Annotated in this window: 45 protein-coding genes, 1 tRNA gene and 1 pseudogene (1 of these 47 running past the window's edge); 29 read left to right on the plus strand and 18 right to left on the minus strand. The window is 72.3% G+C overall.

Annotation, left to right across the window (positions count from 1 at the left end):
- The 4 genes from ACIF9R_RS29730 to ACIF9R_RS29745 all read right to left on the minus strand — a co-directional run.
- Positions 1 to 1,008, minus strand: a 1,008-nt coding sequence (locus ACIF9R_RS29730) for a Gfo/Idh/MocA family protein (protein WP_399985475.1), incomplete at its 3' end; no start/stop codon positions are given.
- Positions 1,005 to 2,009, minus strand: a complete 1,005-nt coding sequence (locus ACIF9R_RS29735; RefSeq protein ID WP_399985476.1) for a Gfo/Idh/MocA family oxidoreductase — start codon at positions 2,007 to 2,009, stop codon at positions 1,005 to 1,007. The genes ACIF9R_RS29735 and ACIF9R_RS29730, both read right to left, overlap by 4 nt.
- Positions 2,010 to 2,155: 146 nt before the next feature.
- Complete coding sequence (locus tag ACIF9R_RS29740; RefSeq protein ID WP_399985477.1) at positions 2,156 to 2,932, minus strand: SDR family oxidoreductase; 777 nt, start codon at positions 2,930 to 2,932, stop codon at positions 2,156 to 2,158.
- A 19-nt stretch (positions 2,933 to 2,951) separates the two neighbouring features.
- On the minus strand, positions 2,952 to 4,124 hold the full coding sequence (locus ACIF9R_RS29745) for a phytanoyl-CoA dioxygenase family protein (RefSeq protein WP_399985531.1): 1,173 nt from the start codon (positions 4,122 to 4,124) through the stop codon (positions 2,952 to 2,954).
- Positions 4,125 to 4,243: 119 nt separating this feature from the next.
- Between ACIF9R_RS29745 and ACIF9R_RS29750 the strand changes: the two genes are divergently transcribed.
- Both ACIF9R_RS29750 and ACIF9R_RS29755 read left to right on the plus strand, forming a co-directional pair.
- Entirely contained in the window at positions 4,244 to 5,278 is a 1,035-nt protein-coding gene (locus ACIF9R_RS29750) for a LacI family DNA-binding transcriptional regulator (RefSeq protein WP_399985478.1), read from the plus strand.
- 54 nt (positions 5,279 to 5,332) lie between these two features.
- Entirely contained in the window at positions 5,333 to 5,935 is a 603-nt protein-coding gene (locus tag ACIF9R_RS29755) for a TMEM175 family protein (protein ID WP_399985479.1), read from the plus strand.
- A gap of 242 nt (positions 5,936 to 6,177) precedes the next feature.
- Here the strand turns inward: ACIF9R_RS29755 and ACIF9R_RS29760 are convergent, their stop codons facing one another.
- Positions 6,178 to 7,335 carry a Gfo/Idh/MocA family protein gene (locus tag ACIF9R_RS29760; RefSeq protein WP_399985480.1) on the minus strand — a complete coding sequence of 386 codons (1,158 nt, stop codon included), beginning with the start codon at positions 7,333 to 7,335 and terminating at the stop codon, positions 6,178 to 6,180.
- Between the two features lie 185 nt (positions 7,336 to 7,520).
- Between ACIF9R_RS29760 and ACIF9R_RS29765 the strand changes: the two genes are divergently transcribed.
- From ACIF9R_RS29765 to ACIF9R_RS29795, 7 genes are all read left to right on the plus strand, one after another.
- Positions 7,521 to 8,171, plus strand: coding sequence for a GntR family transcriptional regulator (locus tag ACIF9R_RS29765; protein ID WP_399985481.1), 651 nt, complete (start codon positions 7,521 to 7,523; stop codon positions 8,169 to 8,171).
- Positions 8,172 to 8,219: 48 nt separating this feature from the next.
- Positions 8,220 to 8,972 carry a PIG-L deacetylase family protein gene (locus ACIF9R_RS29770; RefSeq protein ID WP_399985482.1) on the plus strand — a complete coding sequence of 251 codons (753 nt, stop codon included), beginning with the start codon at positions 8,220 to 8,222 and terminating at the stop codon, positions 8,970 to 8,972.
- A complete protein-coding gene (locus tag ACIF9R_RS29775) occupies positions 8,969 to 9,676 on the plus strand; it encodes a 4-carboxy-4-hydroxy-2-oxoadipate aldolase/oxaloacetate decarboxylase (RefSeq protein WP_399985483.1) in 708 nt (235 codons plus the stop codon). Before ACIF9R_RS29770 ends, ACIF9R_RS29775 begins: the two co-directional genes overlap by 4 nt.
- Positions 9,673 to 10,788: a 4-oxalomesaconate tautomerase gene (locus ACIF9R_RS29780; RefSeq protein WP_399985484.1), complete on the plus strand. Its 1,116-nt coding sequence runs from the start codon at positions 9,673 to 9,675 to the stop codon at positions 10,786 to 10,788. Before ACIF9R_RS29775 ends, ACIF9R_RS29780 begins: the two co-directional genes overlap by 4 nt.
- Entirely contained in the window at positions 10,769 to 11,719 is a 951-nt protein-coding gene (locus tag ACIF9R_RS29785; protein ID WP_399985485.1) for a VOC family protein, read from the plus strand. Before ACIF9R_RS29780 ends, ACIF9R_RS29785 begins: the two co-directional genes overlap by 20 nt.
- Before the next feature lie 171 nt (positions 11,720 to 11,890).
- Positions 11,891 to 13,213 (plus strand): MFS transporter, encoded by a 1,323-nt coding sequence (locus tag ACIF9R_RS29790; protein WP_399985486.1) that lies wholly within the window; start codon positions 11,891 to 11,893, stop codon positions 13,211 to 13,213.
- Between the two features lie 479 nt (positions 13,214 to 13,692).
- A tRNA-Pro gene (locus ACIF9R_RS29795) sits at positions 13,693 to 13,766 on the plus strand.
- Positions 13,767 to 13,925: 159 nt separating this feature from the next.
- Here the strand turns inward: ACIF9R_RS29795 and ACIF9R_RS29800 are convergent.
- The gene (locus ACIF9R_RS29800; RefSeq protein WP_399985487.1) at positions 13,926 to 15,011 is read right to left on the minus strand and encodes a M12 family metallopeptidase; all 1,086 of its coding nucleotides are present in this window, start codon (positions 15,009 to 15,011) and stop codon (positions 13,926 to 13,928) included.
- Between the two features lie 96 nt (positions 15,012 to 15,107).
- Between ACIF9R_RS29800 and ACIF9R_RS29805 the strand changes: the two genes are divergently transcribed.
- Complete coding sequence (locus ACIF9R_RS29805; RefSeq protein WP_399985488.1) at positions 15,108 to 16,844, plus strand: LuxR C-terminal-related transcriptional regulator; 1,737 nt, start codon at positions 15,108 to 15,110, stop codon at positions 16,842 to 16,844.
- A gap of 302 nt (positions 16,845 to 17,146) precedes the next feature.
- Here ACIF9R_RS29805 and ACIF9R_RS29810 read toward each other — a convergent pair whose 3' ends face one another.
- Positions 17,147 to 19,714 carry a CHAT domain-containing protein gene (locus ACIF9R_RS29810; protein WP_399985532.1) on the minus strand — a complete coding sequence of 856 codons (2,568 nt, stop codon included), beginning with the start codon at positions 19,712 to 19,714 and terminating at the stop codon, positions 17,147 to 17,149.
- A gap of 165 nt (positions 19,715 to 19,879) precedes the next feature.
- Here ACIF9R_RS29810 and ACIF9R_RS29815 point away from each other — a divergent pair, with 165 nt between their 5' ends.
- The 4 genes from ACIF9R_RS29815 (at position 19,880) to ACIF9R_RS29830 (ending at position 23,071) form a co-directional block, all read left to right on the plus strand.
- The gene (locus ACIF9R_RS29815) at positions 19,880 to 21,310 is read left to right on the plus strand and encodes a S8/S53 family peptidase (RefSeq protein WP_399985489.1); all 1,431 of its coding nucleotides are present in this window, start codon (positions 19,880 to 19,882) and stop codon (positions 21,308 to 21,310) included.
- 59 nt (positions 21,311 to 21,369) lie between these two features.
- On the plus strand, positions 21,370 to 21,945 hold the full coding sequence (locus ACIF9R_RS29820; RefSeq protein WP_399985490.1) for an RNA polymerase sigma factor: 576 nt from the start codon (positions 21,370 to 21,372) through the stop codon (positions 21,943 to 21,945).
- A 23-nt stretch (positions 21,946 to 21,968) separates the two neighbouring features.
- Positions 21,969 to 22,442, plus strand: a complete 474-nt coding sequence (locus tag ACIF9R_RS29825; RefSeq protein ID WP_399985533.1) for a hypothetical protein — start codon at positions 21,969 to 21,971, stop codon at positions 22,440 to 22,442.
- A gap of 392 nt (positions 22,443 to 22,834) precedes the next feature.
- On the plus strand, positions 22,835 to 23,071 hold the full coding sequence (locus ACIF9R_RS29830; RefSeq protein WP_399985491.1) for a beta-ketoacyl synthase N-terminal-like domain-containing protein: 237 nt from the start codon (positions 22,835 to 22,837) through the stop codon (positions 23,069 to 23,071).
- Positions 23,072 to 23,345: 274 nt separating this feature from the next.
- On the opposite strand, the gene ACIF9R_RS29835 is transcribed toward ACIF9R_RS29830, so the two are convergent.
- Positions 23,346 to 24,140: an N-formylglutamate amidohydrolase gene (locus ACIF9R_RS29835; RefSeq protein ID WP_399985492.1), complete on the minus strand. Its 795-nt coding sequence runs from the start codon at positions 24,138 to 24,140 to the stop codon at positions 23,346 to 23,348.
- Between the two features lie 86 nt (positions 24,141 to 24,226).
- On the opposite strand from ACIF9R_RS29835, the gene ACIF9R_RS29840 reads away from it, so the two are divergent.
- Positions 24,227 to 24,568 (plus strand): DUF5713 family protein, encoded by a 342-nt coding sequence (locus ACIF9R_RS29840; RefSeq protein WP_399985493.1) that lies wholly within the window; start codon positions 24,227 to 24,229, stop codon positions 24,566 to 24,568.
- Positions 24,569 to 24,645: 77 nt separating this feature from the next.
- Here the strand turns inward: ACIF9R_RS29840 and ACIF9R_RS29845 are convergent, their stop codons facing one another.
- On the minus strand, positions 24,646 to 26,865 hold the full coding sequence (locus ACIF9R_RS29845; protein ID WP_399985494.1) for an NADP-dependent isocitrate dehydrogenase: 2,220 nt from the start codon (positions 26,863 to 26,865) through the stop codon (positions 24,646 to 24,648).
- Between the two features lie 338 nt (positions 26,866 to 27,203).
- On the opposite strand from ACIF9R_RS29845, the gene ACIF9R_RS29850 reads away from it, so the two are divergent.
- Together ACIF9R_RS29850 and ACIF9R_RS29855 are read left to right on the plus strand one after the other, a co-directional pair.
- Positions 27,204 to 27,407, plus strand: coding sequence for a hypothetical protein (locus ACIF9R_RS29850; RefSeq protein ID WP_399985495.1), 204 nt, complete (start codon positions 27,204 to 27,206; stop codon positions 27,405 to 27,407).
- A 1,917-nt stretch (positions 27,408 to 29,324) separates the two neighbouring features.
- Positions 29,325 to 31,034: pseudogene (locus ACIF9R_RS29855) on the plus strand (SpoIIE family protein phosphatase); the annotation flags it as partial.
- A 158-nt stretch (positions 31,035 to 31,192) separates the two neighbouring features.
- Here ACIF9R_RS29855 and ACIF9R_RS29860 read toward each other — a convergent pair.
- Positions 31,193 to 32,290, minus strand: a complete 1,098-nt coding sequence (locus ACIF9R_RS29860) for a mechanosensitive ion channel family protein (protein ID WP_399985496.1) — start codon at positions 32,288 to 32,290, stop codon at positions 31,193 to 31,195.
- A 458-nt stretch (positions 32,291 to 32,748) separates the two neighbouring features.
- Between ACIF9R_RS29860 and ACIF9R_RS29865 the strand changes: the two genes are divergently transcribed.
- The gene (locus tag ACIF9R_RS29865) at positions 32,749 to 34,698 is read left to right on the plus strand and encodes an ABC transporter ATP-binding protein (protein ID WP_399985534.1); all 1,950 of its coding nucleotides are present in this window, start codon (positions 32,749 to 32,751) and stop codon (positions 34,696 to 34,698) included.
- A 494-nt stretch (positions 34,699 to 35,192) separates the two neighbouring features.
- On the opposite strand, the gene secD is transcribed toward ACIF9R_RS29865, so the two are convergent.
- From secD to ACIF9R_RS29885, 4 genes are read right to left on the minus strand one after another with little or no spacing between them, the layout of a single operon-like run.
- The gene (secD, locus tag ACIF9R_RS29870; RefSeq protein WP_399985497.1) at positions 35,193 to 37,532 is read right to left on the minus strand and encodes a protein translocase subunit SecD; all 2,340 of its coding nucleotides are present in this window, start codon (positions 37,530 to 37,532) and stop codon (positions 35,193 to 35,195) included.
- Between the two features lie 42 nt (positions 37,533 to 37,574).
- Positions 37,575 to 37,973 carry a hypothetical protein gene (locus ACIF9R_RS29875; protein ID WP_399985498.1) on the minus strand — a complete coding sequence of 133 codons (399 nt, stop codon included), beginning with the start codon at positions 37,971 to 37,973 and terminating at the stop codon, positions 37,575 to 37,577.
- Positions 37,974 to 37,993: 20 nt separating this feature from the next.
- Positions 37,994 to 38,689, minus strand: coding sequence for a response regulator (locus ACIF9R_RS29880; RefSeq protein ID WP_399985499.1), 696 nt, complete (start codon positions 38,687 to 38,689; stop codon positions 37,994 to 37,996).
- On the minus strand, positions 38,686 to 39,681 hold the full coding sequence (locus ACIF9R_RS29885) for a HAMP domain-containing sensor histidine kinase (RefSeq protein WP_399985500.1): 996 nt from the start codon (positions 39,679 to 39,681) through the stop codon (positions 38,686 to 38,688). Before ACIF9R_RS29885 ends, ACIF9R_RS29880 begins: the two co-directional genes overlap by 4 nt.
- Positions 39,682 to 39,953: 272 nt before the next feature.
- Here ACIF9R_RS29885 and ACIF9R_RS29890 point away from each other — a divergent pair, with 272 nt between their 5' ends.
- The 6 genes from ACIF9R_RS29890 (at position 39,954) to ACIF9R_RS29915 (ending at position 44,599) form a co-directional block, all read left to right on the plus strand.
- Entirely contained in the window at positions 39,954 to 40,277 is a 324-nt protein-coding gene (locus ACIF9R_RS29890) for a TraR/DksA family transcriptional regulator (protein WP_399985501.1), read from the plus strand.
- A 46-nt stretch (positions 40,278 to 40,323) separates the two neighbouring features.
- Complete coding sequence (locus ACIF9R_RS29895; protein WP_399985502.1) at positions 40,324 to 40,692, plus strand: TraR/DksA family transcriptional regulator; 369 nt, start codon at positions 40,324 to 40,326, stop codon at positions 40,690 to 40,692.
- Entirely contained in the window at positions 40,689 to 41,492 is an 804-nt protein-coding gene (locus ACIF9R_RS29900; RefSeq protein ID WP_399985503.1) for a rod shape-determining protein, read from the plus strand. The genes ACIF9R_RS29895 and ACIF9R_RS29900 overlap by 4 nt, the downstream gene beginning before the upstream one ends.
- Before the next feature lie 145 nt (positions 41,493 to 41,637).
- On the plus strand, positions 41,638 to 42,261 hold the full coding sequence (locus ACIF9R_RS29905; protein ID WP_399985504.1) for a hypothetical protein: 624 nt from the start codon (positions 41,638 to 41,640) through the stop codon (positions 42,259 to 42,261).
- Positions 42,262 to 42,546: 285 nt separating this feature from the next.
- Complete coding sequence (locus ACIF9R_RS29910) at positions 42,547 to 43,557, plus strand: glycoside hydrolase family 11 protein (protein WP_399985505.1); 1,011 nt, start codon at positions 42,547 to 42,549, stop codon at positions 43,555 to 43,557.
- A 25-nt stretch (positions 43,558 to 43,582) separates the two neighbouring features.
- Positions 43,583 to 44,599: a polysaccharide deacetylase family protein gene (locus ACIF9R_RS29915; protein ID WP_399985506.1), complete on the plus strand. Its 1,017-nt coding sequence runs from the start codon at positions 43,583 to 43,585 to the stop codon at positions 44,597 to 44,599.
- A gap of 76 nt (positions 44,600 to 44,675) precedes the next feature.
- On the opposite strand, the gene ACIF9R_RS29920 is transcribed toward ACIF9R_RS29915, so the two are convergent.
- The gene (locus tag ACIF9R_RS29920; RefSeq protein ID WP_399985507.1) at positions 44,676 to 45,317 is read right to left on the minus strand and encodes a dienelactone hydrolase family protein; all 642 of its coding nucleotides are present in this window, start codon (positions 45,315 to 45,317) and stop codon (positions 44,676 to 44,678) included.
- Between the two features lie 14 nt (positions 45,318 to 45,331).
- A complete protein-coding gene (locus ACIF9R_RS29925) occupies positions 45,332 to 45,739 on the minus strand; it encodes a DUF2267 domain-containing protein (protein WP_399985508.1) in 408 nt (135 codons plus the stop codon).
- Between the two features lie 53 nt (positions 45,740 to 45,792).
- Here ACIF9R_RS29925 and ACIF9R_RS29930 point away from each other — a divergent pair, with 53 nt between their 5' ends.
- On the plus strand, positions 45,793 to 46,203 hold the full coding sequence (locus ACIF9R_RS29930) for a DUF6343 family protein (RefSeq protein WP_399985509.1): 411 nt from the start codon (positions 45,793 to 45,795) through the stop codon (positions 46,201 to 46,203).
- 51 nt (positions 46,204 to 46,254) lie between these two features.
- On the opposite strand, the gene ACIF9R_RS29935 is transcribed toward ACIF9R_RS29930, so the two are convergent.
- Positions 46,255 to 46,992 (minus strand): nitroreductase family protein, encoded by a 738-nt coding sequence (locus ACIF9R_RS29935; RefSeq protein ID WP_399985510.1) that lies wholly within the window; start codon positions 46,990 to 46,992, stop codon positions 46,255 to 46,257.
- A 213-nt stretch (positions 46,993 to 47,205) separates the two neighbouring features.
- Positions 47,206 to 49,197, minus strand: coding sequence for an N-6 DNA methylase (locus ACIF9R_RS29940; protein WP_399985511.1), 1,992 nt, complete (start codon positions 49,195 to 49,197; stop codon positions 47,206 to 47,208).
- Positions 49,198 to 49,350: 153 nt separating this feature from the next.
- Here ACIF9R_RS29940 and ACIF9R_RS29945 point away from each other — a divergent pair, with 153 nt between their 5' ends.
- The 4 genes from ACIF9R_RS29945 to ACIF9R_RS29960 all read left to right on the plus strand — a co-directional run.
- The gene (locus ACIF9R_RS29945) at positions 49,351 to 50,292 is read left to right on the plus strand and encodes a serine/threonine-protein kinase (RefSeq protein WP_399985512.1); all 942 of its coding nucleotides are present in this window, start codon (positions 49,351 to 49,353) and stop codon (positions 50,290 to 50,292) included.
- 98 nt (positions 50,293 to 50,390) lie between these two features.
- A complete protein-coding gene (locus tag ACIF9R_RS29950; RefSeq protein ID WP_399985513.1) occupies positions 50,391 to 51,653 on the plus strand; it encodes a protein kinase in 1,263 nt (420 codons plus the stop codon).
- A gap of 136 nt (positions 51,654 to 51,789) precedes the next feature.
- Positions 51,790 to 55,044: a DISARM system SNF2-like helicase DrmD gene (gene drmD, locus ACIF9R_RS29955; RefSeq protein ID WP_399985514.1), complete on the plus strand. Its 3,255-nt coding sequence runs from the start codon at positions 51,790 to 51,792 to the stop codon at positions 55,042 to 55,044.
- Positions 55,041 to 57,671: the 5' portion of an Eco57I restriction-modification methylase domain-containing protein gene (locus ACIF9R_RS29960; protein WP_399985515.1), read on the plus strand. 1,698 nt of this gene lie beyond the right edge of the window; only the first 2,631 of its 4,329 coding nucleotides appear in the window; its start codon is at positions 55,041 to 55,043; the stop codon falls past the right edge of the window. Before drmD ends, ACIF9R_RS29960 begins: the two co-directional genes overlap by 4 nt.

The following is a 57,671-nucleotide window of genomic DNA, read 5'->3' on the forward strand; positions in this document are numbered from 1 at the left end:
GGTCCGGGGACGCGGAGCGAGCCCCGCCGCCTCGTAGCACGCGTCGATCAGCCGCATCGTCGTCACCGCGTCGTCCGGCCCCAGCGGCAGCGGAGCGCCCTCGCGCACGCGGGCGGCGAACGCCTCCAGCTGATACGTGTACGACGAGCGGGTGCCGAGGTGTTCCGTGCGTTCGCCGTCGGGGGTGCGGATCACGACGCGGTCGTCCTGCTGGGGGAGCACGAAGTTCGGGGCCGTCGCCTCGCCCCGGCTGCCGGTCAGCCGGATGCTCATCTTCAGCCGGTCGTACGCCATGTGGCAGCGGGCGGTGCCCGTCGCGCCGCCCGGGAACTCCAGGCCGGCGTCCAGCCACTCGTCCACGCCCGGCGCGCCCGCCCGCTCACCGGCCCGCGCGGAGCGCAGCCGCGGGGCGCCGCCCGCCCAGGGGGCGAGCATGCGCAGCGCGTGCAGGCCGTAGCAGCCGAGGTCCATCAGGGCGCCGCCGGCCAGCGGCAGCGACCAGCGGGGGTCCCCGGCCTCCGGGGCGGGGATCGCCACCATGGCCTCCACGTGGCGGAGTTCGCCGAGTTCACCGGAGGCCAGCAGTTCGTGCAGCCGCCGGGTGACCGGGTGGAAGAGGTAGTGGAAAGCCTCCATGAAGACCGTGCCGGACCGTGCGGCCGCCTCCCGCACCTCCTCGGCCTCCGCCGCGTTGCTCGCGGACGGCTTCTCCGTCAGGACGTGCTTGCCGGCCGCCAGCGCGGCCCGGTTCCACGGGCCGTGCAGTCCGTTGGCGAGCGGGTTGTAGACGACCTCGACCTCGGGGTCGGCCAGCAGTTCGGCGTAGGAGCCGAGGGTCCGCTCGATGCCGTGCGCGGCGGCGAAGGCCTCCGCGCGGGAGCGGTCGCGGGCGGCCACCGCGACCAGACGGTGCCCGCCCGCCCGGGCCGGGACGATCAGGGAACGCTCGGTGATCCGCGCCGCTCCCAGGACTCCTATGCGCAACGGTTCCCGGCCGGACTCGCTCATGCCTGCCGTACCTCCTCGACGGTGACGGGACGGTGCTCGTGCAGGGACAGTGTGCACGCCTCGGCGATCCAGCCCGCCTCCAGAGCGTCGGCGATGGTGCACGGCGAAGGGCGGGTGCCGGCCACCACCTCGGTGAACGCCGTGAGTTCGGCGCGGTAGGCGGTGGTGAAGCGGTCCATGAAGAAGTCGTGCGGGGTGCCCGCGGGAAAGGCCACGCCCGGCTCCACCGACCGCAGCGGCAGTTTGTCCTCCAGCCCTACCGCGATGGAGTCCCGGAAACCGTGGATCTCCATCCGGACGTCGTAACCCCGGGCGTTGTGGCGGCTGTTGGAGACCACCGCGAGGGTGCCGTCGTCCAGGGTGAGGACCGCGCCGGTGGTGTCGGCGTCGCCCGCCTCCTTGATGTAGCCGGCACCCCGGTTGCCGCCGGCCGCGTACACCTCGGTCACCTCCCGGCCGGTCACCCAGCGGATGATGTCGAAGTCGTGCACCGAGCAGTCCCGGAAGATGCCCCCGGACGCGGCGATGTACGCGGCCGGCGGCGGCGCCGGGTCCAGCGTGGTCGAGCGCACGGTGTGCAGTGCGCCCAGCTCCCCGCCCCGTACGGCGGACCGCGCGGCGGCGAAGCCCGCGTCGAAGCGGCGGTTGAAGCCGATCTGGACCGGCACGTCCCGCCCCGCGACGGCCTTCAGCACCTCGACGCCCTCGGCCATGGTGCGGGCCACGGGCTTCTCGCAGAAGACGGGCACGCCCGCCTCCACGCAGGCCAGGATCAGCGCCGGGTGGGCGTCGGTCGCGGCGGCCACGACCACACCGTCCACCCCGGCCGCGAGCAGGGCGTCGGGGGAGTCCGCGACCTCGGCGCCGAACCGTTCGGCGGCGGCCTTCGCGGCGTCCGTGAACGGGTCGGAGACGACGAGGGACTCGACGGCGCCGAGCCCGGACAGGGTCTCGGCGTGGAAGGCGCCGATCCGGCCGAGGCCGAGGATTCCGATGCGCATGGGGGCGGTGCTCCTTCGGTGCGGGGGTGCGGGGGTGCGGGGGTGCGGGGGTGCGGGGGTGCGGGGGTGCGGGGGTGCCGGGGGTGCAGGGGGTGCCGGGGGTGAGGAGTTGTGGGGGTGTGTACGGGCCGGGGTGGAACGGGGGATCAGTCGAGGCCGCCGAGGACGTTCTGGTCCCAGTCGATCACGGACCCGGTGACCACCCCGGAACGGTCGGAGAGCAGCAGGACCACGAAGTCGGCGATCTCGTCCGGCCGGCCGAGCCTGCCCATCGGCAGCCGCGCGGCGGCCTGTTCGCGCCAGTCGTCCCCGGCGCCGTGGAAGGCGCGCTGGGTGGCGTCCTCGCCCTCGGTGGCGGTCCAGCCGATGTTCAGGCCGTTGATCCGGATCCGGTCCCAGCGGTGGGCGTGCGCGGCGTTCCGGGTGAGACCGATCAGCCCGGCCTTCGCGGCGACGTACGGCGCGAGGAACGGCTGTCCGCCGTGCGCCGACGAGGTGATGACGTTGACCACGGTACCGGGCTCCCCGCGCCGCACCATGTCCGCGACGGCGGCCTGCATGGCGAAGAAGGGCGCCCTGAGGTTGATGGCGATGTGCTGGTCGAACAGCTCGGGCGTGGTGTCCAGCAGCGTGCCGCGCGAGGTCAGACCGGCGGAGTTCACCAGGCAGTCGATCCGCCCGTACGCCTCCACCACCCGGGCGACCGAGGCCTTGGCCTGCTCGGCCTCCGCCAGGTCGGCCCGTACATACATCGCCGTGCCGCCCCCCTCGGTCAGCTCGGCGACCAGCGCCTCACCGGGTTCCGCACGCCGTCCGCTGACGGCGACGACCGCCCCCTCACGGACCGCGGCCCGCGCGACGGCGGCACCGACGCCCTGGCTGCCGCCGTTGACGAGGACGATCCTGTCGTCGAGAAGTCCCATGGTGTCTCCGGCTTCCTTCTCAGCTCTCGCGCCGCTTGGCGCCGGCCCGCAGCTCGTCCCGCAGGGTCCGCGCGGTCCACCCCTCGCGCAGCGCCCGCCGTACGACGTCGGCCTGCGAGGGCGGCGCCAGACCGTCGGCCGGCGGGTCGTTGTCCAGGTTGGTGGGGAAGGGGTACCCCTCGGCACTGGCCGCGATCACGTTCTCCAGCCACTGCTCCCCGGCGCCCTCGGCCTTGCGGCCCAGCAGCACCGGGTACACGGCGCCCGCCACGGCCTCGCGGTCCACGCTCTCCATGGCCCGCCCGAAGGCGGAGGACACCTGGAGCAGGTTGGCCATCCGCCGGATGTCCGCCGAGTGGTTGGCGCCGGCGGCGTGGAACAGCGCCGGGTTGAAGAACACCGCGTCGCCCTTGGCGAGCGGCAACTGCACGTGGTGCTCCTCGAAGTACGCGTGGAACTCCGGGAGCCGCCAGGCGAGGTAGCCGGGCTCGTACTTCTGCGAGTGCGGCAGGTAGAGCGTGGGCCCGGACTCGACGGGCATGTCGCAGTGCGCCACCGCGCCCTGAAGGGTGAGCACGGGGGAGAGGCGGTGGACGTGGGCCGGGTAGCGGGCGGCGGCCTCGCCCGAGAGGAAGCCGAGGTGGTAGTCGCGGTGCACGGTCTGCGCGGCACCGCCCGGGTTGACCACGTTGACCTGCGAGGTGACCTGGTAGCCGGGGCCCAGCCAGGCCGCGGAGACCAGGGCGATCACATCGTTGGCGTAGTAGTCGGCGAACCCCTGCGGGTCGTACAGGGCGGCCTTCTCCAGCGCGTTCCACACCCGGTCGTTGGCGCCCGGTGTGGCGAAGTGGTCCCCGGACGCCGCGCCCGAGGCACGCTGCTCGGCGATCAGGGCGTCGAACACGGCGGTGGTCCGGTCCACGACCGCGGGATCGGGGAAGGCGCCGCGGATCACCACGATGCCGGGCCCTTCGGCGAGGGCGTGCACCAGTTCCGCCTGGACGGCGAGGCGGTCGGCGAGGGCGAGCCGCTCGGCGTCGTAGAGCAGTACGTCACGCTCGACGGCACTGGCGTGGGGGTAGGGGGCGAGGTCGGTCTGCTGCTCGACCAGGGCGCGCAGGGCGTCCAGGTCGCAGTCCCGCTCGGACAGCCGGGCGGCCTGTCCGGGGGCCCGCACGGAGGAGGCGGACATGAGGTCGTCCCTTCTGGTCACGTCCGGTCACGGTGCGACGCGGCTGGTGTCATTCTTGTCAGTACAAACCCTTCGAACAACCAGCAGGAAGCCTTCAAAAACCCCTCAGGAGCCGCCGTATGGGCCACCCCTTCCCGCTCCGGGAAATCGCACGTCAGGCCGGGTTGAGCGAGGCCACGGTGGACCGCGTCCTCAACGGCCGGGGAGGAGTGCGGGAGAGCACCGCGCAGGAGGTGCACCGCGCGATCGCCGACCTGGACCGCCAGCGCACCCAGGTCCGGCTCGTCGGCCGGACCTTCATGGTGGACATCGTGATGCAGTCGCCGGAGCGCTTCTCCACCGCCGTCCGTGCCGCCCTGGAGGCCGAACTGCCCTCCCTGCACCCGGCGGTGGTGCGCTCGCGCTTCCACTTCCGCGAGACGGGACCGGCGCGGGAAATGGTCGCGACGCTCGACCGGATCGGCCGGCGCGGCTCGCAGGGCGTCCTGCTCAAGGCGCCCGATGTTCCCGAGATCACCGCCGCCGTCGGGCGGCTGGCGGCGGCCGGTGTCCCGGTGGTGACCCTGGTGACGGACCTGCCCGCCAGTGCCCGGATCGGCCATGTCGGCAGCGACAACCGGGCGGCGGGCGCCACCGCCGCCTACCTCGTGGGGCAGTGGCTGGGCGACCGTCCTGGCAACGTGCTCACCAGCCTCTCCAGCGGCTTCTTCCGCAACGAGGAGGAGCGCGAGATGGGCTTCCGCGGCGCGATGCGCGCCCGTCACCCCGGACGGGCCCTCGTCGAGATCGCGGAGGGGCAGGGCCTGGACGCCACCCAGTACGACCTGGTCCGGGCCGCCCTGGACCGCGATCCGGAGATCCGCGCGGTCTACTCGATCGGCGGCGGCAACATCGCCACCCTGCGCGCCTTCGAGGACGCCGGGCGTGAGTGCGCCGTGTTCGTCGCCCACGACCTCGACCACGACAACACGCGGCTGCTGCGCGAGCACCGGTTGTCCGCCGTGCTCCATCACGATCTCCGCCACGACCTGCGGGAGGCCTGCCATCTCGTGATGCGCGCCCACGGCGCCCTGCCGCCCGCCGGTCCCACCCTGCCCTCCGCCATCCAGGTGGTGACCCCCTACAACATGCCGCCTCCGACGGTGCCCGGGTGACGGCCCAGGCGTGGGTACCGCGCCACCGGGCCGGGGCTGCCTACGGTCGTGCCCATGAGGAAACCGACCCCGGAAGGCGGTCCGGAGCGGCTGGTCGCGCTCGCCGACGGCGTGTTCGCCATCGCCATCACCCTGCTGGTCCTGGATGTGTCCGTGCCGCAGGGGCTGGACCCGGGGGAGTACCACCAGGCCCTGCGGGACACGCTGCCCAACCTGGGCGCCTACGCGATCACCCTGGCAGTTCTGGCCGGCTTCTGGCGCGACCACCGGGCGATCTTCCGCACCGTCCGGCAGGTGGACGGGGACGTGATCGCGCTGACCGTGCTGGGGCTGGGCATCGCGGCACTGCTGCCGTTCCCGACCGCGCTGGTCTCCGAGTACGGTGACGAGACCGTCTCGGTGATCATCTACTCGGCGGCGGTCGCGTCGCTCGGCGCGGTTCACCTCGCGCTGGCCGCCCTCGTCGTCCGGCGTCCCTGGCTGCGCGGCGGGGCGGCGCCGGTACGGGACGAGGTGCTGTCCGCCATCGATCTGGGGGTGACGGTGGTGGTGTTCCTGGTGACCATCCCGCTGGTGCTGATCATCGGGCCCGCCGCCATGTGGTGGTGGCTGGTCCTGGTACCGGTCAAGGTGTGGCTGGGGCGCAGGGAGACCTGACGCCTATGGGGCGCGTCCAGGTCGGCTCTCTCGCCCCCGCCGCCCCTTCCCGTCCCGTCCCTGGGCTGCGCCCCCAGACCCCCTTCGCGCCCACGCGGCGGAGCCGCAATGGCACAGCCCCGCGCCCCTGAAGGGGCGCGGGGAACTGCGCGAGCAACCCCCACTCACCCGCACGTCGGGGTCGAAGGGGCAACGCCCCTGGAGGACGGGACGGTAAGGGGCGGCGGGGGCGGAAAAAGACGTCAGAACGCCACCGGCACCCACGCCCCCCTCTCCACCGACCGCGCCATCGCGTCCAGCACGGCCGCACTGTGCACCGCGTCCGCCGGCGTCGCCCCGTACGGGACGCCCTCCGCCACGGACCGCAGGAAGCGGTACGCCTCGATCACCTTCAGATCGTCATAGCCCATGGCGTTCGCCGCACCCGGCTGGAACGCGCCGAACTCCCCGTCCCCCGGCCCCACATACACCGTACTGACCGGCTGGTCCTGGTACGCCGTCCCCCGGCTGACGCCCAGTTCGTTCATCCGCCGGAAGTCCCAGAACACCGCCCCCCGCGTCCCGTGCACCTCGAAGCCGTAGTTGTTCTGCTCGCCCACCGACACCCGGCAGGCCTCCAGCACCCCTCGCGCGCCGGAGGCGAACCGCAGCAGGCAGTTGACGTAGTCCTCGTTCTCCACCGGACCGGGTTCGCCGCCCTCCGCGCGGGAGTGGCCGGCCGTGGCGCCCGCCGGGCGGGGCCGCTCGGGCAGGAAGACCGCCGTGTCGGCGGTCAGCGAGGCGATGTCGCCGAGCAGGAAGCGGGCCAGGTCGGCGCCGTGCGAGGCCAGGTCGCCCAGTACTCCGCTGCCGCCCCGCTCCCGCTCGTAGCGCCAGGTCAGGGCGCCTTCCGGATGGGCGGCGTAGTCACTGAACAGCCGGATACGGGCATGGGTGACCGTGCCGATCCCGCCGGAGGCGATCAGCTCACGGGCCGCCTCCACGGCGGGCGCGTTGCGGTAGTTGAAGCCGACCGCGCCCTGGACCCCGGCCTCGGCGACCGCGTCCGCCACCGCGCGGGCGTCCTCCGGGCCGAGGCCCACCGGCTTCTCGATCCAGATGTGCTTGCCGGCCTCGGCCATCGCGACACCGATCTCGCGGTGCAGGAAGTTCGGGGCGGTGATGCTGACCGCCCGGACGCGCGGGTCGGCGGCCACCTCGCGCCAGTCGTGGGCGGTCGAGGCGAAGCCGTACCGCGCGGCGGCCTCCTCGGCCCGGCCCGGCACCTCCTCGGCGACCGTGATCAGCTCCGGGCGCAGGGCCAGGTGCGGATAGTGGTGCCGCACGCGCGCGTACGCCTGGGTGTGCACCCGCCCCATCCAGCCGAATCCGACGACCGCGACACCCAGCGCATCCACCATGACAGCCTCTCTCCGGCCCGGTCCGTGTCCTGTCCGCTCACCCTCCGCGGCCGCTGAACATCATGTCAACCTTTTGACAGGACATTTTGCGGAGTGTGGACGCCCGCAATCTGGAGAACAAAATTGTTGACAATCTTGTTTCGCTAGATTTATGTTCGACAGGCACTCACTCAGGGAGGGCAACCATGCCGAACCAAGCCCAGCCGGGCACCGGAGAGCAGGCGAAACAGCTTGCGCTCGGGCAGCTTCGGGAGGCGATCCTGCGTGGCGACATGGCGCCGGCGCAGCGGCTGGTGGAGAACGAACTGGCCGAGCAGTTCGGCGTGACCCGGGCCAGCATCCGGGCCGCGCTGATCGAGCTGGAGTCACAGGGACTGGTGGAGCGGATCCGCAACCGTGGTTCACGGGTGCGGGTGGTGACCGTGGACGAAGCGGTCGCCATCACCGAGTGCCGCCTGGTCCTCGAAGGGCTCTGCGCGGCGAAGGCGGCGGCCGCCGTCACCGACGCGCAGGTCACCGAGCTCAACGCCCTGGGCATGTCGATGCGCAAGGCCGTGGCCGACGGCGAACCGCTCGTCTACTCGGAGCTCAACCACGAACTCCACGCCCGGATCCGGGAGTTCTCCGGCCAGCTGACGGCCGTGGAACTGCTGGAACGGCTCAACGCCCAGCTGGTGCGCCACCGTTTCCAGCTGGCACTGCGCCCGGGACGGCCGCAGCAGTCCCTGAACGAGCATCTGGCCATGATCGAGGCGATCGGGGCCAGGGACCCGCAGGCGGCCGAGGCGGCCGTCCGCGCCCACCTCACCAGCGTGATCGAGGCGCTGCGCGACTGACACACGCACCGAGGCGGGCGTCACCTGTCACCAAGGAGAACTTCAGACATGACGCATGGCAAGGCGCCCGCCGCGGCACCACGCTCGACACTCGTCGTCACCGCCCACGCGGGGGACTTCGTGTGGCGGGCGGGCGGAGCGATCGCCCTGGCCGCCTCGCGCGGGGAGAAGGTCACCATCGCGTGCCTGACCTTCGGCGAGCGTGGCGAGTCCGCCAAGGCCTGGCGGGAGGGGAAGAAGCTGGCGGAGATCAAGGCTGTCCGCCGGGCGGAGGCCGAGAAGGCCGCCGCCACCCTCGGCGCCGGGGTCCGCTTCTTCGACGCCGGCGACTACCCGCTGCTCGTCACCCCCGAACTGACCGACCGGCTCGTTGAGTTGTACCGCGCCACCCAGCCCGACGTGGTGCTCACCCATCCCGTCGAGGACCCGTACAACGGCGATCACCCTGCCGCCAACCGCATGGCCCTGGAGGCCCGCGTCCTCGCCCAGGCGATCGGCTACCCGGGCGAGGGCGAGATCATCGGCGCCCCGCCCGTCTTCTACTTCGAGCCGCACCAGCCCGAGATGAGCGGTTTCCGGCCCGAAGTGCTCCTCGACATCACCGAGGTGTGGGACACCAAGCGCGAGGCCATGGAGTGCCTCGGCGCCCAGCAGCACCTGTGGGACTACTACACCGACCTGGCCGTCCGCCGAGGCGTCCAGCTCAAGCGCAACGCGGGCCCCAACCTCGGCCTGCCGCACCGAACCATGGCCGAGGCGTTCATGCGCCCGTACCCGCAGATCGCGAAGGAGCTGGCATGAGCGGCGTGATCGTCACCAACCCCCCGAAGGCCGGTGCCGAGGACGTCGAGGCGCTCGCCGGGTACGGCGTGGCCACGATCAGCGAGGCCATGGGCCGCACCGGGCTGCTCGGACCGGAACTGCGCCCCGTCCAGCAGGGAGCACGGATCGCCGGGACCGCCGTCACCGTCCTCTCCTGGCCCGGCGACAACCTGATGATCCATGCCGCCGTGGAGCAGTGCGGCGAGGGTGACATCCTGGTCGTCACCACCACCTCCCCGTCCACCGACGGCATGTTCGGCGAACTGTTCGCCACCGCGCTGCAACGGCGCGGTGTGCGCGGCCTGGTCATCAACGCGGGCATCCGCGACACGCAGGAGTTGCGCGAGATGGGCTTCGCCGCCTGGTCCCGGACGGTCTCCGCCCAGGGCACGGTGAAGGCCACCGGAGGTTCGGTGAACGTGCCGGTCGCCATCGACGGGCAGGTGATCCGCCCCGGTGACGTGATCGTTGCCGACGACGACGGCGTGGTGGTCGTACCCCGTGCGGAGGCCCGTCGCACGGCCGAGGCGTCCGAGGCGCGCGAGAAGAAGGAGGCCGCCTCCCGCGCCGCCTTCATCGAGGGGCAACTCGGCCTGGACCGTTACGGGTTGCGCGAGAAGCTGAGGCAACTGGGTGTGACCTACCAGTCGTACGACGCGTACGCGGCCGGGGAGCGGCCGTGACCGGCTCCGACGGGGTGCGCTGCATGCTGATGCGCGGCGGCACCTCCAAGGGCGGCTACTTCCTGGCCGGGGACCTGCCCGCCGACCCCGCCGCCCGCGACCCGCTGCTGCTGCGGATCATGGGCAGCCCCGACCCGCGCCAGATCGACGGCCTGGGGGGCGCCCACCCGCTGACCAGTAAGGTCGCGGTGGTCTCCCGCTCGGCCGATCCGGACGCGGATGTCGACTACCTGTTCCTCCAGGTCGCGGTGGACACGCCCGAGGTCACCGACCGGCAGAACTGCGGCAACCTCCTCGCAGGAGTGGGCCCGTTCGCCGTCGAGCGCGGACTCGTGCCGGCCGGGGACGACGAGACGTCCGTACGCATCCGCATGCTCAACACCGGCGAACGCGCCGTCGCCACCTTCCCGACCCCGAGCGGCCGGGTCGACCACACGGGGGACGCCGGGATCTCCGGCGTCCCGGGAACGGCCGCCCCCGTCGTCATCGAGTTCCCGCAGGCCCACCGCCCGCTGCTGCCCACCGGCAACGTCCGCGACACGATCGCCGGCACCGAGGTGACCTGCGTCGACAACGGGATGCCGGTGGTGCTGATCCCGGCGGCCGAGCTGAAGGTCACCGGGTACGAGACACCCGGGGACCTGGAAGAGGACGTGCTCCTCGCCGACCGCCTCAGCAGGATCCGGCTGGCGGCCGGGCACCTGATGGGGCTCGGGGACGTCGAGGGCGCCACCGTGCCCAAGCTGACCCTCCTCGCGCCGCCCCGGCACGGCGGCGCGGTCACCACCCGCACCTTCCTACCCGTGCGCTGCCACACCTCCATAGGCGTCCTCGGCGCCGCGAGCGTGGCCGCCGGACTACGTGTCGCCGGCGGGGTGGGGGAGGGGATCGCGCGACTCCCCGCCGCCGGCGACCGCGTACGGGTCGAACATCCCACCGGCTTCCTGGACATCGACGTCCGCCTCGATCCCGACGGCCCCGTGGTGCGCCGCACAGCCGTCGTACGCACCGCGCGCAAGATCTTCGACGGCACGGTCTTCCCCCGATCCGCCGAATCGGCACCGATTCCCGCACAACGCCCCGGAGGCACCCATGACTCCCCCGCTCGGTGACATCGCCCACCTTGGCCACGCCCAGCTGTTCACCCCCGACCTGGACGCCAGCGTCGCCTTCTTCACCGACTACCTCGGCCTGACGGTCAACGGCCAGGACGGCGACACCGTCTACCTGCGCACCTACGACGACTACGAACACCACAGCCTGGTGCTCACCGCCCGCGAGCGGCCCGGCCTCGGCCGGCTCGCGCTGCGCACCTCCAGTGAGGAGGCCCTGCGACGCCGGGTGGCGAGCCTGGAGGCGGCGGGCCGGACCGGGAAGTGGGTCGAGGACGAACCCGGCATCGGCAGGCTCTACCTCACCGCCGACCCCGACGGCCACGAGCACGCCCTGTACTGGGAGAGCGAGCACTACCGGGCTCCCGAGGAACTGCGGCCGGCGCTGAAGAACCAGCCGCAGGCCAAACCCAACCGGGGTGTCGGTGTACGCCGCCTCGACCACATCAACTTCCTCGCTGCGGACGTGCTCACCAACGCCGGGTTCCAGGAAGAACTCCTCGGGGCCCGGCCCACCGAGCAGATCCGGCTCGACTCCGGGAAGATCGCCGCCCGCTGGCTGACCTTCACCGACAAGTCCTACGACGTCGTCTACACCGAGGACTGGACCGGCTCCTCCGGTCGGCTGCACCACATCGCCTTCGCCACCGACACCCGCGAGGACATCCTGCGCGCGGCCGATCTCGCCATCGACACCGGGGTGTTCATCGAGACGGGTCCGCACAAGCACGCCATCCAGCAGACGTTCTTCCTGTACGTCTACGAGCCGGGCGGCAACCGCATCGAGCTGTGCAATCCGCTCACCCGTCTGGTACTGGCGCCCGACTGGCCGCTGGTCACCTGGACCGAGGCGGAGCGCGCCAAGGGCCAGGCCTGGGGGCTGCAGACCATCGCGTCGTTCCACACCCACGGCACACCGCCGGCCGCCTGACGGCCACCGCAGCACCAGGGGGGCGGGTCGCGCATGTCCAGCGCGACCCGCCCTTAAATCGTTGCCACGATTGTTAACAAAAGCGTTGACACTTGATGAGCGGGGTCCTTAGCGTCGCCCCATCACACGTCCCCTCCAGGGAAACTCCTCCTGGACGAGAGGAAAACAACGATGCCCTCCTCCCCGCTGTTCGCCCGCGGCAGCAGACTGGCCCTGCTGGCCATAGGCCTCTGCTGGCTCGCCGTGCTCTTCGACGGCCTGGACATGTTCATCTACGGCTCGGTGCTGCCCCACATGCTGGAGCAGAAGGCCCTCGGCATCACCCCGGGCCAGGCCGGTGACCTGGGCAGCTACGCCACCTTCGGCATGCTCGTGGGCGCGCTGACCGCGGGAACGGTCGCCGACCGCATCGGCCGCAAGAAGCTGATGGTCGCCTGTGTCGCGCTCTTCTCGCTGGCCTCCGGCCTCTGCGCGGTCTCGAACAGCGTCGCCGTCTTCGGCCTGGGCCGGACCCTGGCCGGCCTGGGCCTCGGCGGGCTGCTCCCCACCGCGATCAGCATGGTCTCCGACTACGCCCCGCGCGGTCGCGCCGCCATCACCATCGGCCTGCTGATGACCGCCCACCACGTCGGCGGCATCCTCTCCGCCTACGTGGCCCTGTGGATCGTCGAGCCGCTCGGCTGGCGCGCCGCCTTCTGGGTCTGCGTGTCCCCGCTGCTCTTCGTCCCCGTACTCGCCCGCTTCCTGCCCGAGTCGCTGAGCTTCCTCGTCGCCCGCGGCCGCTCCGGCGAGGCCCGCGCACTGGCCGACCGCTACGACGTCGAACTGCCCGAGGCCAGGAACCGGACCACCGGGGGCGGCCTCCGGGCCGGCCTGCTCAACCTGTTCCGCGGCGGCGAGTGGGTCCAGACCCTGCTGTACTGGCTGGCCTCCTTCGGCGGGCTGCTCCTCGTCTACGGCGTCGCCGTCTGGCTGCCCACCCTGATGCGCAGTGAGGGCTACGAACTCGGCTCCGCGCTCACCTTCGTCGTCCTCTTCAACCTCGGCGGCATCGTCGGCATGCTGGTGGCGGGCCGGGCCTCCGACCGCTTCGGCGCCCCGCGCATCTCGGCGATCTGGTTCGCGCTGACCGCCGGCGGCGTCTTCCTGCTCAGCGTCCACATGCCGCTCGCGCTGACCTTCGCGGTCGTGTTCCTCACCGGCGTGTTCCTCAACAGTGCCCAGACGATGGTCTACGCGACCGTCTCCATCGGCTCCACCCCCGCCAACCGGGCCACCGCGGTCGGCTGGACCTCCGGCATGGGCCGCTTCGGCGCCGTTTTCGGGCCGTGGCTGGGCGGCCAGCTCCTGGCCGCGGGCAAGGCCGACTGGGGCTTCACCGCCTTCGCCCTGGCCGGCACGGCGTCGATGGTGTTCATCGGCATCGCCGCACTGCGGAGCACGCGCCCGTCGCGGCAGGACGGCGAGCCGCGCAAGCCGGTCACCGCCGGCTGAACCGCCCCACCCGCACAGTGCCCCGCGCCCCTGGACCCATGGGCGCGGGGCACCGTGTGCTCCGGGACCGGTGCTTTCCGGTGTGCAGCTTCACCTCGCATGTGACGGAACCCCGTCCGACGCGGAGGCCGCCAAGGTCAACCCGGAGTTCATCCCAAGGGCAGCCCCGAGGCGATCAAGGCCGGCACCACCGCACACGGCATCCTGACCACGCTGAAGGGCCTGCCGGCCGCCGACGGTGTGCACCACCCCGGCGAGCGCGGCGCGACCGTGGCCGCCGAACAGGGCATCCCGGTGGTCCCGAAGGTATGGCGCGAACCGGGCGAGCGCGCTCGCGCCGGGTCCCGGACCGGCGAGCGGCTGAACCCGCGGCACCCGCCACGAGGGGGGAGGAGGGCCGTCCCGGCGCGTCCGGCGCCACCGCTCCCATGCGGTAAGGTTGACCTGTGTGATCACGTGGTTCACCACGCGAGCCGCATCGGGACGTGGCGCAGCTTGGTAGCGCACTTGACTGGGGGTCAAGGGGTCGCAGGTTCAAATCCTGTCGTCCCGACGGAAGCCGACAGGGAGCCGTACCGGAATCATCCGGTACGGCTCCCGTCGTGCGTGGGCCGGGAGGCGCCGGTCCCTCCTCCCCCGAAGGTGACCGACGCCTCCCGGCCGCTCCCCCGGCGCCGGAAATGGCTCTGGTGTCCGCGGCCGGCCGGTGCCGTTACCAGCACATGGCCGCGGTCGTGCCCGGCCCCCACGCGGAGTACAGGCGGATACGGACGTGATAGCGGCGGCCCTTGACCAGCCGGGCCACGATGGTCGCGTCCCGCGCGGTGCCGCCGTCGTCGTCACCGGCGAGGAAGCGGGGCTCCCCGTCCCGCTCCTCGAACAGCACGACGACCCGGTCGGCGTCGCCGAAGGTGCCCACCGTGTAGTCGCGGGTCTCCGGCGGGTCGATCCGGAAGTCCGCCTGTTCCCCCGGCCCCAGACCCAGCGGCACCGAGTGGAACGGCACCAGCGCGGGCGGCGACTCCGATGAGGCCGGCGGATAGCGGCGGAGCACGAACTCCTTGTCCCCCGGGGACAGGGTGCCCGGCGGATGCACACCCCCGCGGTACTGTTCCGGCTCCAGGATCAGTCCCGGCGGGAACGTGGACTGCATGATCGACTGGGGGTCCCAGACGGAGCCGTCGACCTCGTCGGGGCCGAGCTTGCGCAGGATGGTGTCGTACGTCCTGTCCCGGCTGAAGTGGTGCGGCGGGCCCGCCAGTTCGGCGTACACGGCCTCCTCGTCCCAGTGGATACCGGCGTACGGGCTCTGGTGCTCGTGCAGCATGCCCAGCGCGTGCCCGATCTGGTGCAGGGCCGCCGCGCGTTCACCCGGCGCGGTCAGGTCCCAGCCGAGGTTCATGGTCCGCTCGTGCACGCCGATCCGCAGCGCGTCCCTGCCCACGGCCGACCAGGAGCCGTCAGCGCGCTGGAACCCGATGCGCAGCTCCGCCTCCGTGCGGTCGGGGACCTCGGCGAACGTCACACCGAGACCGAGCCCCCGCCACTCCTCGAAGCACTCACGCACCACGTCCTGCTGCTCCTCGGCCCCGCCCCAGGGAACCCAGCGGGTCCGTCCGGTCCCGGGTACCGCGATCCGCGAACCGTCCTGGTCGCCGTCGAGGAAGCAGTAGTGCAGCACCGTGCCGTTGACCCACAGCCGCCGTCCGCCAATCAGCGCGCCGAGCCGCTCGGCGGCCAGCCCCGGCGCGTACGCGGGGGCCGACTGCCGCGGCAGCGAGCAGTGGCGAGCGGTCATGCGCCCCAGGCTGCCCGGTGGCCCGGCCGGGGCACCTGAGTCGGGGTCTGCTCAAGTGGCCGTGTATCAGGACTGAGTATCCGTGCTCCCCTTCTCGTGACGACTTCACGACGGGACGCCATCGAGCCGCACGAGATACCCCGGGGGGAGGTGGGGAGACCGCTGCGGCCCTGGCCGTTCACCGGCCGGGAGGACGAACTCGACCTGATACAGCGGTCGCTGAGCGGCGCCGGACGCGGACTGGTGCTGACCGGGCCGTCCGGGCGGGGCAAGACCCGGCTGGCCACCGAGGCCGTCCACGGAAGGGACTGCGTACGGGTCACCGGAACCCCGCACAGCCGGCACCTCCCCTTCGCCGCCTTCGCCCGCCTGCTGCCGGAGCCCGTCACCCTGCACCGGGCGCTGCACCAGCTCTCCGGGACGCGGACGCTGCTGGTGGACGACGCCCACCTCCTCGACGACGCCTCCGCCGCGCTGCTCCACCAGATCGCCGTGCACGGGCAGACCCGGCTGCTGGTCGTCGTCACCGACGACGAGCCGGTACCGGCCGCCGTGTCCCGGCTGTGGACGGGGGAGCTGCTGCCCCGCCTGGCCCTGACGCCGCTGCCCCGGGAGGAGACCACGCGGCTGCTCTCGGCGGACGCGGACAGCGGCCCCGAGCCGCTCACCGCGAAGTGGCTGCATCGACTGTGCGACGGGGACCTGCGGTTGCTGCGGGAACTCGCGGAAGCCGTACGCGCGTCCGGCCGGCGCACCGGTGCGCCGGGCCCCTGGGCCGTGCGTGGCCCGCTGCCCCTCACCCCGGCGGTACGCCGGCACCTCGCCCACGTGCTGGACTGCGCCCGCCCCGGGGAGCGCGAGATCCTCGACCGGCTCGCCTTCGCCGAACCCCTGCCCCTTGCCGCGGACGACCTCGACCTCTCCGCCCTCGAACAGCTGGAGGCCGACGGGCTGATCCACGCCGACGACCACGGTCGGATCCGCCTGGCCCGCCCCCTGCACGGCCCGGTTCTGCGCTCCGCCGCCGGCCGGCTGCGCACCCGCCGGCTCGCCCGCCCACCCGAGGAGCGTGCCCTCGCCCTGGACGCCGAGGCGGCCGCACTGGCGGAGCGGATCGAGCGTGCCGACGTCTCGGTGGCGGAGGCGCCGGTGGGCGACTGGCTCGTGGGGGAGGGAGCCCGGATCCCGGCCCGGTACGCGGCCCTGCGCGCCCGGTACGCGCGGCTGCGCGGCGAACTCCGGGAGGCCGCCGCCTGGGCCCGCGAGGGTCTGCGCACCGACCCGGCGGACCACCCGTGCCGCACGGAACTCGCCCGCGCCGGGGCGCTCCCCGGGACGAACGGCGATCCGTATGACGCGGTGCGCCTCGGCACCCCCGAGCGGGCCGGGGACCGGCTCACCGGCGTCTTCGCCGACCACGCGGACGCCCTCGTCCGGGCCGACGGACCCGCCCTGGACCGGGTGGCGGAGGAACTGCGGCGGCGCGGCTTCCTGCTCTTCGCCGCCGAGGCGTACGCCCAGGCGGTGCCCGCCCACCGCGAACCGCTCGCCGCCCGCACCGCCCGCACCCGCGCGGTCGCGCTCGCCCGCCGTTGCGAGGACCCGGACACACCCGCGCTTGCGGGGCTGGTACTGGGTGAACTCACCGTGCGGCAGCGGCAGATCGTCGCGCTGGCGGCGGCGGGACTGAGCAACCGGCAGATCGCGGAACGCCTGACCCTGTCCGTCCGGACGGTCGGAAACCACCTGTACGGGGCGTACACACGACTGGGTGCGCCAAGCCGTTCCCATCTGCCCCGTCTCACGGAGCCACTGGAGGCCCGGTCCGCGTGAAGTGCGCCGAGCGCCGGGGGGTCGGCAGGGTGCGGGGCTGCGGGTGGTTCGCGCAGTTCCCCGCGCCCCTTTGGGTGTGTTGAGCCGTTCCCGTATGCCCCGTCTCACGGAGCCACTGCAAGCCCAGCCCGTGTGACGTGTGCCGAGTGCGGGGGCCGGCAGGGTGTGTGGCTGCGGGTGGTCGTTGGCTGGTCGCGCAGTTCCCCGCGCCCCTTCAAGGTGGGTCAGCCGCACCGACCTTCAAGGGGCGCGGGGAACTGCGCGAGCAACCACGAACCACCCGCGGACGCCCACCGGCAGGTTCACGCCGCCCCGAACGCGGTGAAGGCCCACCCCGTGGCCCGGTGCAGGGCGTCCGCCGGAAGGCCGGCGCGGGCATCGCGCAGGGCCTCCGCCAGGGAGAGCCCCGCGTCCAGGCCCTCGTGGAGGGCGATCATCAGCGGCACGACCGCCGCGTCGTTGACCGGCGCGCTGCACGCCACCACCCCCGCCGTGCCCAGCGGCAGCAACGCCGTCACCAGCCCCAGCAGTTCGTCCGCCCCCACCGTCGCGAACCGGGCCGTGTCGCAGCACGACAGGATGATCCGGTACGGACTGCGCTCCAGCCGCTCGAAGTCGTGCACGATCAGCGGCCCGTCCGCCATCCGCAGCGACGAGAACAACGGCCCGTCCGCGCGGAACGCGCCGTGCGCGGCGATGTGCGCCAGCGCGGCCCCGTCCAGTTCCGTCAGCACCCGCGGCACCGCCGCGTCCTCGTCCTCCAGGACCGTCGCACCGCCGTAGCGGCCGGCCAGTTCGGACACCTCCGCGCCGCCCGTCGCCAGCCCCGGACCCCGCACCAGCACCTGACGGCCTCCGCGCGGCGGCACCGTCTCCTTCGCGCGCAGCCAACTGCTCGCCGACGGCGACACGTTCAGCACCCGCTCCCGAAGCGACGGCAGCACCGCCCAGGGCACCCGGTGCAGCCGCCCCGGCGGCACGATCACCACCGGCCCGTCACCGAGATGCGCCGCGGCCGGACCCAGCAGCAGCTCCTCCAGCCGGCGGCCCGCCGCCTCCACCACCGGCAGCCGTGCCTGAGCGCCCGGATGGGCCAGCCGCCGCAGCCCCGCCTGTACATGCTCGGCCTCGGTCTCGGCCGCCGCCAGCAGCCCCGCCTCGAACCGCCGCACCCTGCCCTGCCCGCACAGCAGTACCTGCACCCGCCCGTCGAGCACGGCCAGCTCCACCAGCCGTACGTCCTCGCCCAGCCGCGCGAGGAGCCGGCCGGCGTCGAAGCGGTCCCCGCCGTCCGGCGCCTCGCCGCGCATGTGCAGTGTCCGGGCCCGGATCTCCCTTTCCAGACGCCGTTGTTCCCGCTCCAGGACCGGCACGGGCCTGCCCTCCATGCGGGCCTCCTCCGCGCGGGAGGCGATCTCCCGGTACGCGGTCATGTCGCTGAGCAGCGCGGGGTCGGCCGGAGGCCGGGTGGGCGGTGCCGACAGGGCGGTGGCCCGCCAGCGTTCGCTCCACACCAGCAGCCGCCGCGACCCGCCCGAGACCAGGCTCGCCCGCTGCGCGAGAGCGGCCAGCTCCGCGCCCTGCGCGGTGGCGCGGGCCCGCAACTCCGAGGCGCCCAGCGTCATCCGGTGGTCGTCGAGCACGTCCAGGCCGCGCCGGCACGCCTCCAGCACCCCGCGCGAGGAACCGGCGGCCTGCGCGCGCAACGCCTGCGCCGCCCAGCCCGTCATCCGCGCGAGCGGCGGTCCGCCGTGTCTGCTCCGCGCGGCCAGCGCCAGATGCCGCTCCGCGTCCGCCGTCCAGCCGAGCTCCAGCGCGATCCGGCCCGCGAGCAGCGAGGCCTCGGGGGCCGCCGGAGCGCCGAGCGCGAGCAGCTTCTCCGCCACCGCCGCCGCGTCCGCGACCAGCCGGCCCGAACCCCGCCCCGCCGCGTGCCGGGCCCCGGTCAGCACCAGCCGCGCGTGCGCCTCCCACCAGGCGCGCCGCTGCCCGGCGAACAGCCGTGCGGCCAGCGCCGCACGCGCGATCGCCGTCTGCGGCTCGTCGGCCAGCCGTGCCGCCCGCGCGGCGGCCAGCAGCAGTTCCGCCTTGCGCGTCGACTGCCCGCCGATCCCGTCCAGGGCCCCGAGCGCCGTGTCCGCCTCGGCCAGCGCCTCCGTGGCCAGCCCCGCCGCCATCAGCACCTCGCAGCGCCGGATGCTCAGCATGAAGGTGGGAGTGCCCAGCTTGGCGTACCGCTCCTCCGCCTCGGCGAGCAGCCGCAGCGCCGCCGGGACGTCGCCCGAGCGGAACGCCGCTAGCCCCCGGCTCTCCACGGCGTCCGCCTTGTCGTGCTCCTGGCCGGTGGTCTCCCACAGGGCCTCCGCCGCAGTGAAGTCGGCGGTCGCCCGGTCCACCGATCCCAGCGCCAGATGGACCGTCGCCCGCAGCGTCAGCGCCCGCGCCGTCCAGATCACGTCATCGGCCTGCCGCAGTACGGGAATCGCCCGCCGTACGTCCTCCAGCGCCTCCTTGTGATGGCCCAGCACCCAGGACGAGTACGCAAGACGGAACAGCACCCGCGCGCGGGTGAGCCCGGTACCGCGCTCGACACCCCGGCGCAGGGCGTCCATGCCCTGGCGGGTGCGCCCCGCGTGCACCAGCGCGACCCCGAGGGTGCCGAGGACGTCCGCCTCCCGCTCGGCCGAGTCCGCGCGCGCCGCCCAGGCCCGCGCCCGGCGCAGATGGCGCAGCGCGAGCCGCATGTCGCCGAAGTCCCGCTGCCAGATGCCGATCACCTGATGGGCGACCGAGGCGTGCAGCGGCGCGGGCCGGCCGCTCAGGACCTCTTCCGCCCTCCACAGCGCTTCACCCGGGGCGGCGAACACCATCGGCAGCAGTTCCAGCACCGTGTCGCTTCCCGCTGTCACCCCACGATGGTAGTGGTCGGTCACCACGCCCCACAGACACGACGTTGTATCAAATACCCGCCCTGCGACTCCGAATCACGACAGCTCCGCGGCCCCGGCCGCCGTCGCCCCAGTGGAGGACATGCCATGGCACCACAGCGATTCCGTGAGCAGTTCGCACAGATCCAGCGCTCCATGCCCGACATCCCCCTGGCGATGGGGCCGGACGACGCGGGCGAGTTCCTCTACGAGAAGGGCGTCGTCCTGGCCCGCGACGGAGAGGAGGCCCGGGTCGTCGAGGACACCGTGCGGCAGCACTTCACCACGTTCGCCGGCCTCGCCCCCGACCGGGTGCGCCGGGCGGGCCCGGAGACCAACCGCTCCGGCATCACCCGTATCCAGGTCGCCGACCCGGGCGAGGGCGACGGCAGCGGCGACCCGGCGGTCGCGGGCGCCCTGCGCGCGCTCTCGGCGGCCGAGGGACGCACCGGGCGGCGGCTGGTCAGCCGCAACCACGTGGTCTCGATCGCCGTCAACGCCTGTCCCGGCGACGAGCCCGTGCCCGTGGCACCCGGCGCGCAGCCCAATCCGGGCGCCGCTGCGGGCGACCACGACCCGGACAGCGCCGTCGGCGTCCTCGTCATCGACACCGGCCTCATGCACGACCACCTCTCCTACCCGCTGCTCGCCCACACCCGCGGCGACGCCCAGGTCGCCGAGTGCGACGACGACGGCGTACTCCAGCAGTACTGCGGCCACGGCACGTTCATCGCTGGACTCGTCGCCGCCGTCGCCCCCAACACCGACATCACCGTCCGGGGCACGCTCAACGACGCCGGGGCCATCCTGGAGTCCGAGTTCGGCGAGAAGCTCTTCGAGGCCGTCGACGAGGAGGGCTGGCCCGACGTCATCAGCCTCTCCGCGGGCACCTCCAACGGCCGCACCGACGGCCTCCTGGGCATCGACGCCTTCATGCGGGAACTGCGCGAGCAGCACACCCTGCTGGTCGCCGCCGCCGGCAACAACGGCAGCGCGACACCCTTCTGGCCCGCCGCGTACGCCGATCTGCCCGGCTACGAGAACGCGGTGCTGTCCGTCGGCGCGCTGCGCGGGGACGGCGAGTTCGGCGCCTGCTTCAGCAACCACGGCGGCTGGGTGAAGGCGTACGCACCCGGTGAGCGTCTCACCAGCGCCCTCACCGGCTTCGACACCCCTGTCCCGTACGTGTACCAGCATTCCACCTACGACGCCTGCCGCTACGGCTTCAGCTACGCCTGCACCTGCCTCCACCCCCGCCACACCGGCGTGTTGAGCGAGGACGGCGGCTCCGCCAAGCCGGACCAGGTGATGTTCGAAGGGCTCGCCCAGTGGAGCGGGACCTCCTTCGCCACCCCCGTCGCCGTCGGCATGATCGCCGCCCACATGACGGGGCAGGCGGAGACCGACCCGCGCAAGGCACGCCGCCAACTGATGGACGCCGTCACCGAGTTCGCCGAAGTGCGCGGGGCACACGTTCCCGCGCTGCTGCCGCCCACCTGGCGCGCCGTGCGCGTCTCACCACCCTCGGCACGGACATGAGGACCGGAGCCGTCCCCTCCGCGGCGTACCATGACGTGCCGTACACGAGGGGTGGGACCGTGGAGCGTAGTGAAGTCGGCGCGTTGGTCCGGTCCGCGACCGACGGGGACGCGGCGGCCTGGAAGGCGATCGTGGAAGGGCTGGGCCCCCTGGTGTGGTCCGTGGTGCGCGCACACCGGCTCTCCGACGCCGACGCGCACGAGGTCTGCCAGACCGTGTGGTTCCGCTTCGCCCAGCATCTGGGGCGGCTCCGGGAGCCCGAGAAGGCGGGCTCCTGGCTGGCCAGTACCGCACGGCACGAGTGCCTGAAGGTGCACAGGAACGCGCGCCGGCTGATGCTGACGGACGATCCGCAGCTGCTGGACCGGGCCAGCGAGGACGGTGTGCCGGAACAGTCGCTGCTGGAGGCGGAGGAGACGGCCGCGCAGAGCGAGCGGGTACGGCGCATGTGGCAGGAGTTCGAGGAACTCGGCGAGCGGTGCAGGCAGTTGCTGCGCGTGCTGATCGCCTCGCCACCGCCCAGTTATCAGGAGGTGTCCGCCGCGCTCGGCATCGCGGTGGGCAGCATCGGGCCGCTGCGCCAGCGCTGTCTGCGCCGGCTGCGGGCCCGGCTCGAGGCACGGGGGGCGGCGTGAGCGACATGACCGGGACGGGTGACATGGGCGACGACGCGGAATACGGCACGGCCCCTGACGGGGACGTGGAGAGCGGGCTGCTGGAGGAGGAACTCCGGCAGGCGGCAGCCGTCCTGGACCCGGTGCCTCCCGCCCTGCTGCAGATCGCCGTCGACGCCTACGCGCTGCACGACCTCGACGCGCGGGTGGCCGAGCTGACCTTCGACTCGCTGGTCGACGCCATCCCGGTCAGGGGGGCGGCGGACCCGCCGCGCATGCTGACGTTCAGCGCGGGCGAGGTGACACTGGACGTCGAGGTGAGCGCGCAGGGCCTGATGGGTCAGGTGCTGCCGCCCCAGCCGGCCCGCATCGAGGTCCTGGCCGGCCCGCGGGCGACCGCGGTACTCACCGCCGACGACCTGGGCCGCTTCACCGCGGAGACCTCCCCCTCGGGCCCCTTGGCCCTCCGCCTGCGCACCGGCGACGAGGTGGTCACCACGGAGTGGCTCCGCGCGTGACCCCTCCGGGGACGGGGGAGGGGCACCGGCCGCCACCGGCTCCGCCCTCGTGCCCGGGCCGTCCCGGAACCCGTCCGCCACGCGCCCGGCCGCCGCCGGCTCCGCCCTCGTGCCTTGCCCGTCCCGGAACCCGTCCGCCACGCGCCCGGCCGCCGCCGGCTCCGCCCTCGTGCCTTGCCCGTCCCGGAACCCGTCCGCAGCGCCCTCGGCCGCCGCCGGCTCCGCCCTCGTGCCCTGCCCGTCCCGGAGCCGCCCGCCACGCGCCCGGCCGCCCGCCACGCGCCCGGCCGCCCCCGTGCGGGGCGCCGGGGGCGGGCGGGCGTTGTGTCCCGGCCACCCCGGTCTTCGACCACCCGACCCCGACCGCGCTCACCGACCACCTGATCGAGCAGGTGACGGACACCGAGCAGGCGGCGGCGCTCCCCGCCTCTGCGGCCCCGGGCGAACCGATCGCGATCGTGGCGATGAGCCGCCGTCTCCCCGGCGGCGTCACGGACACCGAAAGCCTGTGGCGGCTACTGTCCGGCGGGGCCGACGCCGTCACGGCCGGCCGGCCCCGGGTCGGTTTCCTCGTCGGCGGTCGGGCGTTCGATGATCCCGATGCCCCGAGTCGCGATCTCCCCGGGTGATCGCGGCCGGGTCGAGCCGCGCGGCCCGCTGCCGTGCCCCGTCCAGCGGGCCGACGACCCGACCGGGGTCCGGACAGCGAGCCGGTCACCGCCCGCGAGAGGAACCCGGGCCGTGGCGGGCGGGGTCGCAAGCTCGTGCGGACGCCTGGACCGGTCGGTGGACGGGTGCGTGCCGAAGTGGCCACCGGTCCGGCCGCTTGAGCACGGTGTCCTGCCGGGTGCCGTCGGCCCGTGCGGACCGCGGTGGCCGCGCGTACCGGCCGCGACCGCGGTGTCAGCCGGACACCGCGTCGACCAAGGCGGCGAGTGCCGTGGCGAGGTGGGGGAGGCCCCGGCCCGCCGGGCCGCCCGGTTCCGCCATGTAGGTGTCCCGGCGGATCTCCACCATCAGCGCGGACACCTCCGGCCGCTTCCCGTAGAACTCCAGCGGTACGTACGTCCCGGCGAACGGGCTGTCCAGCCCCGTCCGTCCGCACGGCGCGAACGCCTCCCGGGCCGCGTCCAGGAGTCCGGGCGGTGTGTGGAAGGAATCGGTGCCGAGGCACACCTCGGGGCGCGGACCCTCACCGTGCAGTTCGTAGGGCAGCGGCGCGCTCGGATACGAGTGCACGTCGATGATCACGGCCCGCCCGGTCGCCGCGAGCCGGCCCGCGACCGCCTCCGTCATCGCCCGCGCGTACGGCTGGAAGTACCGCTCGATCAGCGGACCGGCGTCGAACCCGTCGGGCCGCAGCACGTCCTTGTGGGTGGTCCGGGTGTAGACCGCCCCCATGCCGGCCGCCAGCATCTCCTCCCGCTCGTCCGGAAACCGCTCCGGATCGACGACCAGCCGGGACATCCGGTTCACGAACCGCCACGGCACGACACCGGCGGCCTCGGCGGCCGCCTCGGCGATCGACGCGGTGTGCGCGTCCGTGATGTGGTCCAGTTCCCGCTCCAGTGCGGCGTCGTCCAGCTCGATCCCGGACCGCACGTCGGCCGGTATCTCCCGCGCGGAGTGCGGCACATGGAGGATCACGGGGGAGTCCGGGGCGCCGGCGAGGAACTCGAAGGACGGCGGGACGGTCATACGGCTGCTCCGAAGGTGTTGTCAGTGGTGTGCGGAAGGATCAAGGTGCCACATGCCACTGACAACGCCGACGACCGAGGCCCCTCATGCCGATCAGCAACGAGCACGTCGCAGCCCGTCCGTTCCTGCGCGCCCTGTACCGGGACGACTACTACCCCGACCACGTCGTGGACCGGGGCCGGGCCGTCCTGCTCGCCCTGTGCGAACGCATCGAGGCGGACCCGCCCGCGGACCTTGCAGCCCTCTACGCCCTCACCCGCGCCGCCACCGAGGAGTTCAACGGCCTCGAGGCCGCGTTCGAGGCGGCCGGCAGCGAGATCGAGACGGTGGCCCGGGAGGAGATCGCCGAGGAGTTCCGGTTCGTCGCCCGCGCCTATGGCTTCGCGGACGCCGATGCCGAGGAGCTGATCGCCCCACGTGAGTGGTGAGCCGCCCGGTCGGCGGATACGGCTCCGCCCCGGCCGGGCGCATCGCCGGCCGGGGCGGAGGACAAGGGCTGCTCGCGTCAGCTCAGGGACGCCAGCGCCTCGTTCCACGTGGTGGACGGGCGCATCACCGCGGCGGCCTTGGCCGGGTCGGGCTGGTAGTAGCCGCCGATGTCGGCCGGCTTGCCCTGCACGGCGTTCAGCTCCTCGACGATCTTCGCCTCATGGGCGGCGAGCGTCTCGGCGAGCGGGGCGAAGGCCTTCGCCAGGTCCGCGTCGTCGGTCTGCGCGGCCAGCTCCTGCGCCCAGTACAGGGACAGGTAGAAGTGGCTGCCGCGGTTGTCGATGCCGCCGACGCGACGGGTCGGGGACTTGTCCTCGTTGAGGAAGGTCGCCGTGGCCCGGTCCAGCGTCTCGGCGAGGACCTTGGCGCGGCTGTTGCCCGTGGTCGTGGCGTACTGCTCCAGCGACGGCACCAGCGCGAAGAACTCACCGAGCGAGTCCCAGCGCAGGTAGTTCTCCTTCACCAGCTGCTGCACGTGCTTCGGCGCGGAGCCGCCGGCACCCGTCTCGAACAGGCCGCCGCCCGCCATCAGCGGGACCACCGACAGCATCTTGGCGCTGGTGCCCAGTTCCAGGATGGGGAACAGGTCGGTGAGGTAGTCGCGCAGCACGTTGCCGGTCACCGAGATGGTGTCCTCGCCGCGGCGGATGCGCTCCACCGACAGCTTGGTCGCCTCGACCGGGCTCAGGATGCGGATGTCCAGGCCCTCGGTGTCGTGCTCCAGCAGGTACTGCTTCACCTTGGCGATCAGGTTGGCGTCGTGCGCGCGGTCCTCGTCCAGCCAGAACACCGCCGGGTCACCGGTGGCGCGGGCGCGGGTGACGGCCAGCTTCACCCAGTCGCGGATCGGGGCGTCCTTGGCCTGGCAGGCGCGGAAGATGTCACCGGCGGCGACGGCCTGCTCGAGGACGGCGTCGCCGTTGCCGTCGACCAGCCGGACGGTACCCGTGGTGGGGATCTCGAAGGTCTTGTCGTGGCTGCCGTACTCCTCGGCCTTCTGCGCCATCAGACCGACGTTCGAGACCGAGCCCATGGTGGACGGGTCGTAGGCGCCGTTGGCGCGGCAGTCGTCGATCATGGCCTGGTAGACGCCGGAGTAGCTGGAGTCCGGCAGGACGGCCAGGGTGTCGGCCTCCTGACCGTCCGGGCCCCACATGTGGCCCGAGGTACGGATCATGGCCGGCATGGAGGCGTCGACGATGACGTCCGAGGGGACGTGCAGGTTGGTGATGCCCTTGTCGGAGTCGACCATCGCCAGCTCCGGGCCCTCGGCGAGCTCGGCGTCGAAGGACGCCTTGATCTCGGCGCCCTCGGGCAGGGCCTCCAGGCCCTTGTAGATGCCGCCCAGACCGTCGTTCGGGGTGAGGCCGGCCGCGGCGAGCTTGTCACCGTACTGGGCGAAGGTCTTCGGGAAGAAGGCGCGCACCACGTGGCCGAAGACGATCGGGTCGGAGACCTTCATCATCGTGGCCTTCAGGTGCACCGAGAACAGCACACCTTCCTGCTTGGCGCGGGCGATCTGCGCGGTCAGGAACTCGCGCAGCGCGCCGACGCGCATCACGGAGGCGTCGACGACCTCGCCCGCGAGGACCGGTACGGACTCGCGGAGCACGGTGGTGGTGCCGTCGTCGCCCTTGAGCTCGATGCGCAGCGCGCCGTCCTCGGTGATGACGACCGACTTCTCGGTGGAGCGGAAGTCGTCCGCGTCCATCGTGGCGACATTGGTCCTGGAGTCGGCGGACCAGGCGCCCATGCGGTGCGGGTGGTTCTTCGCGTAGTTCTTCACCGAGGCGGGGGCGCGGCGGTCGGAGTTGCCCTCACGCAGGACCGGGTTCACGGCCGAACCCTTGATCTTGTCGTAGCGGGCGCGGACCTCGCGCTCCTCGTCGGTCTTCGGGTCGTCCGGGTAGTCCGGCAGCGCGTAGCCCTGGCCCTTGAGTTCGGCGATCGCGGCCTTGAGCTGCGGGATCGACGCCGAGACGTTCGGCAGCTTGACGATGTTGGCCGCGGGCGTCTTCGCCAGCTCGCCGAGCTCGGCGAGGGCGTCCGGGATGCGCTGGTCCTCGGTCAGGTACTCCGGGAACACGGCGATGATGCGCCCGGCGAGCGAGATGTCACGCGTCTCCACGGTGACACCCGCCTGCGAGGCGTACGCCTGGACCACCGGCAGGAAGGAATACGTCGCCAGGGCCGGGGCCTCGTCAGTGTGCGTATAGATGATGGTCGAGTCAGTCACCGGGTGCTCCGCTCCACGTCTGCAACATTGCTCGACATCAAGATATCTTGTGACGGCCCGCGGCTCGACAGGGGGCACGGGCCGCATGTCCTCGGGCGCCCGGCCCGTCGGGCCCTCAGCGACACCACCCGACTGGGCTCGGCCCAGGACGGCGGCTCGCCCTCGCCGTCCCCAGCGAGGGCTGGGAGTGCCGGTTCAGCGAGGTAGCGGGGGTCCCGGTGCCGTGTTGAACTGAGCGGAGTGCGCGTCACCGCGGCGTGGGTCGAGGCTGCAGTGTGACATGACCAGCATGTAGGCGTACGTCACGGCGTGTGACATCGAGGATGGGGAGGCGGCTCATGACGGAGTCGCGGGACGAGCAGGTCGGCCTGCGCCTGAGGGTCGTGGCGGTGCTGGGGTTCGTGCTGATCATTCCGCCGTTCCTGGCGCGGTTCGACCGCGTGGGCCAGGTGTTCGGCGTCCCCGTTCTCGCGGCCTACCTGTTCCTCGTGTGGGCGATCACGATCGGTCTGGTCGCCGTGATCGGCGGCAGATCGAGGTAGGCAGTGCTCCAGACCTGGTTCATCGTCGCCGTCTCGGCCGCGTACCTCGGCCTGCTCTTCGCCGTGGCCTTCTACGGTGACCGGCGGGCGGATTCCGGCCGGAGCATCATCAACAACGGCACGGTCTACGCGCTGTCCTTCGGCGTGTACGCCACCTCGTGGACGTACTACGGCAGCGTGGGATGGGCCGCCAGGGAAGGAGTCGGCTTCCTGCCGATCTACCTGGGGCCGACGATCATGCTCGCGCTGGGCTGGCTGGTGCTGCGCAGAATCATCCGGATCAGCCGCCGGCACCGGGTCACCTCGCTGGCCGACTTCGTATCCGCCCGCTACGGCAAGAGCACCGCACTGGGTGCTCTGGTGACGATCATCGCGGTGGTGGGGGTCATTCCCTACATCTCACTGCAGCTCAAAGCGGTCTCCATCACCTTCGCGACCCTGCGGCGCCACCCCGAGAGCACCTCCGCCGCGGAACTGAGCCACATCCCGATGCTGGAGGACACCGGGCTGTACGCGGCGCTGGTGCTCGCCGCGTTCACCATCCTCTTCGGCACCCGTCATCTGGACGCCACCGAACGCCACGAGGGCATGGTCGCCGCCATCGCGTTCGAGTCCGTGGTCAAGCTCGTGGCGTTCCTCTCCGTCGGGATCTTCGTGGTCTTCTGGATGTTCCGGGGGTTCGGCGACCTGTTCTCCCGGGCCGCGGACGCCGGCCACACCACGCTGTTCACGCTGCAGGGGCAGACCGGCTACGGCTCCTGGGTCTGGCACATGGTGCTGTCCATGCTGGCGATCGTGCTGCTGCCCCGCCAGTGGCAGATCGGCGTGGTCGAGAACGTCGACGAGAGGCACCTCAAACGGGCGCTGTGGCTGTTCCCGCTGTACCTGCTCGTGATCAGTGTCTTCGTCCTTCCGATCGCGGCCGGCGGGCTTCTGCGGTTCGGGACGGGAGCCGACGCCGACACCTATGTGGTGACCCTGCCGATGGCCGGAGGCCAGGAGGCACTCGCGTTGTTCGTCTTCATCGGTGGCCTCAGCGCGGCCACCAGCATGATCATCGTCGAGACGATCGCGCTCAGCACCATGGTGTCGAACTCACTCGTGATGCCGCTGCTGCTGCGCAGCAAGTCCAGGCTGGCGCGCCGGGACAACCTCGCCGGGCTGGTGCTGGGCATTCGCCGGGCCGCCATCGTGCTGATCCTGCTGCTCGGGTACGCGTACTTCCGGGTCGCGGGCGGGGAGACGGCACTGGTGTCGATCGGTCTGGTGTCGTTCGCGGCCGTGGCACAGTTCGCGCCCGCCATCCTGGGCGGCCTGTTCTGGAAGGGCGGAACCCGCCGGGGCGTGCTGGTCGGCCTGGTGGCGGGGTTCGTCGTGTGGGCGTACACCCTGGTGCTGCCGACCTTCGCCGATGCCGAGCTGCTGTCCGCTTCGTTCTTGCAGGAGGGCCCGCTCGGCATCGGGCTGCTTCGGCCGCAACGGCTGTTCGGCATGCCGGCGATGGACCCGATCAGTCATGCGATGTTCTGGAGTGCGCTGGTGAACGTCGGCGGGTATGTCGTCGTCTCGCTCGCGGACCGACCGGGCGCTGCGGAGCGGGCGCAGGCGGTGCAGTTCGCCGGGGTCCGGGAGGAACCCTTCAGGGAGCGACGCCGGCAGGCCCGTGCCACGGTCGGCGAGCTGCAGACCCTGCTGGAGCGCTTCCTGGGCCGGGAGGGCGCCCGACGCGTGCTGCGCTCCTCTCCCGGAAAGAGACCCGACTCACCGGCGGCCGAAGCGCCGCCGGAGCTGGTCCATCACGTGGAGGCCCAGCTCGCCGGTTCGGTGGGCGCCGCGTCCGCGCGGCTCGCGGTCGCCGCGGTCGCCGGAGAGGAGGAGGTCGGCACCGAAGAAGTGATGCGGATGATCGGCGAGGCGTCGCAGAGGGTCGAGCTGGTCCGGTGGCGACTGAAGTTGCTCTACGACGCGACCGGCGGCATCGGCACCACGCTGGACGTGACCCGTACGGCCGAAGAGCTGGCGCAGGTCGCGGTTCCGCGCTTCGCCGACTACGTCACCGTCGACCTGGCCGAGTCCGTGCTGCGCGAGGAGGAACTGGGGGCGGCGGACGGCACCAGCACCGGCATCAGACGGATGCAGCGTGCGGCCATCAGCGGCATCCGCGACGATGCTCCCCTGTTCGCCGTCGGCGACCGGCTGACGTTCTCGCCGTCCTCCCCACAGGCCCGCGCCGTCGAGAGCGGCGTGGCGGTCCTGGTGCCTCATCTGCGGGAGTCCACGCAGTGGCGGGAAGTGGAGCTGGACCCCGCGCGGGGCTCCCGTGTCGTCGACTACGGGATCCACTCGCTCATCACGGCGCCGCTGTTCGCCCGCGGCGTGCTGCTCGGCATGGTCCACTTCTGGCGTTCCGAGAAGCCCGAGCCCTTCGATCAGGACGATCTCTCCCTCGCGGCCGAACTGGCCACCCGAGCCTCCGTCTCCGTCGACAACGCGCGCCGCTACACCCGCGAGCACGGCTTGGCCGTGGCGCTGCAGCGCAGACTGCTGCCCCGCGGGCTGCCCGAGCAGAACGCCGTCGAGGTCGCTTCCCGTTACCTCCCCGCCCAGGCGGTCGGCGGTGACTGGTTCGACGTCATCCCGCTGCCGGGCGCCAGGGTGGCGCTGGTCATGGGCGACATCGTCGGGCACGGACTGCATGCCGCGGCCACCATGGGGCAGCTGCGTACCGCCGTGCACAACTTCTCCACGCCCCTGGACCTGCCGCCGGAGGAACTCCTCAGTCATCTCGACGAGTTGGTCACCCTGATCGACCAGGAGGCGATCACGGCCGGCGACGCGACCACCGTCACCGGCGCCACCTGCCTGTACGCGGTCTACGACTCCGTGTCCGGCACCTGTGTCATCGCCAGCGCCGGTCACCCGCCGCCCGCGCTCGTCCATCCCGACGGGAGGGTGGAGTTCCTGGACGTGCCGCCCTGCCTTCCCCTGGGCATCGGCGGGCTGCCCTTCGAGGCCACCGAATTGAGTCTGGCCGAGGGCAGCAGGCTCGTCCTGTTCACGGACGGCCTCGTCGAGCGCCGGGCCCTGGACATCGACGTCGGTCTCCGGCTGCTCCGCGAGACGCTGGCGCGCGCGGACCCGTCGCCCGAGGGGACCTGCGACGCCGTGCTCGACGCCCTGCTCCCCGAGTCCCGGAGCGACGACATCGCCCTGCTCGTCGCCCGTACGCGGGTGCTGGGGCCGGAGCAGGTCGCCGAGTGGGACGTGGAGCGCGACCCCGCCGCCGTCAGCCGGGTACGCGCTGCCGTCTCCGCCCGGCTCATGGAGTGGGAGCTGGAGGATCTCGTCTACACCACGGAGCTGATCTGCAGCGAACTGATCACCAACGCCGTGCGCCACGCCACAGGGCCGATCAAGGCGCGGCTGATCCGCGACCGTGCGCTCGTCCTCGAGGTCTCCGACCACAGCAGCACCTCGCCGCATCTGCGCTATGCGGCCGGCATGGACGAGGGTGGACGGGGCCTCTTCCTGGTGGCCCAGTTCGCCGAGCGCTGGGGCACGCGCTACACCAAGGAGGGCAAGGTCATCTGGGCGGAGCAGACACCACCGGGGACGCTCGGCGGCTGACCGGCCCCGCCCGGACCCGGCCGCCCGCGGGGCGTGCGAGAGCCCCTCGGGACGCTCACGGAAACGGGCCGGTGACGAGCCGGGCGTCGGGGCGGGCCGCCGGGACGGGCATCGGGCGCGTCGTCGAGGCGGACCGCTCAGGGGCACGCGCCCGGCCCTCAGATCGGCCGGGTCGTGATCATGTCGTCCGGTGCGGACTCCGCGTCGCGCTGCTGGGGGAACATCACCGCACCCTGCTGGAGCGCCACGGTACGCGCGGGGGAGGGGATGCGGATGCCCTCCTCGCGGTAGCGGCGGTGCAGGCGCTTGATGAACTCGTGCTTGATCCGGTACTGGTCGCTGAACTCGCCCACGCCCAGGATCACGGTGAACCCGATACGGGAATCCCCGAAGGTGTGGAAGCGCACGGCCGGGTCGTGCTCCGGCACGGCACCGGTGATCCCGGTCATCACCTCGGCGACGACCTCCATCGTCACTCGTTCCACCTGCTCCAGATCACTGTCGTACGACACCCCGGCCTGCACCAGGATCGTCAGCTGCTGCTCGGGCCGCATGTAGTTGGTCATGTTCGTCTTGGCGAGCTGGCCGTTCGGGATGACCACGAGGTTGTTGGACAGCGCGCGGACGGTCGTCTGGCGCCAGTTGATGTCCTCGACATAACCCTCCTCCCCGCTGCTCAGCCGGATGTAGTCACCCGGCTGCACCGTCTTGGAGGCGAGGATGTGGATGCCCGCGAACAGGTTGGCGAGCGTGTCCTGAAGCGCCAGCGCCACCGCCAGACCGCCGACGCCGAGGGCGGTGAGCAGCGGGGCGATGGAGATGCCCAGCGTTTGCAGGCCCACCAGGAAACCGATCGCCAGGACCAGGATCCTGGTGATGTTCATGAAGATGGTCGCCGACCCGGCGACACCGGAGCGGGCCTGGGTGACCGAGGCCACCAGCCCCGCCATCACCCGGGCGGCCGACACCGTCGCCGCGAAGATCACCAGCAGGGTCAGCGCCTGGTTGACGTTGTGCTGCACCGTCCGGGTGAGCGGCAGTGCCGCCGCCGCGGAGGCCATGCCGCCCGCGACCGCCGCCCACGGCGCGATCATGCGCAGCGCGTCCACGAGGACGTCGTCCCCGCGCCAGCCGGTCCGCTCCGCCAGCCGGCCCAGCCGGCGCAGCAGCACGCGGAGCAGGAACGCCGCCAGCAGACCGGCGGCGAGGGCGATACCGGCGTACACCAGATCGTTCATGGTGAGCGAACGGGTCACCGCACACCTCCGGCGCATACACGGTCCGACGGGGATATGTGAGGTCGTGTCACGTGGTCACCTGCTCGAGTTCAACGGGATGTACCGGGATGTACCGGGTTGTACGGCGCGCCGGCCGTCCTGACCTGCGGTCGGCCCGATCGCTCATCCTGCCGTATCCGAGGGGCAGTTCGTACCACGGCGGGGCTCACCGGCCCGCGAACGAGCCATACGGTCCCGCTGCGGCGGCGAGCCGGGCGGCATCCTCCACACGGTCCGTCAGCACCACGACCGGCCGGCCGGCACCGACCGGTGCCGCACCGCGACCACCGTCACGAGCAGCGGCAGCACACACAGGAGGTGACGGGCCGTCCGTGACTCACCGGCCGCGCCCTGCCTCCCGCGCGCCGACGGCGGGTCGCGACCGCCACGTCCTTGACCTCAATCATGGTCGAGGTCCTACCTTCGCACTCATGAGTATGGAGACCACCGCGTGGACACAGTTGCGCAGCGTCATGTCCGCCCAGGACGAGCACCGTCCCGTGACGCGGGAGACACTGCGCCGCATCGCCGCCTTCGCCCGCCCGCACCGCCGCCGGATCATCCTGTTCGTGCTGCTCGGCACGGCGACCGCGGCGCTCGCCGTCGCCACCCCCGTGCTCGCAGGGCGGGTCGTGAACGCGATCGTGTCCGGCGGCGACGAGGCCACGGTCGTCCGGCTGGCCCTGCTCATCGCGCTGATCGCGATTGTGGAGGCCACCCTCGGCGTATTCGGCCGGAGACTGTCGGCGGCGCTCGGTGAGGAACTCATCCTCGACCTGCGGACGGCGGTGTTCGACCATGTCCAGGGTATGCCCGTCGCGTTCTTCACCCGCACGCGTACGGGAGCGCTGGTCTCCCGTCTCAACAACGACGTCATCGGCGCCCAACGGGCCTTCAGCAACACCCTGTCGACGGTGGTCGGCAATGTGGTCACCCTGGTGCTCGCCCTTGCCGTGATGCTCACCCTGTCCTGGCAGATCACCCTGCTGGCGCTGGCGCTGCTGCCGGTGTTCGTGATCCCGGCCCGGCGCATGGGCCGCCGCATGGCCGGAATGCAGCGTGAGGCCGCCGCCCTGAACGCCGCCATGGGCACCCGTATGACCGAGCGGTTCTCCGCGCCCGGCGCCACGCTGGTGAAACTGTTCGGCCGTCCCGAGGAGGAGTCCGAGGAGTTCGCCGTCCGTGCCCGCCGGGTCCGCGACATCGGCGTCCGTACGGCGACGGCGCAGACGGTGTTCATCACCGCGCTGACCCTTGTCTCGGCCCTCGCCCTGGCCCTGGTCTACGGACTCGGCGGCCGCCTCGCCCTCAGCGGTGTGCTGGAGCCCGGCGCGGTGGTGGCGCTGGCGCTGCTGCTGACCCGGCTGTACGCACCGCTCACCTCACTGGCCGGGGCACGGGTGGAGGTGATGAGCGCGCTGGTCAGCTTCGAGCGGGTCTTCGAGATCCTGGACCTCGAGCCGCTCATCCGCGACGCGCCCGACGCGCGCGAGGTGCCCGAGGGCCCGGTCTCCGTGGAGTTCGACGACGTCCGCTTCGGCTATCCCTCCGCCGACAAGGTCTCCCTGGCCTCCCTGGAGGAGGTCGCCGCCCTCGACCCGCGCGGCGGCGAGGAGGTCCTGCACGGCATCTCCTTCCGCGCCGAACCCGGGCAGACCGTCGCCCTCGTCGGCTCCTCCGGCGCGGGCAAGTCGACCGTCGCCGGGCTGCTGCCGCGGCTGTACGACGTCGACTCGGGCGCCGTACGCGTGGGCGGCGTCGACGTCCGCGACCTCACCGCCGCCTCGCTGCGCGCCACCCTCGGCATGGTCACCCAGGACGGCCATCTCTTCCACGACACGGTCCGCGCCAACCTGCTGCTGGCCCGGCCGGACGCGAGTGAATCCGACCTGTGGGACGCCCTGCGCCGCTCCCGCCTGGACGCCCTCGTACGGGCCCTGCCCGACGGTCTGGACACGGTGGTCGGCGAACGCGGCTACCGGCTGTCCGGCGGGGAGCGCCAGCGCATGACCATCGCGCGGCTGCTGCTGGCCCGCCAGCGTGTCGTCATCCTGGACGAGGCCACCGCCCATCTGGACAACACCTCCGAGGCCGCCGTCCAGGAGGCCCTCACCGAGGCGCTGGAGGGCAGGACGGCGGTGGTGATCGCCCACCGCCTGTCCACCGTGCGGGCGGCCGACCTGATCCTGGTGGTCGAGGCCGGCCGGATCGTGGAACGCGGCACGCACGAGACGCTGCTGGCCGCGGGTGGCCGCTACGCGGAGCTGTACCGCACCCAGTTCGCCTCCCGGCGACGGGAACAGGACGAGCAGGACGGCCACAGCACCCCGACGGCGGCGCACGCCCCACGTCCAGGGGACGCCGCAGCACTCGCGCCTCGCGGGTGACGGGTTCCGTGGGGCGGCGGTGCGGGGGCCGTGTTGCCGGGGCGGGGGTGGGGTGTGCGTGTGGGTGGCGGCGCGGAGCCCGTGTGCCGGGGGTGGCGTGGCACTCGCGCGTCGCGGGGGACCGGTTTTCGCGGGGCGGCGGCGTGGCGCCTGTGTGCCGGTGGGTCGTGGGCGGCCGGTCGCGCCGGTGCTGATGCAGGTCCCGTGCGTCGGCGGTGAGGGCCACGTGTGCCGGGGCGGGGGTGGCGCTTGCATGTGGGTGGCGGCGCGGAGCCCGTGTGCCGGGGGTGGCGTGGCACTCGCGCGTCGCGGGGGACCGGTTTTCGCGGGGCGGCGGCGTGGCGCCTGTATCCCGAAGGTTCGTAGGGCGGTCGCGCTGGCCGCAGCAGGACCGGTGCGCCGGCGGTGCGGGAGCCGTGGGGTGGCTGCGGGCCGGCCACGCGGCAGCCCGCCGCCGTTCCCGGAACCGGGAACGGCTGCGGGCTGCCTGTGGGTCACTTGCCCGTGCTGGTGGCCTCGGCCCGGCCGGGCTCCTTCGCGGCGCCGGACTTCGCCCGCGCGGAACCGGCGCGACCGCGACCGCGACCACGGCTCCGGCCCCGCCCCCGGCCGCCCTTGCCGCCGTCACCGGCGAACGCGTCGAGCTCGATGGCGAGCGGCGAGGCGGTCAGGACCGACGAGTACGTGCCCACGAGCATGCCGATCAGCAGCGCGAGCGCGAAGTCGGTGAGCGAGTCGCCCCCCAGCAACGCCAGCGCGGCCAGGATGAAGATCACACCGATACCGGTGTTGACCGTACGGGGCACCGTCTGCAGGATCGCCAGGTTGGTCACATCGGCCAACGGCGCCTTGCTGTCCTTCCGCCACAACTCGCGGATCCGGTCGAAGACCACCACGGAGTCGTTCACCGAGTAACCGATCACGGTGAGCAGCGCGGCCAGGAACACGCCGTCGATCGGCTTGCCCAGCCAGGCGAAGATTCCCGTGAGGATGATCACGTCGTGGGCCAGTGCCGCCACCGCCCCCGTACCGAACATCCAGCGGAACCGGAAGGCCAGGTACACCAGCTGCGCGGCGAGCGCCAGACCGAGCGCGATCAGCGCGTTGCGGCGCAGCTCGTCACCGAGGCTCGGGCCGATCAGCTCGTCACGCACCTTCTCCGCCCCGCCGCCGACCTCGGCGATGGCGTCGGCGACCTTGACCGCCTCCGCGTTGGTCAGTTCCTCGGTGCGCACCGTCAGCTTGTCGTCCCCGGAGGACTGCACGACCGCCTGCGGGAATCCGGCGTCGGCCAGCGCCTCCCGGGCCCGGTCCGGGTCGACGGTGGTGCTGGTGGAGTACTCGATCAGGCGGCCACCGGTGAACTCCACGCCGAAGTTCAGCCCGCGCACCACGATGCCCGCGCCGGTGATGACCAGCACGACGGCGGACACCGCCAGCCAGCGGCGCGGATGCCGCATCAGCTGCGGGTTGCGGCGGGTGAGGTACGTACGCACGCGTCCGATCGACGCCAGACCGGTGAAGGCCGGCCGCCGGTGCACCCACTTGCGTTCCACGGCGAACTCGGCCAGCACCCGGGTGATCACCAGGGCGCTGATCATGGACGCGACGACACCGATGGCCAGCGTGACACCGAAGCCCTTCACCGGACCGGACGCGAGCAGGAACAGCAGCACCGCCGCGATGAGCGTGGTGACGTTGGAGTCCGCGATGGCGCTGAACGCGCCCTTGAAACCGGCGGTCAGGGCCGAGCGGCTGCTGGGCCGGTTGCGCTTGCTGTACTCCTCACGCGCCCGTTCGAAGACCAGCACGTTGGCGTCCACCGCCATACCGATGGCCAGGACGAAACCGGCCAGGCCGGGCAGGGTCAGGGTCGCGCCGAGTGCCGCGAGACCGGCGTAGGAGATCAGGCCGTAGCAGACCAGGGCCAGGGTGGCCAGGACGCCCATCAGCCGGTAGACGACGATGATGAAGATCGCGGTCAGGGCGGTGCCGACGACGGCGGCCCACGCGCTGGCCTCGATGGCCTCCGCGCCCAGCGTCGGCCCGACGGTCCGCTGCTCGACCGTCTCGACCGGCACCGGCAGCGCGCCGCCCTTGACCAGCAGGGCCAGCTCCTTGGCCTCGTCACTGGTGAAGGAACCGGTGATCTGGGTGGACCCGCCGGTGATGCCCGCGCCACAGGAGACGGACGGGTCGACCTGCGGCGAAGAGATGATCTTGTTGTCCAGGACGATCGCGACCCGGCGCTGCGGATCCCCCGCGGGGTTGCAGGCGGCGTCACCGGTCAGCTTGGCCCAGCCCTTGTCGTCCTCGAAATCCACGGTGACGTGCCAGCCCGCGCCGGTCTGCTGGTCGAAACGCGCCTCGGCGTCCTTGACGTCCTGGCCGCTGAGCGCCGCGGGGCCCAGCCGGAGCCGCTCGCCGGACTCGTCGGCCAGGATTTCCTCGCCCTTCTCCTTCGGCTTGTCCGTCGGGGCGGCGGCGCCGAGCACCGGATGGACGGAGAGCTGTGCGGTACGGCCGAGGACGTCGGCGGCCTGCCGCGGGTCCTGCAGACCGGGCAGTTCGACGATGATCCGGTTCTCACCGGAACGGACGATGCCCGGTTCGGCCACCCCGAGCGCGTCGACCCGGCCGCGCAGCACCTCCAGGGTGCGGTCGGTGGCCTCCCCGTCGGCCTTCACGGTTTCGCTGTCACGGGTCTCCAGCACGATCTGGGTGCCGCCCCGCAGATCCAGGCCCAGACGGACCGGAACGGTGACGGCGATGAACACGGATGCGGCGATCACGGCGAGCGCGAACAACGCCCTGACGCGGGCGGGACGTTTCACAGATGCCTCCAGCAGGCACGCGGAAAAGAGGAAAAGGGGATCTCAGGCGCTGGAGGCCGCGGGCGGTGCCCGCCCCGGATTCGACGGCATGTGCGCGGCGGCGGGCGGCGCGTGTCCGGCCACCGGCGCGGGCCGCGCCGGCCGGGGCGGTATCCGCGGGGTGTGCGCCGCGGTGAAGAGCAGATGCCCGGCGTACACCGTCCGCTCACCGGCGTCCCGCTCCAGCCGGGTGAGCAGCGTGCGGGCGCAGACGTAGGCGTCGTCGCTGTACGGACGGGTGTCGGAGGAGTACGACGACGGGACCGGTGACGCCGGCAGGACGGAGGCCGGGGCCCCGGCGCGGGGGACGAACTCGGCGCCGCCGGTGACCCCCAGCGCCAGCAGCACGGCCGCGAAGGCGGCGAAGGCCGCCGCGGCCGCGCGGAACGGAGAGCGGGACACCTGTCCCCGCGGGTCGCCCGTCAAGGTTCGACGAGCCCGGCGCGGATGGCGTAACGGGTCAGCTCGAGACGGTCCCGCAGTCCCAGCTTGTTCAGCAGGTTCTCCCGGTGCCGCTGCACCGTCTTGATGCTGATGAACAGCAGCTCGGCGATCTCCTTCGACGAGTGGCCCTCGGCGACGAGCTTCAGCACCTCCTCCTCACGGGGCGTCAGCAACTGCTCCGGCGCCTCCTCCCCGTGCCGCACCCGGTCCAGGTAGTTGCGGATCAGGGCGGTCACCGCCCCCGGGTACAGGAACGGCTCGTCCCGCATCGCGGCCCGGCAGGCGGCGACCAGATCGCGGTCGGCGACGGACTTCAGCACATATCCGCCGGCGCCCGCCTTCAGCGCCTGGAACAGGTACTGCTCGTTGTCGTGCATCGTCAGCATCAGGATGCGCAGCCCCGGCTTCAGCGCGGTCAGCTCGCGGGCGGCCTGCAGACCGGTCAGCCGCGGCATGGCGATGTCCAGGACCGCCAGGTCGACGTCATGGGTACGGGCCATGGCGATCGCCTCCGCACCGTCACCGGCCTCGGCCACCACCTCCAGATCCGGCTCCCGGTCGAGGATGAGCCGGACGCCGCGCCGCACCAGCGCGTGGTCGTCGGCGAGCAGAATCCGGATCTTCGGCTGCGTCCCCGGGTCGGCCGGGTCGGCGGGGGTTTCCTGATGGGTCATGACTGCTTCCTGACGGTGGGCACGGCGAGCCGGATCCGTGTCCCGTTTCCTGTTGCGGCGGCCGCGGGGGCCCTGGAGGTCGTGTCCGGGCTGGAGATGTCCAGCCTGGCCCCGATCAGCAGCGCCCGTTCCCGCATTCCACGAAGACCGGCACCCTCCTGCGCGGCACCGATGCCGCGCCCGTCGTCGGCCACCTCGAGGACCACATTCCCCTCGGCACCGCGCAGGCTCACCTCCACGTTCCGTGCCTCCGCATGCCGGGCGGCGTTGGTCAGACTCTCCTGCGCCACACGGTAGATCACCAACTCCGACTCGTGGTCGAGCACGGGCAGATCCGCGTCGAATCGTCGCCGCACGCGCAGCCCGGTGTGCGTGGCGAACTCGGTGGCCAGCGACGTCACCGCACTGACCAGACCGAGATCGTCCAGCACGCCCGGACGCAGCCGGCGCACCAGCCGACGGACCTCGTCGAGGCTCTCCCGGGTGATCTCCTGCGCCTGCTGGAGCTCACCCCGCAGCGGTTCCTCCGCCTCGTCCGCGGCCCGCTTCAGCGCCAGCAGCACCGCCGTCATGCTCTGCCCGACCTCGTCGTGCAGCTCCTGGGCGATACGCCGACGCTCGGCCTCCTGGGCCAGAATGGCGCGGGCGCTGCTCGCGACGCGTTCGCCCTCCAGCCGCTCCAGCATCGCGTTGAAGGCGCTGACCAGCTCGGCCACCTCACCGTTACCGCGCACGGGCAGCCGCTGACCGGGGCGCAGCAGGTCGACGGTGGTCATCCGCCGGGTCACCCGGTCCAGCGGGGCCAGCCCGATGCGCAGCAGGGCCGCGTTGGCGACGAGCATGACGGCCATCCCGCCCACGAGGATCACCGCCTCGGTGAGCAGAACCGGTACGGACACGGTCACCGGAGCCCACAGCAGCAGCGCGGTGGCGAAGCCCAGCACCACCGCGTTGAGCCCGAAGATCCGCCAGTACAGGGACACCGAGGTCACGCCTTCCTCTTTCTCGTCTGCCTCTACTGTCGGTCACCGCGCCCGCTTCCGCGGCGTCGGCCCCCTTGTCCCGGGCGGACAGCGGCCAGCGTGCACGCCGAAAGCCCCCCGCGTCGATGGGCCCCACGCCCCATTTCCACCCGCCCGCCGGACCCACGCCGCACGGGGTGGGTCCTCGGACCCGGCACAGATGGGTACCGCGCCCGATGGGCCCCACGCCGGAAACGGGCGAGGGTGAGGACATCACCCGTACGTCCTGAGGAGGACCCTCCGTGTCGCTCGACCTGCCCCGCACCGAACCGCGAACCGCACACCCGGCCGCGGACGAGGTCCGTCAGCGGCTCGAACACGCCCGCACGACCCGGCTGGCACAGCTCAAGGCGCTCGACGAAACCGGGCAGAGCCCCGGCGACCACCTGATGTCGAACCAGCAGGATGCCATCAAGCGCGTCCTCGCCGAGATCGACGAGGCCTTCGCCCGGGTCGAGGCCGGAACCTACGGCACCTGTCTGGGCTGCTCGAAGTCCGTCCCGCCGGAGCGGCTGGAGATCCTCCCGCACACCCGCTACTGCGTGGCCTGCCAGAGCCGCGCCTGACCCCCTCACGTCCCTCGTTCCCTCCCCGCTCTGCCCAAGGGGTGCAGTGGTGACCCACCAGACCATCGACGAGCCCCACACGGTCCTCACACCCGAGGACCTTGCCGCGCTGCGTGAGAACCTGCACGAACAGCGGCTGTTCCGGCAGGAGCAGCTGCGGCAGTTCGCCTTCTCGACCCGGGCCGACGACCGTCGCCGCCGGGCGGACGCCGCCCAGATCGAGGTCGGCGTCAAACTCGCCGCCTCCGCGCGCATGGTGCTCGCCGATGTCGAGGCGGCACTCGCCCGGATGGACTCGGGGGACTACGGCATCTGTCATCTGTGCCGTCGCCCGGTCGAACGCCACCGCCTGCTGATCGTCCCCCAGGCCCGCTACTGCGGGCGCTGCCAGCAGGTGAGGGAGGCCGGCCGGTGACAGCGATCCGGCACCCCCGGCCGGCACCCGTACGTCACCGGCACTGGCCGCTGTGCCGGCGCTGCTCAGGGATCGCTCTCGACCTGGGCAGCGCCCGCACCCGCGCGTGGATCGCGGGGCGGGGCATGGTCCTCGACGTGCCCACCGTGACCTTCCCGGGGACCGGTGCCGTCCACCCCATCCAGCGCGGCACCATCGTCGACACCGCCGGCACGGCCCGGATGCTGGACCGGCTGCTCGGGCACCGGATGCCCAGGATCGGCCGCCCCCTGGTCGTCGTGACCGCACCCGTGCTGGACGGGCTCGCCTTCCGGACCGCGGCCCGTACGGCCGTGGAAGTCCTCCGTCCGCGCGCCGTACTGACGGTCCCCGGCGCGCGGGCGGTGGCGCTCGCCGCCGGCGCCGACCACATCCGGCCGTTGCTGGTGGTCGACATCGGCGCCCACCTCACCGAGGTGGTGCTGCTCGCGGACGGCGCGGTCACCGATGCCCGCCGCACCGCCCTGGGCACCGGCGACCTGGCCGACGGCTCGGCGCCCGAGCTGATCACCGAGGCGGTGACCGGGATGGTGACGGCCATGCTGCGCCAGGACCGCACCGCGCTCACCCGCACCGCCCTGCGCAGGGGCGTCCTGCTGGCCGGCGGCGGCGCGCTGCGCCCCGACATCACCCGCGACCTGCCCGACAGCCTCGGCTGCGCGGTCCAGCCGGTGCCGTCCCCGCACACCGCCGCCGTCCGGGGCGCCGCCGGGCTGCTCGCCTCGGCGCACCACCACCCCTCCGCCGACGGCACCTTCTGACCCCCTTCCGGCCTCCGCCGGCTCCCGCGGGAGCCGGCGGGATCACGCGCGTACGGGCCGCTCACGCACGTACGAGCCGCTCACGCACGCACGACGGGCGACCTCGTACAGGAGCCGCCGACTCGCACACGAGAGGAGAGACGACGTGAAGGGTGAGATCCCTCCGGCACAGCCGCCCCCCGGCCCTCCTCCGCGCCCCTTGCTGTGGCGCTGGCGGCGCAACCCCCTGCGCCGCCGGACCGACCGCCTCCAGGCGTGGACCGGCCTCGCCGTGCTGATCATCGTGCTGGCCGTGGCGCCCGTGGCCGCCGTCCTCGTCGGCGACGCCGCCCGGGGCCACTACGAGGACATCGCCCGCCACCAGCACCGGACCCGCTACGAGACGAACGCGACGCTCACCGAGAACGCCCCCCGCCACCCGGAGCCGGGCTCGGACGAGGAGAAGCAGACCCGCTACCCGGTCGAGGTCCGCGTCGTCACCCGCGAGGGCCGGACGCGCCACACCCGGGCGGAGGTCGAGCCGGGACTGACCGCCGACAACACCGTCCGTATCTGGATCACCGCCGACGGCGAGGCGACGGACCCGCCGCTCACTTCCCAGGAGGTGCGCAGCCGTGCCGTCGGCTGGGCCCTCCTCGCCGCCATCGGCACCGTCCTCACCGGCGCCGCCGTCCACGCCCTGACCGGCCGGGTGCTGCGCCGCCGCAACCTGTCCCACTGGGACACGGCCTGGGCGGAGACGGCCCCGCGCTGGACGACACCCATGTGAGACGGGGCCACCGGGGCGCGGACCCTGTCGGCGCGGAACGAGCATCCGCATCGAAACATTCGATGATGTGGCATCCGGCTTCGACAATCATCGCGTCTCATTTGCGTCGTTCCTGAACTTGACCGGTTCAGTACATCGTCTGAGCTGCGATGACATGATGTTGAACGCCTTTTTGATCAAGCGAAGATTTCGAAACATTCACCGAAACTGTTGACGCGTTGACGCGCACAGGCCAACCTGTCCGGCATTGACCTCCCCACCGAGCCGTTACAGGAGGCGCACCACATGAATGTGTCCGCCCACCCGAGGGGCCGCAAACGCGGCCGCCTGCTGCTCAGCGTCAGAAGTGTCTGGACCATCGCGCTGGCCGCCGTCACCGCGCTGCTCCTGACCGCCACCACCGCCACCGCCGCCGTCACCACGAACCAGACCGGCACCAACAACGGCTGGTGGTACTCGTTCTGGACCGACGCCCAGGGAACCGTCTCCATGGACCTGGGCTCCGGCGGCAACTACAGCACCCAGTGGAGCAACACCGGCAACTTCGTCGCGGGCAAGGGCTGGAGCACCGGCGGTCGCAAGACCGTCAGCTACTCCGGCAGCTTCAACCCGTCCGGCAACGCGTACCTGACGCTCTACGGATGGACCACCGGCCCGCTCATCGAGTACTACATCGTCGACAACTGGGGCACCTACCGGCCCACCGGCGAGTACAAGGGCACCGTCACCACCGACGGCGGCACGTACGACATCTACAAGACGACCCGGTACAACGCCCCCTCCATCGAGGGCACCAAGACCTTCGACCAGTACTGGAGCGTCCGGCAGTCCAAGCGCACCGGCGGCACCATCACCAGCGGCAACCACTTCGACGCCTGGGCGAGCAAGGGGATGAACCTGGGCAACCACAACTACATGATCATGGCCACCGAGGGCTACCAGAGCAGCGGCAACTCCAACATCACGGTGAGTGAAGGCTCCAGTGGCGGTGGCGGTGGCGGTGGCGGTGGCGGTGGTGGCGGCGGTGGTGGCGGCTGCAACGCAACCCTGTCGGCCGGTGAGAAGTTCGGCGACCGCTACAACCTCAACGTCTCGGTGAGCGGCTCCAGCAACTGGACCGTCACCATGCGGGTCCCCTCCCCGGCGAAGGTCGCCTCGACGTGGAACGTCAGCGCCTCCTACCCCGACAGCCAGACCCTTGTCGCCAGGTCCAACGGCAGCGGCAACAACTGGGGAGCGACGATCATGACCAACGGCAACTGGACCTGGCCGTCGGTCTCCTGCAGCGCCGGCTGACCCCCGTACCAGGAGGACCCCTCACATGAGCACCGGAAAACGACTACCGGTCACCCGGTACCTGGTCCCGGGCCTGGCCGTCGCCGCACTGACCGTGGCAGGAACAATGACCTCGACCGTCAACGCACCCGAGGCACAGGCGGCCGCCTGCAACGGCTACGTCGGACTCACCTTCGACGACGGCCCGTCGACCGGATCCACCACGAACCTGCTCAACGCGCTCCGGCAGAACGGGCTGCGGGCCACAATGTTCAACCAGGGCCAGTACGCCGCCGCCAACCCCTCCCTGGTCAAGGCCCAGGTGGACGCGGGCATGTGGGTCGCCAACCACAGCTACACCCACCCCCACATGACCCAACTCGGCCAGTCCCAGATGGACTCGGAGATCGCCCGCACCCAGCAGGCGATCGCGAACGCCGGCGGTGGCACACCGAAGCTGTTCCGCCCGCCGTACGGCGAGACCAACTCGACGCTCCGTTCGGTCGAGGCCAAGTACGGCCTGACCGAGGTCCTCTGGGACGTCGACTCGCAGGACTGGAACAACGCGAGCACCGACGCCATCGTGCAGGCCGCATCCCGGCTCACCAACGGGCAGGTCATCCTGATGCACGACTGGCCGGCCAACACCATCGCCGCGATCCCGCGCATCGCGCAGAACCTCGCCTCCCGGGGCCTGTGCGCCGGCATGATCTCCCCGACGACGGGCCGCGCGGTGGCCCCCGACGGTTCCGGCGGCGGGGGAGGGGGTGGCGGTGGCGGTGGTGGCGGTGGTGACACGTCCTGCACCGCGACCCTGTCGGCGGGAAGCAGCTGGGGTGACCGCTACAACCTCAACGTCGCGGTCTCCGGTGCGAACAACTGGACCGTGACCATGAACGTGCCGTCACCGGCGAAGGTCATGACGACGTGGAACGTCAGCGCGTCCTACCCGAACAGCCAGACGCTCGTCGCCAAGTCCAACGGCAGCGGCAACAACTGGGGGGTGACGATCCAGACCAACGGCAACTGGAACTGGCCGACGGTCTCGTGCAGCACCAGCTGAACCCCCTGAACCGCTGAACCGCTGAACCGAGGGCGAGCCGCAGCACGCACCACGCTGCGGCTCGCCGCACGCCCTGTCACAGATGCTCACGGAACCAATCGGCGGCGAGCCGGGCGACCTCCTCCAGCGCCCCGGGTTCGGGAAACAGATGGGTCGCCCCGGGCACCACGTGCACGCGGACCTCACCGGACAGCTGCTCGGCCGCCTGACGGTTGAGCCCGAGAACCGCCACGTCGTCACCGCCCACGACGAGCAGCACCGGGGACGCGACCTCCGTCAGCACGTCACCCGCCAGATCCGGACGCCCGCCCCGCGACACGACAGCCGACACCCGCCCGGGACGCTCCGCCGCCGCCACCAGCGCGGCCGCCGCGCCCGTACTGGCCCCGAACAGTCCCACCGGAAGACCCACGGTGTCCGGACGCCGCTCCAGCCAGTCGATCGCGTGCGCCAGCCGCCGTGACAACAGCCCGATGTCGAACCGGTGCTCTCCCGTCAGGGCGTCCTCCCGCTCCTCGTCCTCGGTCAGCAGGTCGAGGAGCACGGTGGCGAACCCCGCCGACCGCAGAGCGGAGGCCACGGCCCGGTTGCGGGGGCTGTGCCGCGAGCTGCCACTGCCGTGCGCGAACAGCACCATGCCGTGTGCCCCGCCCGGAATCTCCAGATCACCGGCCAGAACCGCACCGCCCGAGGGAATCGTCACGGACTCGGACACCATCCCCGGTCACCTCCTCAGCCGGAATCCTCGGCGGCACGCCCGGCGGGCAGCAGCCCGCCGATGTCCTTGGGCAGGGCGGCGGCCACCTTCTCCGTCAGCTCCGGGGCCAGGGCGGCGTCCAGCACTTCCAGTACGGCGGCGGCCTCCCGCAGCGCCGCGTCCTCGTCCGTCTCCGCACGCCCGGCGATCCGTCCGACGAACGTCGTCAGATCGAAACGCTCGTTCTCGGCGACGGCCTCCCTGGCCTGCCGCATGGGGGCCGCCAGGGTCGGTGGCAACTGGGCGGCCACATGGCCGGTGAGCCCGGACGGCAGCCGTTCGGCCAGTGTGGTCAGCACGGCACGGGTCGCCCTCTCGGCGGATCCCCGGTCCGGCAGCCGGGTGAGAGCCTGCACCTTGCCGATGATCTGATCGTGATGCATGAGGCGATGTCCTTCCTCACGGCGCGGTCACCGCGGACGAGTACCCACCACGGATGCCCGGACACCGGTTTGCCCTCGCCGCGGACGGCTACCCGGCCCCACCCGACGCGGCCGAGGAGGTGTGCGGCATGCGCGACGAACGCACCGACCAGGGCAGGAGGCCGGTCTCCCGTGCCCGCTCCGGCACGGTCGGGCGCCGCTTCCCCCGGACCGGCACCGAGCCGGTCACCGCCCGCAGCCCGCTGCGGCTGCGCCTCCTGCTCGCGGCCCTCTTCCTGCCCCTCTTCGTAGCGGGCTGCGCCCTCTTCGCCGTCTGGGCCGCCGGCGCCGACCCGGGCGACAGCCCCAGCCGCGGCCCGCTGATCTTCATCTCGGCCGTCTGTGGATTCCTCGCCCTGACGGCCCTGCTGGACCTCGTCGTCGTCCTGCGCCGCCTGCGCCGCGAACGGGGAAGCGGCCGCTGAGACGAGCACCGGGCGGGTGCGGAACCGCCGTACCCGCCCGGCTGCCGTGACCTACCAGCGGTTCCGGTGCACGACCTCCGCCACCGGGCGGCGGCTCACCGGACCGAACCTGCCGCGCGGCCAGCCCACCGGAATGGCCGCGAACGTGTTCATCTCCTCGGGAATGCCGAGGACCGCCTTCCACTCCTCCTCCAGGAACACGTGCCAGAGGGTGATATTGGCCGCCAGACCCAGGCCGCGCGCGGCGAGCAGCAGGTTCTGCACACCCGGGTAGACGCAGGAGCCCTCCGCGAGGGCGGCGAAGCGCTCCTGGATCCGCCCCATACGCGCCGTCGCGTCGGGCCCGAGAGCCTCAGCGTACCGCTGCAGTCCCTCCTCCTCGATCCTCGGCTCAGGGAACTGGTAGCAGGGGATGATCAGCGCCGGCGTCTGAGCGAAGTGGTCCCGCTGGTACTCGATGGCGGCGACCATGCGCGCGTACGCCGCCTCGTCCATCCCGGCAGGCGCGTACTTACCGGTCGTGGCCAGATAGGCGTCCACGCATCGCTTCCACAGCGGCGCGAGCTCGGCCATCACCGCGGGGTCGGTGACCACGACGTACTCGTACCGCTGCATGTTGCCGCCGCTGGGGCCCCAGACGGCCGCCTGTATCAGCCGGTCCAGGAGTTCGTCCGGCACCGGGTCGGGCCGCAGGCGCCGCATGGCCCGCATGGTGGACATGGTGGAGAAGAGCGACGGCTCGGCGGTGTCGCCGGCCGGGGCCTCTGACAGTGCGTCTGGAGTATGCATGATCGCGAGTGTAGGTACTGCGTACGCCGGTAGGCACCATCTACCCCAAGAGCGACTCCTCTTGACGAGCCGTCACCGATGCGAGGCGCGGTCGGATCTCGTCGAGCCCGCCAGCCGCGAGCAGTTGGGACACGAACGCCGATGCCCGTGTCGCCCACGGACACGATCACGCGGCGATCAACAGCGAAGATGACGCCGCGTCGACGAGCAGTGTCAGACGTCGAGTCCGCCGACCGCGAGCAGGTCGGCCACTCCGCTCACCAACGCCCTTCCCGTCTTCCCGGCATCGGTCAGCCGCGCCTCGAAGATCCACAGACTCCGGAACACCTCCGCATAGACCGCTTGTTGCTCCAGCGGCAGCTGGAGCACGTGCAGCCGCCGGATGTCGACCCGCGACGAACTGGACGCGTGAGTTCCCGCCTGACGCCCGTTGGAAGGCGCCCGCAGACAGCCGGCCAGGAAGTGGGCGTCCAGCTTCGCCGGATCCACCCGCAGGGCGTGGAGCTGGGCTCCCAGGGCCGTCGGCGGCCCGTCGTGCACCCACGCCCGGTACGCCCGCACGACTCCGGCGACCACGACGTCGCCCTCCTCGACGACCACGGGCGCGCAGTCTTCGGCGACGAACCCACCGGGAGTGCCGTCCGCCAGCAGATCCGAGACGGTGAGCAAGGGTACGGAGCCGCGCCCCGCCGCCCGCGTGCCGTTCTCCGGCGGTTGCTGCCCGGAGCGCAACGACAGCGCCCCGGCCTTGACGAGGTCTCCCACACTGACGGTCGTCGGCGCCCTGCCGATCTCGAACTTCAGCTCGGAAAGCCGCTGGGCCCGATCGGCCAGGTCGGTGAGTGTCGTCCCGACCTCCTTCCAGGCCGCCGCCAGTTCAGGACCGGACGGTTCGGCGGACACGGACGCGTAACGCCCGGGGGTCACATCGACCTCGTCGTCCAGGAGCTCGATGAGGGGTACACGGACGGCGCCGTCCGGGAGATCCACGTCGGGACGGTCGAGGCATTCCAGTGCGGAGAGGACGAACGCCTGGAGCGGTTCCCAGTCGGGGCCGGAGTCACGCGTACCGCTCCTGGAGAAGCGCGTCGCGTCGACGAGTAGCGCCTCCTGGCCGGGCGGTACCGCGCCCGGACCGTCGGGAGCGGCTCGGAGGACCCACAGTTGCAGTGAGACGGAATGCGGTTGCGCGCTGCCGGGAGGCAGGGCCACCACGGCACGAAGTGCACCGGTACGCAGCAAGGACCCTCGGATACGCCGTCCCGCTTTACGTGAGGCGACCGCCGGCGGCAGGACGACAACCGCGGCACCGCCGGGCTTGAGATGGGCCAGCAGGTGCTGCACCCAGGCCAGTTCCGGCTCGGTCCGCGGCGGAAGACCATGGGTCCAGCGCTGGTCGGTGGCCAGTTCCTCGTAGCCCCAGTCACGTTCGTTGAACGGCGGATTGGACAGGACGACGTCCGTCCGTACGCCACGGAACGGATCGTCGCGCAGAGAATCCGCCGTGACGATCTCCGTACGGGCGTCGTGCTCGTCCGTGAGAAACGCGAGCCGCACGGACGCCAACGCGGAGAGGGCGGGGTCCCGTTCGCACGCCAGCACCGACAAAGGGCCGTGGCCTGCGGCCTCCAGCACCGCCGCAGCCGCCAAATGACCAGTACCGCAGGCCGGATCGAGAACGGTGAGCGGTGCGTCGCGCTCCCCGATACGGACACTGAGCGCGATCCGCGCCATCAGGGCGGCGAGAGGCCAGGGCGTCGTACTCAACTGACGCACATGGGTCTCCAGCCACCGCTGGAGCAGGAACTCGAACGTCTCGCGCGCCCCCTCGGCCCGCCCCAACTGCGCTGCCTCGACCGCCAGTTTCTCCGCCTCCGGGGTGAGGTCGTGGTGTGCGGTGCGGGCACGGGGCGACCGCATGCGGTGAGCCGCCTCGGCGATCGCCAGCCCCGACTCGTCCCGGCTGCCCAGTGCCTCGAAGCGGGGCCACAACAGCTCGCGCCCTCCGACGGAGTCGAGCTTGCCGTTGTCCCGCAGCCAGAGCTCGACCTCCGCCAGGGAGAACTGCGGGCTGACATCCGTGCCGCCGATGCGCGACGGGAAGGAGTCATGGCGCCGCCGCCAGTTGCTCACCGCGGCCCGCCCCACTCCCGCGATCCGGGCGATCTCGGCGAGGCTGACGGGTACGGACTCGGTTGCACTCATCGACAGTCTCCGAGGTGCTGGGGCGCTGGGGTGTGCGGGCCGGCGGTGGACGGGTCTGCGGGTCGCTCTTCATGAGAGGCTACTACGCTCATTGACTTTGTTCACAGTGCACATGTCCGGAATGGCCGTGCAGGAAGTGTGGAGGACAGAGAAATGCTGGCATTCATGCCGGGAACGGTGCTCCTGGACCGCTACCGGCTCACATCGGTCCTCGGCCGTGGCCAGATGGGGCAGGTGTGGCAGGGGCGTGACCTGCGCCTGGAGCGCCCTGTGGCGGTCAAGACCGTCGCCGCGGACCTGCTCGCCGTCCCCGGGAGCCGGGACGAGGCGCTGAAACGCTTCCAGCGGGAGGCGAAGGCCGCGGCACGCCTCCACCACCCCAACACGACCACCGTCTTCGACGCGTCGATCACGGACGGCACCTGCTGCCTGGTCATGGAACTGATCGAGGGCACCACCCTGGAGTTCCTCTTCGACCAGCAGGACGACGGCCGGTTCGACGTGCCCACGGCCGCCGCCGTCGCGGCCCAGGTCTGTGCCGGCCTGTCGGCCGCCCACGCGGCCGGGCTCGTCCACCGTGACCTCAAGACGCAGAACATCATGGTCCGCCGGGACGGCGTGGTGAAGATCCTGGACTTCGGGCTGGTGAAGGTCCTGAGTGACACCGACCCGCGCCTGACCATGACGGGCGAGAGCATCGGCAACATCGTGTGTGCCTCGCCCGAACTGCTCTCCGGGCAGGGCAGGCTCGACGGCCGCAGCGACCTCTACGCGGTGGGCTGCCTGCTCCACCACATGCTCACGGGTGAGACACCCTTCGCCACGGACCAGCCCGCGCTGCTGGCCTCGCATCATCTGAGCTCACCGCCGCCGGAGATCACGGACGCGGAAGCCGACGTCCCGCACGGCCTGCGGGAGCTGGTCACCGCTCTGCTCGCCAAGCATCCGGACGACCGTCCCTCCTCCGCGGCCGAGGTGTACGCGGCGCTCAGCCCGTACCTGCCGGCTCCCCGCCCCGGACTCGCCGCCCGGCCCTTCGCGCCGGAGGATCCCCGCCGCCCCTTCGTGGTCCCGCAGGGACCGAGCCCCGTGTGAACGGTGAGAAACTGACCGTGTCGGCCGGGCGCGTCACCTCGCCCGGACACATGAGGAGTGAAGGGGCGCCTCGGGCGCCGGGACTGGGGACGAGCGCGATGCGGCGAAGCCTTGGACGGTACGAGCTCACCCGCGAGCTGGGCCGGGGCGGCATGGGGGTCGTGTGGGCGGCCTACGACCCCGACCGCGGCGCCGAGGTCGCCGTCAAGCTCCTCGCGCCACGCGCGGCGGGCGCGGAGTTCACGTCCCTGGAGCGGCGCTTCCTCCGCGAGGCCAGCCTCACCAGCCGCCTGCGCCACCCGGGTATCCCCGCCGTCCACGACCACGGCAGCCACGAGGGGGAGCTCTACCTCGTCATGGACCTCGTCCCCGGCCGGGCACTCGACGCCGTCCTCAAGAGCGACGGCCCGCTGCCCGCCGAGCACGCCGCGGACCTCACCCGGCGCACGGCCGAGGTGCTCGCCCACGCCCACGCCCACAACGTCGTGCACCGCGACCTCAAACCGTCGAACCTGATGCTCACCCCCGACGGCGAGCTCAAGGTCCTCGACTTCGGCGTCGCCGCGGCCCTCGACCCGCAGCCCGGCGAGACCCGCTTCACCGCGGCCAACGCCACACCCGGCACGGTGATGTACATGGCCCCGGAGCAGGCCGTGGGGGAGACGGTGCCCGCCAGTGACCTCTACTCCCTGGGCTGCGTCCTCTACGAGCTGCTGACCGGCGCCCCGCCCTTCGCGGCCGGCAGTCAGTTCCTGCTCTACCACCGGCACGCGCACGACCCCGTACCGCCGCTCGACGAGCGCCGTCCCGGCGTCCCGGCCGGACTGCGGGAACTGGTGGAGGCGCTCCTGGAGAAGAGGCCCGAGGACCGGCCCGCCTCCGCGACCGAGGTGGCCGCACGGGCGGCCGCCTGGGCGCCCGCCCCGGCGCGCTCGCCGAAGCCGGTGATCCCGCACCCCCGGCTGGCCGAGATCGACCGTGTCCGCCGGTCGGGCCGGCCCGCCCGCGCCCTGGAGGAGTACGACGACCTGTTGGCCGCCCCCGCCCTCGCCCGGGCCGACGTCCTCGCCGCCCGCGCCGGGCACGCCTTGTGCGTGGGCGGCCTCGGCCGCACCCGTGAGGCACTGGACGAACTGAAGTCGGTCCTCGCCGAGCAGCGCAGCCTCCTCGGCCCGGAGGACCCCGGCGTGCTGGACACCCGGTACGAGATCGCCGTCCTGCTGGCCCGCACGGGCGAGCGCCACGCGGCGCGGGAACTGCTGAGGCGACTGGCCGACGACGAGGACCGGATCCTCTCCGCCCCCGACCCTCGGCACGGACGCGCCCGCACCCTGCTGGACCGGCTCGCCCGCATCGCGTGACCGGCCGAGCACCCGTACTTTCGTAATCTATGTTCACAGTCAATGCAGCGTGTTACGCTGCGACCGCGCCGCCCGGAGGGGAGACAGGAAACTGTCTACGGACGGCCGCAGGAGACACCCGAGGGGAACAGCGCCCATGACGTCAGCAGCTCAGCGCGACACCGAGCGGACGGGGGCCGAACAGCTCCCCGAGGAGGGCAACCTCGTCGAGGTGCGCGGCCAGTCCTGGGTGGTCGCCCGCGTCGAGCCCTCCCCGGCCCCCGACACCTCCGACGGCCACGCCGAGCGCAGGCCCGCCACCCTCGTCCACATCCAGTCCGTCGCCGACGGCCGCTTCGGCGACACCCTCTCCGTCATCTGGGAGGTCGAGCCCGGCCGCCGCGTCCTGCCCGCCGGCTCCCTCCCCGACGCCTCCACCGGCGCCTACGACTCCCCGAACCGCCTCGCCGCGTTCCTCGACGCCGTCCGCTGGTCCGCCGTCGCCTCCGCCGACGCCAAGACCCTCCAGGCCCCGTTCCGCTCCGGCGTCGCCGTCGAGCCGTACCAGCTGGAGCCGGTCTCCCGCGCCGTCGGCGCGCCCCGCGTCAACCTCCTCCTCGCCGACGACGTCGGCCTCGGCAAGACCATCGAGGCCGGACTCGTCGTCCAGGAACTACTGCTGCGCGGCCGGGCCCGCCGCACCATGGTCGTCTGCCCGGCCGGCCTCACCCTCAAGTGGCGCGACGAGATGGCCGAGAAGTTCGGCCTGGAGTTCACCATCGTCGACTCCGAGCACTGCGCCCGCCTGCGCCGCACCCACGGCACAGCGGCAAATCCGTTCCGCGTCCACCCGCTCACCATCGTCTCCCTGCCCTGGCTGCGCGGCCAGAAGGCCCAGCGCCTCCTCGACGAGGTCATCGGCGCCCCCGAGGAGAGCCCCGACGGCGAGCACAAGCGCTTCTTCGACCTCCTCGTCCTCGACGAGGCCCACCACGTCGCCCCCGCCGCGCCCAAGCAGGTGTACGCGGTCGACTCCCAGCAGACCAAGCTGATCCGGCGCCTCGTCCCGCACTTCGAGCACCGCCTCTTCCTCTCCGCCACCCCGCACAACGGCTACCCCGAGTCGTACACGGCCCTCCTCGAACTCATCGACGACCAGCGTTTCGCGCGCGGCGTCGACCCCGACAAGGAGGCGCTGAAGGACACCGTCGTACGCCGCCTGAAGTCGACGGTCACCCACGCCGACGGCACGCCCCGCTTCCGCACCCGCGTCACGCGCGAACTCTCCGTCGACTACACGCAGCAGGAGCGCGCGATCCACGAGCTGCTCGGCTCGTTCGCCGAACTGCGCCGCAAGAAGCTCACCCCGAAGGCCCGGGGCGGCCGCCGCGCCGCCGACCTGGTGACCCTGCTGCTGAAGAAGCGCCTGTTCTCCTCCCCGGCCGCCTTCCTGCACACCGTCCAGGTCTACCTCTCCCACCTGGACGACACCGGCGGCCCCGCACGCGGACGCGTCGCCGCCGCCGAAGTCCCCGAGTGGCTGGAGGAGTTCGCCGACCTGGTCGCCGACCTCGACGACACCGGCCTGGTCGACGCCGAGGACGACGCCCTGACCCGCTCCACCTCCCTCACCCCGGCGGAGGACGGCCAGGAACTCGACCTGCTCCAGGAGATGGAGCGCTGGGCCCTCACCCACGAGGCCGCCCCCGACTCCAAGGCGGAGGCCCTGATCCGCGAGATCAAGGCCATCTGCCGGACCTCCGACGGCAAGCACTGGACCAACGAACGGGTCGTCGTCTTCACCGAGTACCGCGACACCCAGGAGTGGCTCCACGACCTCCTCCAGGCGGAGGAACTCACCGACGGCGGCCGCGTCGAGCGCCTGCACGGCGGCCTGTCCGCCGAGGAGCGCGAGCGCATCCGCCTCGGCTTCCAGACCGAGCCGTCCCGCCCCGAGGGCAAGGTGCGCATCCTCCTCGCCACCGATGCCGCCGGCGAGGGCATCGACCTCCAGAACCACTGCCACCGCCTGATCAACTACGACATCCCCTTCAACCCCAACAAGCTCGAACAGCGCATCGGCCGCGTCGACCGCTGGGGCCAGAAGAAGGACCCGGAGATCGCCCACTTCATCGGCTCCGGCTGGCAGCAGGCCCAGGCCGGCTCCTACGAGGCCGACCTGGAGTTCCTCTCCCGCGTCGCCAAGAAGGTCGCGCGCATGGAGCACGACCTCGGCTCCGTCAACGCCGTCCTCGCCGACGCCGTACAGCGCCGCATGACCGGCGACACCGGCCCCGTCGACATCGAGAACGCCAAGCCCAAGCCCATCAAGGGCCGCCGCACGGGCGGCGACGTCGCCCCCGAGCAGAACGTCACGGCGCAGACCAAGCGGCTCGCCGACCAGTACGAGGACACCGTCGGCACCCTGGGCCTGACGCCGGTCAACGTCAAGCGCGTCGTCGACACCGCCCTGGCCCTCGACCACCAGCCGCCGCTCCTGCCGTCCATGGTCCGCGCCGAGGACTTCGAACCGGGCGACCTCTTCGACGTACAGCCCCTCTCCGGCAGTTGGGAGCGGGCGACCCGCGGTCTCGCCCACAAGCTCCGCGAGGGCGAGCAGCGCCCGCTCACCTTCTCCCCACAGGTCGCCGCGCAGGGCAGGGACGACGTGGTCCTCGCCCACCTTAAGCACCCGCTCGTCGCCCTCTCCACGCGCCTGCTCACGGCCGCCGTCTGGAACGCCGACACGGTCGGCCTGAACCGCGTCACCGCCGTCGTCACCGACGACCCGGCCGTCACCACGACCCTCGTCTCCGCGTACGCGCGCTACGTCCTCGTCGGTACGGACGGCACCCGTCTGCACGAGGAAGTCCTGTACGCGGGCGGCTGGTTCGGCGACACCGGACGCTTCCGCCGCTGGGAGTCGGTGGGGGAGCAGGGCCGGGTCCTGTCCCAGGCCCTCACCCAGGGCACCGAGGCCGCCCCGCACCTGCGCAGGGAACTCACGGAGGCCTGGCCCAAGCTCCGCGACCCCCTCTACCGCTCCCTGGAGGCCCGCGCCGCCGAACTCGGCCGCCAGTTGGAGAGCCGCCTCGCCGACCGCCGGACCGAGGAGGAGCGCCGCATCACGGCCACCCTCGACCGCTTCGAGAACACCCTGCGCACGAAGCTCAAGGAGGAGGGCGACGGCGAGGGCGAACAGCTCGCCCTCCTGTCCACCCACGAACTGACCGGCCACGAGCGCCGCCAGTTCGAGGAGGACCGCCAGCGCTGGCAGCACCGCCTGGAAGGCCTCCCCGCCGAGCGCGAGCGCGAGCTGGCCGCCATCGCCGCCCGCTACCGCGAGCCCCGCTCGCACCTCTTCCCCGCCGCCGTCGTCTTCGTCGTCCCCGCAAAGGAAGCCCGCCGATGAGCCCCCGCCGCCCCATGAGCCGTGGAGTAGCCGCCGCCAAGGCCCAGGCCGCCGACGGCCGCCGGCAGCACCAGGAGTGGCTGGACCTCACCGAGGTCTCCGGCCCCTTCCTCACGATGCCCGTCCTGCTGCGCGCCTGGCCCCAGCTCGACGCCCTGGAGAAGGACGAGCGGGCCCGCCTGCGCGCCCACCACGCCGACTGGCAGACCGACACCGTCGCCGGACGCGACGCCTGGGTGGCGTACGTCCTGCGCCGCCTGCTCGGCTGGGACGACGCCCTCACCTTCCGCGAGGGCGAGTCCGAGCACCACGGCCTGGACCGCCTCACCCTGCGCGTCGCCGAGCACAACACCGAGGTCCGCCCGGACTTCGCGCTGGTGGAACCGGGCGCCGACCTCGCCGCCGAGCCGGACGTGGAGTCCGCCGCCAAGCGCGTACGGCTCCTCGGCGTCACCGTCCCGGCCGGCACCGCGCCCACCGCGCGGGCGGGCGGTGGCGGCGACTGGGCGGCGGCTCCGGCCGACCGCCTGGCCCGCCTCCTGCGCCACCACGGCATCCCGCTGGGCCTGGTCACCGACGGCCGCTGGTGGTGCCTGGTCTGGGCCCCGCTCGGCGGCGTGACGACCACCGCCGTCTTCGACTCCATCGGCTGGAACGAGGCGGCGGAACGCAACGTCGTCCGCGCGTTCGCCTCGCTGCTGAGCCGCCGCCGCTTCTTCGAGTACGACGAGCCCGAGACGTTGGTGGGGCTGCTCAAGGCCAGCCTCGCGGCGGGCGAGGACGTCACCGAGGCGCTCGGCGTCCAGGTCCGTCAGGCCGTGGAACTCCTCGTCGACGCGATCGGGCGCGCGGACGTGCGCGCCGTCGAGAACGGTGCGGCAGGGCTGCACGCGTCGGGGGTGCCGGCGGGCGAGATCTACCGCGGCGCGGTCGCGGTGATGATGCGCGTCGTCTTCCTCCTCTTCGCCGAGGAGCGTGGCCTGCTCCCCGCCGACAACGAGGTGTACGCGCGCTCGTACTCGGCCCGCTTCCTGCGCGACGAGCTGAAGGCACGGGCGGACGAGGAGGGCGAGACGTCCCTCGAACACACGACGTCGGCCTGGCACCGTCTGATCGCCCTCTTCCACGCTGTGCACGGGGGAGTGGACCACCCGGGCTCCGGCTTCCGCCTGCCCGCGTACGACGGCTCAATCTTCGACCCGGACAAGTACCCGTGGCTGGAGCGCACCACCCCGCTCCTCCCCATCGACGACCGCACGGTCCTGCACATGCTCCAGGCCGTGCAGGAGGTCCGCGTCGGCAAGGGCAAGGACCGCGAGGTCCGCACGCTCAGCTTCCGCGCGCTGGACGTCGAGCAGATCGGCTACGTGTACGAGGGCCTGCTGTCCTTCGACGGGCGCCGGGCGACCGAGCACATGGTGGGCCTGATCGGCCCGGAGGGCCTGGAACACGAGGTCCCGCTGCGGGAGCTGGAGTCCCTGGCGGCGAAGGCGGGCGGCTCGCCGAAGACGCTGGCGAGGTCGATCCACGAGAAGTGGAAGGACCCCAAGCCCCCGGCGACGGCGGGTCAGTTGGAGAAGAAGCTCGCCCCGCTGGGGGCGGAGGAGTCGGCGGAGGCCCGTCGCCGCCTGAACGCGGTGACGAAGGACGCGGCCCTTACGGAGCGCCTGCTCCCCTTCGTCGGCATCCTCCGCGACGACCTGCGCGGCCTGCCGACGGTCATCCCGAACGGCGCGCTGTACGTCACCGAGTCCTCCCTGCGGAAGAACACGGGCACGCACTACACGCCCCGCTTCCTCGCGGAGGAGGTCGTCCTGCACGCGCTGGAGCCCCTGGTGTACGAGCCGGGTCCGCTCCAGACGGCGGACACGGGGGAGTGGCGCCTGAAGTCGGCGGACCAGATCCTGGACCTGAAGGTCGCGGACATCGCGATGGGCTCGGCGGCGTTCCTGGTGGCGGCGTGCCGTTATCTGGGCGACCGCCTCATTGAGGCATGGGAGAACGAGGGCCGCACGGACGCCATGGTCTACCGGGCAGGGCGTGCCGTGGACGCCGTGACGGCGGCCGACGCGGAACAGGACCCGGTGGTGGTCGAGGCCCGCCGCCAGATCATCGAGCACTGCCTGTACGGCGTGGACATCAACCCCATGGCCGTGGAGATGGCCAAGCTGTCGCTGTGGCTGGTGTCGATGGACCCGGAGCGGCCCTTCACGTTCCTGGACGACAGGTTGGTGTGCGGGGACTCGCTGCTGGGCGTGCACAGCATGGAGCAGCTCCAGTCCGTCCACATGAAGCCGCAGGGGCAGACCGACGTCCTGGCCGAGCAGGCACGGGAGTTGGTGGACCAGTTGACACGCGAGCGGTTGGCGATCACTGCCATCAAGGGCGTCGACCTGCCGGCGCTTCAGAAGAAGCGGGAGCGCCTGGAGGAGGTCAACCGGCACTCGCGGCGGCTGCGGCTGGTGGGCGACCTGATCGCGGGGGCGGCGCTGGCTACTTGTGCTTCGGGGCGGGTGCCTTGGTACGAGAAAGACGGGGGCGAGCGGGTTCGGGATCTGTTCCCGCGGGCTGCGTGGGTCGTGCAGCAGATTGTGGCGGACGGGGTCGAGGACGACTCGGATGTGGTG

Origin of the sequence: Streptomyces sp. NPDC086080, from assembly GCF_044540255.1 — a bacterium.
Classification (GTDB): domain Bacteria; phylum Actinomycetota; class Actinomycetes; order Streptomycetales; family Streptomycetaceae; genus Streptomyces.

Coding starts and splice junctions, on each gene's coding strand:
- ACIF9R_RS29735 (WP_399985476.1), bottom strand. CDS start 2,009: ATGCGCATCGGAATCCTCGGCCTCGGCCGGATCGGCGCCTTCCACGCC.
- ACIF9R_RS29915 (WP_399985506.1), top strand. CDS start 43,583: ATGAGCACCGGAAAACGACTACCGGTCACCCGGTACCTGGTCCCGGGC.
- ACIF9R_RS29825 (WP_399985533.1), top strand. CDS start 21,969: ATGGGCGACGACGCGGAATACGGCACGGCCCCTGACGGGGACGTGGAG.
- ACIF9R_RS29940 (WP_399985511.1), bottom strand. CDS start 49,197: ATGAGTGCAACCGAGTCCGTACCCGTCAGCCTCGCCGAGATCGCCCGG.
- ACIF9R_RS29865 (WP_399985534.1), top strand. CDS start 32,749: ATGGAGACCACCGCGTGGACACAGTTGCGCAGCGTCATGTCCGCCCAG.
- ACIF9R_RS29745 (WP_399985531.1), bottom strand. CDS start 4,124: ATGTCCGCCTCCTCCGTGCGGGCCCCCGGACAGGCCGCCCGGCTGTCC.
- drmD (WP_399985514.1), top strand. CDS start 51,790: ATGACGTCAGCAGCTCAGCGCGACACCGAGCGGACGGGGGCCGAACAG.
- ACIF9R_RS29800 (WP_399985487.1), bottom strand. CDS start 15,011: ATGACCGCTCGCCACTGCTCGCTGCCGCGGCAGTCGGCCCCCGCGTAC.
- ACIF9R_RS29850 (WP_399985495.1), top strand. CDS start 27,204: ATGACGGAGTCGCGGGACGAGCAGGTCGGCCTGCGCCTGAGGGTCGTG.
- ACIF9R_RS29945 (WP_399985512.1), top strand. CDS start 49,351: ATGCTGGCATTCATGCCGGGAACGGTGCTCCTGGACCGCTACCGGCTC.
- ACIF9R_RS29880 (WP_399985499.1), bottom strand. CDS start 38,689: ATGACCCATCAGGAAACCCCCGCCGACCCGGCCGACCCGGGGACGCAG.
- ACIF9R_RS29790 (WP_399985486.1), top strand. CDS start 11,891: ATGCCCTCCTCCCCGCTGTTCGCCCGCGGCAGCAGACTGGCCCTGCTG.
- ACIF9R_RS29740 (WP_399985477.1), bottom strand. CDS start 2,932: ATGGGACTTCTCGACGACAGGATCGTCCTCGTCAACGGCGGCAGCCAG.
- ACIF9R_RS29815 (WP_399985489.1), top strand. CDS start 19,880: ATGGCACCACAGCGATTCCGTGAGCAGTTCGCACAGATCCAGCGCTCC.
- ACIF9R_RS29920 (WP_399985507.1), bottom strand. CDS start 45,317: ATGGTGTCCGAGTCCGTGACGATTCCCTCGGGCGGTGCGGTTCTGGCC.
- ACIF9R_RS29760 (WP_399985480.1), bottom strand. CDS start 7,335: ATGGTGGATGCGCTGGGTGTCGCGGTCGTCGGATTCGGCTGGATGGGG.
- ACIF9R_RS29935 (WP_399985510.1), bottom strand. CDS start 46,992: ATGCATACTCCAGACGCACTGTCAGAGGCCCCGGCCGGCGACACCGCC.
- ACIF9R_RS29755 (WP_399985479.1), top strand. CDS start 5,333: ATGAGGAAACCGACCCCGGAAGGCGGTCCGGAGCGGCTGGTCGCGCTC.
- ACIF9R_RS29925 (WP_399985508.1), bottom strand. CDS start 45,739: ATGCATCACGATCAGATCATCGGCAAGGTGCAGGCTCTCACCCGGCTG.
- ACIF9R_RS29840 (WP_399985493.1), top strand. CDS start 24,227: ATGCCGATCAGCAACGAGCACGTCGCAGCCCGTCCGTTCCTGCGCGCC.
- ACIF9R_RS29765 (WP_399985481.1), top strand. CDS start 7,521: ATGCCGAACCAAGCCCAGCCGGGCACCGGAGAGCAGGCGAAACAGCTT.
- ACIF9R_RS29775 (WP_399985483.1), top strand. CDS start 8,969: ATGAGCGGCGTGATCGTCACCAACCCCCCGAAGGCCGGTGCCGAGGAC.
- ACIF9R_RS29930 (WP_399985509.1), top strand. CDS start 45,793: ATGCCCGGACACCGGTTTGCCCTCGCCGCGGACGGCTACCCGGCCCCA.
- ACIF9R_RS29835 (WP_399985492.1), bottom strand. CDS start 24,140: ATGACCGTCCCGCCGTCCTTCGAGTTCCTCGCCGGCGCCCCGGACTCC.
- ACIF9R_RS29910 (WP_399985505.1), top strand. CDS start 42,547: ATGAATGTGTCCGCCCACCCGAGGGGCCGCAAACGCGGCCGCCTGCTG.
- ACIF9R_RS29750 (WP_399985478.1), top strand. CDS start 4,244: ATGGGCCACCCCTTCCCGCTCCGGGAAATCGCACGTCAGGCCGGGTTG.
- ACIF9R_RS29785 (WP_399985485.1), top strand. CDS start 10,769: ATGACTCCCCCGCTCGGTGACATCGCCCACCTTGGCCACGCCCAGCTG.
- ACIF9R_RS29810 (WP_399985532.1), bottom strand. CDS start 19,714: ATGGTGTTCGCCGCCCCGGGTGAAGCGCTGTGGAGGGCGGAAGAGGTC.
- ACIF9R_RS29770 (WP_399985482.1), top strand. CDS start 8,220: ATGACGCATGGCAAGGCGCCCGCCGCGGCACCACGCTCGACACTCGTC.
- ACIF9R_RS29950 (WP_399985513.1), top strand. CDS start 50,391: ATGCGGCGAAGCCTTGGACGGTACGAGCTCACCCGCGAGCTGGGCCGG.